Origin of the sequence: Salipaludibacillus sp. CF4.18, from assembly GCF_051262595.1 — a bacterium.
Taxonomy (GTDB): Bacteria; Bacillota; Bacilli; order Bacillales; family Salisediminibacteriaceae; genus Salipaludibacillus; species Salipaludibacillus neizhouensis.
Genome location: NZ_JBIMEV010000004.1, coordinates 1 through 57671, shown reverse-complemented (window position 1 = coordinate 57671; position 57671 = coordinate 1). Strand labels below are relative to the sequence as shown.

Genomic DNA, 57671 nt, shown 5'->3' with positions numbered 1-57671 from the left:
AATTAATGATGCCAGAAACAGAACCTGAAAAAATTGCTGAGAAAGACCATATTGAAATGGATGACGACAAAGAGTCCCACAATGTTATTGATGCGGCTGCACGAGGGGCAAGCACAGGTTTGCAGCTTGCTTTAAATATTGGTGCCATGTTAATCGCGTTTATTGCATTAATTGCGTTGATCAATGGATTATTAGGTGGAGCAGAAAGTGTAATTAATTCTTCTGTGAATACCGTTCTAGGATGGTTTGGATCAAATGCTTCTATAGCCTTGTCAGGAATTACATTACAGAATATTTTTGGTATTATTTTCTCTCCTTTAGCATTTGCAATCGGTGTACCATGGGCAGAGGCATTTCAAGCTGGTTCGTTTATTGGTCAAAAACTAATATTAAATGAATTTGTAGCGTATGCGGCCTTTGCTCCGGAGATGGAAAGCTTGAATCCTAAAACAGTTTTGGTTGTCACATTTGCACTTTGTGGCTTTGCTAACTTATCATCTTTAGGAATTCTTCTTGGTGGACTGGGTGCACTTGCTCCAAATCGCCGACAGGATATTGCAAAACTAGGTGTCAAAGCTGTAATGGCGGGGATGCTTGCTTCCCTTTTAAATGCCTCTATCGCAGGAATGTTCTTTTAAAGAGCGAAGTGGCGAAAGCTCACGCTGTATTTAATAAAAGACGCTATGCGTTTTTCTTATTATGAAAGGATGAATATATAATATGAGTAAATCTATTGGTTCGATGATCGATCACACAGTTCTAAAAGCAGATACAAAAGAAGCACAAATCGTTAAATTATGTGAAGAGGCAAGAGACTATCGATTCGCTTCTGTATGCGTAAACCCAACATGGGTAAAGAAATCAGCGGAGCTTTTAGCTGGAAGTGGTGTAGACGTTTGTACCGTTGTAGGATTTCCTTTAGGTGCAAGTACACCTGAAACAAAAGCATTTGAAACAACGAATGCGATTGAAAATGGAGCAACGGAAATTGATATGGTTTTGAATATTGGTGCACTAAAAGATAACAACGATTCACTAGTAAAAGAAGATATGGTAGCTGTTGTTAAAGCAGCTAAAGATAAAGCACTGACAAAGGTGATTTTGGAAACGTGTCTTCTTACGGATGAAGAGAAAATCCGTGCGTGCGAGATTGCATTAGAAGCGGGCCTTGATTATGTAAAAACGTCAACTGGATTCTCTACCGGAAATGCAACGGTAGAAGATGTTGCTTTAATGCGAAAGACAGTTGGCAACAAAGCAGGAGTGAAAGCGTCAGGCGGCGTTCGTAGTCTAGAAGATGCGAAGGCAATGGTAGACGCTGGAGCCACTAGAATCGGTGCAAGTGCCGGTGTGGCAATAGTTGATGGAGAAAAAGTAGAGAGTGATTATTAAATTATGAGCAAAATTACTCCATTTATTTAAAGTCAGCTAAGAGGTTTTCCTCTATAGGACGAGGAGCGAATAAAGCCATTAAGATGATATATATGTAGAAAGAGGATGACCCACAAGGTCATCCTCTTTCTACATATTGTATAACCGGTGAGAATGTCCCCGCCGGTTATTTCCTGAATATAGCACTGAAATAGCTACGTTATTGGCTTTAGCAATGAGAAAATCCCCATAGCGACTTTACTCGTTGCTATGGGGATTTTCTTAAAACGTCAAAACACTTTTAAAGCACCTTTCAGTATCATTGACATATAACCTTGTACTTACTTGATATAGTACTTGAGGATACGCTGTACTTCGTTGCTAAATCTTTTTGTGAGAGATTGGCAGGAGAATCGGTTTGCTTTCCGATCCAATACTCAAGAGCAGCTGCGAAAGTCTCTGGTTTTGGAATTCTGGGTTGTTGTTTTGTTGCAAACTTTATCCAGTGCACCTTTGCTTTGACATAGCTGGAAAAAGATACAGCAGACCAATCTAGATGAGAAAAGAGTGTAGTTATCACTTGTTGACTTGGTTCATTAAGCTTATCTTCTAGTTTTAAATCCTTTTTTGAAACGAATAAGAGACTTAACACCTCCAAGACTTCATGGAAGTGTTGGCTAAACATCGTCTGTTCGTTCCTATAGGAGGATGTGGAATCCAATGACTGTTTCATGTCATTCCAAGTTTCTAAAAAGGAATTTTCCAATTTTTCAGGAATGCATACCGCATCATTCCCGAGAGCTTGTCCAATTGGTGTCGGATATAGGTAGCCAATGATACGATCACCGCTATTTAAATTATCGGAGGCAGGTGTCTTTTCAAGAGTAATCAATACATCTTTGAATACATCATGCAAAACGATGTTATTTTGGGCTGCATTGGTTACCCTAAATAACTTAGGCTCCATCGTGTTCCATTCATGAAGCAATTCACCGAACTCCTTAGAAACAGGAGTCGCTTGCTTTTCAATATATGAGGAAAGAATGGTTTGCTTATCCCCAAAAATCGGATGGTTGAAAATAAGCCAATGAAACAACAGTTGTGAGAACGCTTGAGCATCAGCTTTAGGTAACTTCTCAAAGGTTTGAACATAACGGTCATAGACAGGCTGGAGCTCCGTTTCGAATTCCTTACTGTAATCAAACAACCGCGGTAAGAGTTCATTAAAAGCGCGTTGATCTGCTTCTGATAATTTTGGTTTTGATTCTAATTTAATTAAACAACATTTCTTATACTTCTTGCCACTGCCGCAAAGACAGGGGTCATTTCTTTTTAGTGTTGCCATTTCTTTCACCTCGTTCATTTAAATCACCTATCCTATCATATCAGCAATGGGGATTTTTTCAACTGTAGAGTGAGATATGGTACAATCAAGGGCAGACTAAAACAGATCGGAAGGGACCGCAATAATGAAAAATGATCAAATACCCGTTGAAAAAAATGAATTAATAGATGTTACATTTGAAGATTTAACCCATGATGGAGCAGGAGTCGCAAAAATTAATGGCTATCCTTTATTCGTCAAGGGGGGACTTCCAGGTGAGAAAGGGCAAGTGAAGGTTGTACAAGCCAAGAAAAACTATGGTTTTGGCCGATTAATGGGGCTAACAAAGGAAAGTCCTGATCGTGTGGCACCACCCTGTCCGATTTTTCATCGATGTGGAGGCTGTCAGCTTCAACATTTAAGCTATGAAGGACAACTGGCGCAAAAGCAAAAACAAGTCGAAGAAACCTTAGCAAGAATTGGTGGAATCACTGACGTACCAGTTCACCCGGTTATTGGGATGGATGAGCCCTGGAGATATCGAAACAAGTCGCAGGTACCGATTGGCGAACAAAAGGGCCATGTGGTGGCTGGATTTTTTGCGGAGAGAAGTCATGAAATCGTTGATATGGAATCCTGTATTATCCAACACGAGGAGAATGATCATGTCGTGCGGCTCGTGAAGGAACTTGCACGAAAGTACGGTGTCCGTGGGTATGACGACAAAACCCATAAAGGGACGTTACGTCACGTCGTAGTACGGCAAGGCAAGCATACGAAAGAAATGATGGTCGTGTTAGTGACAAAGGGAAAAGAGCTTGCTAACAAGAAAAACATCATTCAAGAATTACGTGAAAGAATCCCGAACGTTAAATCGATTGTACAGAACATCAATCCGAAGCGTACAAACGTAATTTTTGGCGAAAAAACAGAAGTTCTTTGGGGCGAAGAGGTCATTTATGATTATATCGGAGACATCAAGTTTGCTATTTCCGCGCGCTCGTTTTACCAAGTGAACCCGGATCAAACGAAAGTGCTTTATGAGAAAGCCTTGGAATATGCACAGCTAACAGGAAAAGAAACAGTCATTGATGCATACTGTGGGATTGGAACAATCAGTTTGTTCCTAGCGAAGGAAGCAAAGCATGTATATGGGGTGGAAGTCGTTCCCGAAGCAGTATCGGACGCGCAACGCAATGCCAGAATAAATCACGTAGAAAATGCAACCTTTGTCATCGGCGAAGCAGAAGGAGTCATGCCATGGTGGCAAGCACAAGGCATTAGAGCTGACGTGATTGTTGTTGACCCACCACGAAAAGGCTGTGACGAAAACCTGTTAAAAACGATGGTCCTAATGAAACCAGAACGAATCGTCTACGTATCCTGCAACCCTGCTTCACTAGCAAGAGATTTGAAGTATTTGAAGGAAAATGGTTTTGAGGTGAAGGAAGTTCAGCCAGTTGACATGTTCCCGCAGACGGGGCATATAGAAAATGTTGTGGCTTTGGAGTTGAAAAAATAACATTAGCGAGATTTTTTGAAGAGAGTTCAAGGGATTGAGCTCTTTTCTAGGTTGGAGAAGCGGATGGATATAAAAGATTATTTGGCATGTGACTAGGCATTATGCATTTTGAGTGAAGTATTCAAGGACACAACAGTAGATACTAAATAATCACTTCTTTTTTTAGGATTAATTAAAGAGAAGCCACTTTATATACCATTTAAACGTACTTAAGAGCAATACTAGATTAACATAATAGTCTTTTTCTAATTGCGGGAGATTCTAGTCATAATTTAATTCTAAATATATTAGTTTATGATGAACTTAGTCAACCTGAAAAGGTCTTATTCACAATACAGATTATAAGATTGGGGGAGGGGAATGATTTTTTCATTAATTGCTGATTTGTTTCGTTCTATCAAAGTAAAAATAATTGCATTTTTGTTATTTTTTTTAGTTCCACTAATTTTTCTCCTAATATACGTAAATTTTTACTCTATTGGTCTAGTACGCTCTCAAGTAGCAGACATTAATAGTAGTTATGTAAGCGTATATGCAGAACAAGTTGAAAATATCTTAGAAAGTACCGAGCAATTTATGGTACAAATGGTCATTCAGGATAATGACCTTTCTGCTTTGGGTTTGGATAAAAGTGAACACTCTGAATACTTTTTTGCGCAAACAAGACTAACCAACAAATTATCAAGTGAGATAAACAATTATCCTGCCGTTGATAGTTTTTTTGTTTATTCGAAAAACAATAGTGACATGTTTTTCACAACATTGGTTAAATACCCTTATGAAACAAGAGAGATAATTAAAAGTAATATGCTTAGGATAATGTCTAATCAGGATGGGGGGGACAAGACGGGTATTTGGCATCCACTCAGTATGAACGATCAACATTTTTTTTATAGGATGATTCAAACGGATACTGCTACTTTGGGCTCATTGATTAGCATAGATGATTTACTAGAACCATTGGAACAGTTGGATGAGGAACGCGATTTGAGAGTATTTATTACATCAAATGATTATCAGTCATTAAGTAATGAAGCTTATATAATGGAAAGTAACTTTGACTTGGAAGGCTATAGTGACCCGTATCAATTGATGGGAGATAAAGAAGAATATCTAGTTGTTGGTAAGGCATCTGAAAAAGGGAATTTTCATTTGTTTACAATGGTGTCTGATAGTGAAATATTAGATAACTTGCCATTTATCCAAAAAATTATATGGGCTATAACGGGTATTACGCTTATAAGTTTAATTGTATTTATTTTTATGTTAAGAAGAGTGATTTTGTCACCAATTAACCGTATTATTTATGCGATGAAAAAATTAAAACAAGGTGATTTAGGAGCTCGTATAGAAAAAGTATCACATAAAGAATCAAAGGAATTTTCAATCATGCATGATGCATTTAATAATATGGCATCCGAAATTCAGCAGTTAAAAATAGAAGTGTATGAAGAACAATTAAAAAGCCAAAAAGCAGAATTGAAACATTTACAGTTACAAGTAAACCCACACTTTTTTTTAAATTCATTAAATATTATAAATAGTTTAGCTCAAGTAAAAGATTTTAAATTAATTAAGGAAATGTCTCAATGTTTGATGGAATATTTTCGTTTTATGTTTCGGAGTAATAAATCATCTTATGTAACGCTACGAGAAGAATTAAATCATTGTGAAAACTATTTACATATTCAACAACTGCGATATCCAGAAAATTTAACCTATAATATCGAATTAGTTAAAGGCTACAATGATTGTGAAGTTCCTCCACTGTTAATTCAACATTTTATTGAAAACTCGATTAAACATTCTGTAACAACAGATAAGCCTATCCATATTTTGATAAACGTATTTGTTACAGAATATGTAAAAAACACCTCTTTCTTAAATATTGTGATACGTGATACAGGAGAAGGATTTACAGAAGAGATGTTATCAAAACTTAATCAAGGGATGGAAGTTAATGACGAAGGAGAAAGTCATATTGGAATTTGGAATGCCTTTCATCGATTGCGAATTCTCAATGGTGATAGCGCAACAATTAAATTTGTAAATGGTGAGGATAAAGGTGCGATTGTTAAAATAAAAATACCTGTTCAAAGGAATCTATAGTTTTAGGAGGCCCACATATGTACAAGTTATTAATTGTTGACGATGAGTTTCATGCAGTTAGAGCAATAGAATCAAGTTTAGATTGGATGAGTATTGGGATTACATCTGTTTTCACAGCTTATAACATTAGTAAAGCTAAAAAAATTATGGAAAGCCAAACCGTAGATTTAATTCTAACTGACATTGAAATGCCGCGTGGCTCCGGGCTAGATTTTCTTCGGTGGGTTAGGGAAGCAGGCTATGAAGCGGAAGCTGTTTTTATCACTTGTCATTCAGAATTTGATTATGCTAAGCAAGCAGTTTCCTTAGGAAGTTTAGATTATTTATTAAAGCCTGTTAACCATGAAGACTTGAAAAGTGTTTTACATAAAGCTGTTGAAAAAATTGTAACAAGAAAAAATGCAAAAACGTTTAATGATAGATACCAGTATTATTACAACTTGTGGTCGAGGTCAAAGCCAATGATTATTAATAGCTTCTGGACAGATTTACTAACCAAAGAGATTCCCTCGAAGTTTCAACAGATCCAACAAGAATTGCTGCGTTATGGTTTGACTTATTCAGACATAATGAACTTTACTCCTATATTTATTAAAGTACGAAGGTTTCATAAAAAGTTAACAGTTGGCGAACAAAAAATACTTGAGTATGGAATTGGACAAATGGCTTGTGAAATGATTTCTCAAGAGCATGTGGAAAGTATTTTATTTGTTCAGTTGAGAATCGGAGAGATTGTAGTTCTTCTGGAATCAAAAAAAAGGAATCTAAAAATCTATAAGGACGTAAGTTCACTTATTGATAAAGTTAGTGATTATTTTTATTGTGATTTAAATGGATATATAGGAGAAGGGGTTCGTATTAATGAAGTATCAAAGATGACTGAGAAATTATTTGAGTTGGATTATCATACCACTTCACGCATTAATAAAGCTATTGATATAGGCGAACTGCCTTTGAAGAAAGAAAAACAAAGTCCAGTGGATATGACCGGGTGGGAAAAATTGCTTGAACATGAAGGGAAAGAAAAAATAATTCATGAAATTTATCATTATCTAAAGCAAGCAGTTGATAAAAAAGCAGTTAGTCCAGATTGGTTACAACAATTTTTTCAGGATTTTTTGCAAAAAATATATTATGTCATGCAAATTAAAGGTTTAGAAGCTCATTTGATTTTAGCAGACGAAGATTTAGAGCAGGAAAGAGCAGTTGCAACTCGTTCTGTTACAGATTTGAAAATATGGATTGAATCAATTGTTAACATTATGGTAGAAAAAATGAAAGAGGTCGATGGCAGCCAATCAGTTGTTGAAAAAGCAAAGCATTTTATTTCAATGAATTTAGAACATTCCTTGTCACGTGAAGAAATTGCAAATCAAGTTTATTTAAATGGTGACTATTTATCACGACTTTTTAAAAAGGAAACTGGATATTCTATTTCCGAGTTTATATTTAAAGAACGTATGGAAATAGCGAAAAAAATGCTTGAAACAACAAATGTTCATATGAGTATAATTGCAGATTCAGTTGGGTACGGTTCCTACTCGCATTTTTCGAAAATGTTTAAAAAAGCGACAGGTCTTAGTCCTCAAGAATATCGAATACTGGTGAGTGAAGAATAGGGGTAAAGGATGAGAATATTTCGAATATCAGTTATGATATGCTTCGTTGCTGTTTTTTTGGGGTGTGCGAAAAGTGAGGATGTGAATAGAGATGAGTCTAATAGTTCTTATCCTGAGCTTAATCTAGCTTATTGGGGCACCGATGATGAAAAGCTGGAAATAATAGAAGCTGAAATCAATCAAATTGTTAAAGAAGAAATAGAAGCAACTGTTAATCTCATGCCTCTATCTGCTAGTCTATCGAATTATTCTAACCAGGTAAATAGGATGCTATTTGGAGATGATAAACTAGATATTTTACTTGTTAGTCCATATATGGACCTAAATAAAATAGTTAATGAATTATTGCCAATGGATCAATTACTAAAATTGCATGGACAAGACATAACAAAAGCTTTGGGCAAAGAAGTATTGGATGCTGTACGTTTTGATGGGAAGTTGTACGCTTTACCCGGATTAAGGGATTTCGCTGAATACAATGGTTTGTTGTTGAGACAAGATATTCTTGATGATTATAAAATTAGCGTGGGTTCGCTTCAATCGTTTGATGATTTAGAAGAGGTTTTCGATATAATAAAAGCAAACGAACCTAATATAAAGTTGGTTTCACCTCAACTTGGGAATCAGACGATGTATCGAGCAATGTCCAATGGAACTTATGATCCTCTTTCCGACCATATCGGTGTTTTACCAAATTACGATAATAATTTTAAGTTGATTAATTTATTTGAAAGTCAAGACTATCAGGAGTATCTTAATCGTATTAGAGAATGGTATTTGAATGGGTATTTTGATTATGAGGTTGTAAAAGAAGATAATTCTGGTTTGAATTATATGAGGACAGGGGAGTTATTTTCCTATTTTAGCGCAATGAAACCAGGGATTGAAGATCAAGAATCAAATCTGGCTAACACAGAGTTGGTATCCGTTCCTTTATCAGAGCCTATTCTATCTTCCGGTGTAATTATGAAATTTATGGTTGCTATTACGAGAAAATCTGAACAACCTGTTTTAGCAACGCAATTACTTAATCTGCTGTATTCTAATAAAGAAATCATCAATCTGATTTATTACGGATTAGAAAATGAACATTACACAAAGGTGGATGAACAAACCATATCTTTTCCTGAAGGTGATCGCACGCAAAAAGATTACTACTCATTTAATAGCTGGATATTAGGAAATCAATTTATCTCCTACGGATGGGCAAATATGGAGAGAAATATATGGATAGAAATGGAGCGTTTCAACAAAAAAGCCAAACGTTCGAAAGCATTAGGATTTAAATTTGATGTTTCTCCTGTGGAAATGGAATGGATTGCAGTAAATAATGTCATTTCTCAGTATATCCCTAATCTGGAGAACGGCCTCTTGGATCCCGAAGAATATTTACCTCTATTTAAAGAAGAGCTCGATGCTGCTGGAATTGATAAAGTCATAGATGAAAAACAAAGACAGTTTGATATGTGGTTAGTTGATCAAAATGCAGACAATAATTAAAAAATTCGTTTGTATGAAAGATGCTCAAGAGATTTTTAAATCTTTTGAGCATCTTTTTTTAACGTTTTAAAAAAGAATTTACAAGTAGTCAGAATGTTGTAAATAGTCGTTAGAGCATAAGGAATAGGTCGTGATTGTTATATGTTATAAATTTTCTGACTGTTACAATAAAAATATAGTCGTCAAACACTGTTTAGGCTAACTTTTCTGATTATCAATTTCAAGAGAAATGCTGCAACACAAACTAAAGGAGGTAGAAGGAAATGACAAAAAAATTAAAAACTGTATTCTTTTTAGCTTTAATATCTATGGTAGCGTTTTCATTTAGTGTGTCTGCGCAAGAAAACAGTATTAGTAATGCAGCTAAGGAAACAAATGAAAAAGAAGAAACATATCAAACGGTGATTGAAATTGAAGATTGGGGTGCAGTGGTTACAGAGGTCATTGTTGAATTAGGGAAGCCAGTACCCAAAAATGCAGTAACCGAGGATACTTTCGATGTCCATGTATCAAGAAGTGATTCCAATATGCCTGAGCAATACTCAAATTTAGGAGACGGTTATCGAACAGTAACGGAAGCATTTGTTGCTGATAAAGATGGAAATGCCATTGAAAACGGAAGAGGCAAATATGCTGTACTAAAAATGGAAATTGGACCGGAAATATCATTGGGTTCAGCATTGAACTATGACTGGAATCAAACTGGAAGAAATCATTGGGTAGATTATCAATATACTATTACACAAGTAAAGGATATTGAGATTAATTCAGGTTCCATTTCAGGTTTAGTAATCGATACATTTGGAGGTGAAACTCGTAAGCTTGTAGAGGACTTCTCGGCTGGGGAAGGGACTTATGATGATGTTACATTAACATATGCCGATTTTTCTCCAGAAAAAGATAAACAACAAAATCCATTAATTATCTGGTTACATGGTGGCGGTGAGGGTGGAACTGATCCGACCATTCCACTTTCAGCAAATAAAGCAGTTAACTTTATTACAGATGATATTCAGGCGTATTTTGATGGAGCTTACGTATTAGTGCCACAGACACCTACTCGTTGGATGGAAGGTTTTGAAGGGTCTGCAGACGGTACTTCAGTCTATAAAGAAGCGCTGATGTCATTGATCGATGATTATGTTACTAGTAACCCTGATATTGATCCAAATAGAGTCTATATCGGTGGAGCATCAAACGGTGGCTATATGAGCTTACTTATGACTCGCGATTATCCGGATTACTTTGCGGCATCGTTTCCAGTAGCAGAAGGTTTAAGTGATGATTTAATTTCAGATGCAGACATAGAGAATTTAGCACAAACGCCAACTTGGTTCGTTCACGCTAAAAATGACCCTACTTTAAATCCGAATAACAATACAATTCCAACTTATAATCGGTTAGTCGAAGCTGGAGCTGATGTTCACATTTCTTTGTTTGAAGATGTGCACGATACTTCGGGTTTATACACTGAGGATGATGGTTCACCATACCAATACAATGGACATTGGTCATGGATCTATTTGTACAACAACGAGGCAATAGCAGAAATTAATGGAGTAGATACTACAATTATGGAATGGATGGCCGCTCAAAGTAAATAAAAAACGCTATATGAAGAAATAATTGTTGCTGGAGTCATTCACCGGAATTGGGATATCATATCACTTAAGCATTCTTGAGGCCCCGAAGGAAAATGTGTTTGCTGAATTTATGTATAGATTTCAGTAATGGAATAATCCTTCGGGTCTCAACTTTAGTGAAGCAAAGCAGAGGGTATTGCTATCCTCTTAAGGGTAGGCAATACCCTCTAAATAGAAAAGGGGAGAAAATAATGAATAAAAAATTGGGTTTTACGTTGCTGACACCATTTATCTCACTCATGGTATTGACTGCATGCGGTTCGGACGAAGAGAGTTCCTCAGAAGGGAATACTGAAAACACAGCGAACAGCAATGTCGAAGATGTGGAAAGTGAGAATGAAGTTAATAATTCAGCTGAAAACGAAGGTAATTCTAACACAAATCAAGGTGAAACAGATTATGAAGGAGAACTTGAAATTTTCAGTTGGTGGACTGGTGCTGGTGAAGAAGACGGACTTCTAGAATTAATTTCTTTGTTTGAAGAGAAACAGCCTGGTGTTTCCGTTATAAATGCAGCAGTTGCTGGTGGTGCAGGTACAAATGCACAAGCGGTTCTAGCGAGTCGTATGCAAGCTAATGATCCTCCAGAAACTTTCCAAGTACATGGTGGTGCCGGATTGAATGAATCATGGGTTGCAGCCGATATGATGGAGCCATTAAATGATTTGTATGAGCAAGAAGGATGGATGGATGTATTTCCAGAAGGCTTAATAGATATGGTTAGTGTTGATGACAATATTTACTCAGTACCTGTAAATATTCATAGAACAAATGTAATGTGGTACAATACAGCAATTTTTGAAGACAATGGGCTAAGTGTTCCAACTACGTTTGATGAATTTTTTGAAGTAGCTGATGAATTAGAAGCGCTTGGAATTACACCTCTTGCTCTAGGTGATACAGAGCCTTGGACTGCCACACATCTTTTAGAGACAGTTCTAGTAGGTGTATTAGGACCAGAAGAATACGAGAAATTATGGACAGGAGAGCTTGCATTTGATGAACCTTCTGTTGAAGAAGCGGTAGAGACATTTGGACGTATGCTTGATTATGTCAATGAAGATCATAGTTCTCGTAACTGGCAGGATGCTTCTCAACTTGTTGCCAATGGAGAAGCTGCTATGAATGTGATGGGGGACTGGGCAAAAGGTTATTTTGTTAATGATTTAAATTTAGAACTTAGAGAAGACTTTGGATGGGTAACAACACCAGATACAGAAGGCGTGTTTATACTTAACACAGATACTTTTGGACTACCAAAAGGTATAGACAACCCAGAATTAGTAAAAGAATTCTTGTCTGTTCTTGGTTCAGTTGAAGGTCAAGATGCATTTAATCCTTTAAAAGGTTCGATTCCTGCTCGTACTGATGCAGATTTATCCAATTATGATGAATATGGTGTAGAAACGATTGAAGATTTTAATAGTGATATACAAGCACCTTCACTAGCGCATGGTGCGGCGGCATATGAAGGTATTGTGACCGATATTCATCAAGCTGTTAACATTTTTGTTACGCAGAGAGATAATGACCAGTTTATTGAGTCTCTAAATATGGCTATCGAGAGATAAAGAAATTCATCAAAAAAAGAAAAGAGGATGAGGAATCTCCTCTTTTCTCTATTAGTAAAGGAGACAAACGTATGAGTCAACCTAAAGAGACTGGGAGCTCTTCTCGATCAACTAATGTGACAAATTCTCTGGTGGGTCGAATAAAAAGAAAAATAAAGTTAAATGTTGATCAGGTTATTGCATTCCTTTTTATCATACCTTCAATAGTCTTTATTGGTGTTTTTGTTTATGGGTTCATCGGATGGACTGGATACGTTTCATTAAGTAATTGGAGTTCAATCGTTCCGGACTTCTCATTCGCAGGTCTAAAAAACTACATCTATTTATTCAATGATTTTAGATTTCAGGCGGATCTACGAAATACCTTGTTTTTCACGATTCTCTTCATAGGTTCTGTAATTGTTATTGGTTTATCACTCGCAATTTTACTTGATCAAAAAATAAAAGCGGAATCACTATTTCGAAACTTATTTTTCTTTCCGATGGCTTTGTCATTTGTTGTAACTGGTGTTGTTTGGCAATGGTTATTACACCCGAGCACAGGTATAAATTTATTCTTAGAGAAGTTTGGATTAGATTCCCTTTGGTATACGGATACGACGATTATTCCAGCTATAAATATTGGTAAAATTGAATTTGGAATTCCTGTTGCAATGATCGCAGTAACTATTGCAGCTGTTTGGCAAATGTCAGGCTTTTCACTTGCTATGTATTTAGCGGGTTTGCGAGCAATTCCAGAAGAGGTTCGTGAAGCTGCAAGGATCGATGGAGCTAGTGAATTTCAAATTTATCAAAAAATAATTATGCCTTTATTAACCCCGATCACGATGAGTGTTGTAATTATTATGGCTCATATATCACTGAAAATCTTTGATCTCATCTATGCTATGACCGGACCTGGTGCGAATTTTGTTACGGATGTTCCAGGAATGTATATGTTTGAAACAACATTCCGAGCAAATAATTATGCAAATGGAGCGGCAATTGCCATTATAATGCTTGTATCTGTAGCTATATTCATTGTTCCTTATTTGATTTCAAGTAGAAGGAGTGCTTCATAATGCTACAAAGTCCGATGATAAAACGCTCATTCTTATATGCAGGTCTAATCATCATGAGTTTATTTTGTTTAATACCAGTTTATGTAATGTTCCTTACTAGTATAAAACCTCTGGATGAAATTAATTTATCTCAAATGTGGGAGTTTCCCAGTTCGATGGATTTAAGTAGTTATGTACTAGCTTTTGAAAGATTAGCACCTAACTTTCTTAACACCTTCTATCTTGTAATACCAGCTACCATTCTGTCTGGATTATTTGGTTCAATGAATGGTTATGTTTTAGCAAAATGGAAATTTAAAGGCTCAGAATGGATCTTCACGGCGATTTTGTTCGGGATGTTTATTCCATATCAAAGTATATTAATCCCTCTTATTCAATTTTTAAGAGAAGTAAATTTGTATAATACAATACCAGGGTTGATTTTTACCCATGTTGTTTATGGTATTCCTATTACGACGTTGATGTTCCGCAATTTCTATGCAAGTATTCCAGATTCAATGTTGGAATCAGCAAAGGTGGACGGGGCGGGGTTTGTAAGGATTTATAGAGAAATAATTTTCCCTCTTTCCATAACGGGGTTTGTAGTTGTAGGAATATGGCAGTTTACAAACATTTGGAATGAATTCTTGTTTGCAGTTTCCATAACGTCAACTACAAATCAACCAATAATGGTAGCTTTGCAAAATTTATCGGGAAGTCAAATTGTCCAATGGAATGTGCAAATGGCAGGAGCACTCTTAGCAGCCTTGCCAACACTACTTGTTTATATTATTTTAGGTAAATATTTTGTCAAAGGGCTTCTTGCTGGTTCTGTTAAAGGATAAATAAAGCTGTTTATAGTGGTTAAAATCAGCTTTATTTTATAAAAGTTATTAGTAGATAACAAATCTAGTTTGAAATATAACACAAACTAGATTTGGTTGATTACTTTAGAATAATATGACCAAAGATGTACATACCAAAATTAGAATTAATTAAATTTGAAAAACTCGTTTGTGATGAAAAATAAGACTGCTTGCCGTGGGAGTGGTCACTCAATCAAGGAAACAAGTATTTTTGAAATATAGAATATATAAGGTGTTTCAGAAGATATTTAAATCTTTTGAAGCACCTTATTAGTTTTTAGAATCTCACTGTACATGAGCAAATAAGTTAATCGATGTAGGGTGTTACCGTGAATTGGAACCAAGATTTAAAAATGTCATTAAAGTATAAGGAATAGGTCGTGAATGTTATATTTAATATATTTTGAGACTGTTATGATTATTTTATATTCAATATAAACTAAATTCTTAGTTAAGGAGGCTAGTTTTTCTGGTTAATAACTTTAAGAAGATTGCCTAAAGCCCGGGAAACTTTCTAGTAGAATCTTACAAGTTTATGTAAGCGTGAACAAAAAAAGAAAAAGGAGTGGTATAATGCAAAAAAAGTGGAAAGTACTTACGTCTGTTGCGCTTAGTGGATCATTAATGATGTCTAGTCTTCTGATTGACACATCTTTAGTTTATGGACAAGAAGACGAGAATCCTCCTCAATTAACAGGGGAAAAGGCCATTAATGAGGTTGTTAATGCTATGACCTTAAAGGAAAAAGCAGCGTTACTTGTCGGTGGTAATAAAGAAGTATTAGAAGAAATTGATAATGAAATCATAGGAAATCAAGCTACTAGAGTGCCTGGAGCCGCCGGACAAACGCAGGCAATCCCAAGACTCGGAATTCCGTCGATTGTTTTAGCTGATGGTCCTATGGGTGTCAGAATAAATGCGACTCGAGAAAATGATGAAAACACATATTATGCTACAAAATTTCCATCTCCTAACGTTTTAGCCTCAACGTGGGATACAGACTTAGTTTATGAAGTAGGAGAAGCGACAAGTCATGAACTAGAAGCATATGGTATTGATTTGCTCCTCGCTCCAGGAATGAATATCCAAAGTTATTTGTTAAATGGAAGAAACTATGAATATTTTTCGGAAGACCCTTATTTAACTGGAAAGATGGCTACCGAGCTTGTAAATGGAGTTGAAGATCAAGGTATTGGTACGACGATTAAACACTTTGCGGCATATAACCAAAGAAATGATAACAATATTGATTCAATAGTTAGTCAAAGAGCGCTAAGAGAAATATATTTAAAAGGGTTTGAAATGACTGTCAAGGAGGCTGATCCTTGGGCCATTATGGATTCTTACAATAAAATTAATGGTACATGGGCCACAGAAAGTGAAGATTTACTCACTTCTATTCTAAGAGAAGATTGGGGCTTTAACGGTTTCGCTATGACTGACTGGGAATTTGGGAGCAGAGACATAGCGAAACAGATGATAGCAGGAACTAACCTTCTAATGCCAGGAAGAACAAGTCAGTCAGAAGCCATAGTCGATGCAGTTAATGATGGAGAACTTAATGAAGAAATATTAGACCGAAATGTAACAGAGATGTTAGGAATTATTGTACAAACTCCTACATTTTTAGGTGAAGAACCTTCGAATGATCCTAAATTAGAAGAAAACGCAAAAATCGCAAGACAAGCAGCAGCAGATGGAATGGTATTATTGCAAAATGAAGAAGAGACATTGCCTTTGCAGAGTGATTTGAAAGTATCACTATTTGGTACACCACAGATCGAAACGATGACAGGTGGTAGAGGAAGTGCTCTTGTTCGCTCACCATACCAATTAGGTATACCAGAAGGATTACAAAACGCAGGCTTTACTCTCAACCAAGACTTGTACGATAAATATGAAAATTATATTGATGAATTAAGAGCAACAGATGAATACGAGCAAACTCCAGGAAATTTCTTTGAATCAACATTACCTACTCTACCCGAAATGGATGTTGAAGAAGAGGCTGCATTAGCAGCAAAAGAATCTGATGTTGGTATTATTGTTTTATCGTCGGAATATGGAAGTTACGGTAATGATCGTTCATTAGAGGATTTCTATCTATCGGAATCAAAGGAAGATATGATCAAAAATGTTTCCGAGGCTTTCCGAAACGAAGGAAAACCTGTAATTGCAATATTGAATGTTGAAGGTCCATTAGAAGTTGAAAGCTGGAGTGACCAAGTCGATTCAATTTTACTTTCTTGGCAACCAGGACAAGAATTAGGAAACGCAGTTGCTGATGTTCTAACAGGAAAAGTTAATCCATCTGGTAAACTTGCCCAAACATTCCCTGTGGATTATGAAGACACATCTTATTCAGAAACATATCCAGGCGTAGACCAATATATTTATGAGGAAGATATATATGTTGGTTATCGTTATAACACAACATTTGATGTGAAACCGGCTTACGAATTTGGTTATGGATTATCCTATACTAAGTTTGAATATGATAACGTTCGAGTGAATCGTAATGGTAGTTTCAAGGATAAAATTACGGTATTTGCGACAGTTGAGAATACTGGTGACGTTGCTGGTAGGGAAGCTGTTCAAGTCTACGTCCATGCACCGGACGGTAAAATGGAAAAACCAGAATTGGAATTGAAAGCTTTTGATAAAACAAAAGAATTGCGACCTGGTAAAAAACAAAATTTGAAATTTGATTTAGATGCTAAAAATCTAGCTTCTTTTGATGAAGATTTATCAGCTTGGGTTCTTGAAAAAGGAGAATATGAAGTTAGAGTTGGTGCATCATCGGAGGAAATTAAAGGTACGGCTAGTTTCACAGTAAAAGAAGATGTCATTGTGGAAGAAGTAAATGACGCATTGGCACCTCAAATAGAATTTGATCGATTATCTAAGTTCAATAAATAAACATTGATGCTAAAAGCTTTGACATTGCCTTAAAAGACTAAAAATCTTTTGAGGCAATGTTTTTATCAGTTTAACGACATGTATGCTTATCTTATTTTTAAGATAGATATTTAAATTGAGAATCGGGTGGTTTGGTTCTATTAATAACCTATTAATAGATATCTCGGGTAATTTTAAGTCCACGGCCTAGACAAGTTCTACATCACTTGATGTGAAAATCTATACTGGTGTGGCGTTGTTCCGATTGTTTTTTTTAATAAATGAATAAAGTAAGATACATCTCCAATCCCCACTTGTTCCCCGATTAATTCGACAGAGTCATTATTCATTTGTAGTAAATGACAGGCTTGCTTAATTCTTCGAATAGTTATGTATTCAGTTAGGTTACTTCCAGTTTCTCGTTTAAATGTCCGAGAGACATAGGACTTAGATAAATGAAGCTCAGTTGATAGTTTTTGCAAATCAAAGGTTTCCGTGTATTGTTCTTCTATCCATTGCATGATTGTTTCCGAATATCGAAGTGAACGTAATTTATTTTGATGAAGGGAGGTTTCTAGATCCTGAGTGTTTATGCGGATGCAAGAAAGGATTTGCATAAGAAAAAGCTGACAATCTTCCTCCCAGTGATTCGTTGTAATGGATTGTTCAAAAGCCTTAAACATCTCAGCAACATAATGGGAACGATCGGATAAATCAAATGCTTGTTTTTCATATATACCATTCTGTAATCGATATAATAAGGTATTAAGACCTGGGAATGAATGTAAATTCTTCCCCTGAGATATTGGATCAAACATGTACCTTATGTAACTGAAAAGGTTGGAAAAAGAAAAGCATACCTGGTTTAAGTTCGTATGTCTGTTGGTTAACAATGACACGTCCTTGTCCCCGATGAACGAATAAAAATTCACAGCCTTGGTGCCAGTGGTAGAAGCCTCTAAAGTTATGATCTGATATTCGACGATAAATCCAATGAAAAGGCTTTAGATCAAACAATATAGGTTCAAATAAACGGTTCATCATAGCCCTCCTAATAGAACAACAGATTCATATTATTAGTTATTATACAACAACTTTTATTCTATTAGCGAAGTTATACTAAATTTATTAACTCAAATAGGAGGAATATCATGTACAAGTTTAATCAACAAGAGATTTTAAAAAAACTTGAAGAAAAAGTTGAACGTATGGTAGATCAAATGGGGAATAAATCACCACATGTAGCGGCGTCTGATGGAGTTTACGATGATATGCCCCATGCTTGGTGGACATCAGGTTTTTGGCCTGGTTTGTTGTGGGTAATATATGATATGACTGACAACGAGAAGTTTAAGAATGCTGCAATGCGTTGGGATGAGGAATTACAAAACTGCTTTTCTGAGCACCCTATTAAAGTGGATCATGATGTAGGATTTCAATTTCTACTAACTGCTGTGATGAAACATGAAATTCTAGAAAGCGAGAGTAGCCTTGGAATAGGAATTGAAGCATCAAACTATTTAGCGGGACGTTATAACCCAGTTGGAAAGTTTATCCGCGCATGGAATGGTGATAAAATAGGTTGGGCGATTATCGATTGTATGATGAATCTATCATTATTATTTTGGGCAAGCAGTGTAACTGGAGATCCTAGATATAAACAGATTGCTACCCTTCATGCGGATACTATATTGAAGCATGGGATTCGAGAGGATGGATCAGTTTGTCATATATTATCATTTGATCCTGTGACAGGTGATTTTATTGAATCTATTGGTGGTCAAGGTAATGCAACAGATTCTGCATGGAGTAGGGGAAATGCATGGGCGATTTATGGATTTGCTAATACCTATCGACATACAGGAGATTCTCGTTATTTAAGTGCCGCTAAAAGGGTCGCACATCATTTTATTGCTGGTCTTCCAGAAGATTTTGTACCATATTGGGATTTCAGGTTAACTTCAACCGAAAATGAACCTAGAGATACTTCTGCAGCAGCTATTGCCGCTTCTGGGTTACTAGAAATTGCTGAATTGGTACCTAGTAATGAAAGACGAATATATGCAGATGCTGCAACAAACATATTAGCTTCTTTAACTGAAAATTACGGGACTTGGGAGCAGCCAGACCATCAGGGAATACTCGTTGGAGGAACTGGACATAAGCCGGCAAATGACAATATAAATGTTTCTCTCATATATGGTGATTATTATTATATTGAAGCGATCGCTAAACTAAATGGTTGGGAACGACGCATTTTTTAATAGTTAGTGGCAGAAGAGCTAGGGTGAATTTTTTCCTATTCCTATACCCGGGACAATTCCATGAAATAATAAAATAGTTTGAGGTGGATATGATGTCAGTATTACAAAATAACGACCGAAAGTTCTGGCTCGATTCGATGTTGAAAATAGCAAGCCCTATTCTGCTACATTTGAATAATAGAACTTTAAAACAAGAAATGCCAGTAGAGATGCAAGAAGGAACCAATCGTGAGAAATTTTCGCATCTTGAGGCATTATCTCGATTATTAGTAGGGATGGCACCTTGGTTAGAAAGGGTAAGTGAGGATGGAGAGGAAGAAATTCTTCGCTTGAAGTATGCTGAGCTTGCAAGGGCAGCAGTTGATGCGGGAACGGATTCAACATCACCGGATTATATGAACTTTTCGGATGATTTTCAACCCATTGTAGATACTGCTTTTCTTGCTCATGCTATCTTGAGAGCGCCTACAGAGTTGTGGGAAAAGCTTGATGATAGGGTTCAGAAAAATGTGATTACAGCAATAAAAGCTACAAGAACTAGAAAGCCTATTTTTTCTAATTGGTTATTGTTTTCAGCTGTAATTGAAGCGTTTTTACACAAAGTAGGAGAAAAAAGTTGGGACCCAATGCGAATTGATTACGCGATCAAACAGTTTGATCAATGGTACCTAGGGGACGGAATCTATAGCGATGGTCCAGAATATCACCATGATTACTACAACAGCTTTGTCATTCACCCCATGCTAGTAGATGTAATTGAAACAGTCGGTGAAGAGTATAGGGAGTGGACAGCACTTAAAGAGTCGATCATAAAGAGGTCTCAGAGATACGCTGTTATTCAAGAGCGAACCGAGGGCCCCTACTAAGCTTTATTCCGGTTTTGGTTACAGGTATTTTGTATGGTTTAGCTATGGATTATAAAGTGTTTCTTGTATCCTCTATGCGTGAATCATATATTCATGGTCTCTGTATTTTCAGGTTTTATCTTTACTGATGACATCATGATAAAACAAATAGGGTTTGCTCTTGCTATTGGGATCTTGATTGATGCATTTCTGATTAGAATGATTTTTGTACCAGCAGTTATGTCTATGTTTGGTGACAAAGTTTGGTTGTTACCAAAATGGTTAGATAAACTTTTACCCAACTTAGACATTGAAGGAGAAAAATTAATTCAAGAACTTGAGAAGGATAGCAAATTAAAAAAGAAAAATGGATGAAAAAACAGAGGGTGGTCTTTTGACCATCCTCTGTTTGTATTTCTGGTGAGAAATGACAAGCGAAAAAATAAGAGTTCTCAGAAGCCATAGACTCTATTGACAAGCAGAATCCTTTAATTTATGATTGAGAATGAATCTCAATACCAATTATAAGGGGTAAATGATATGTCAAACAGAATAAACAAAAAACAAACTATTTTAATGCCTTTACTCTTACTAATTTCATCTTTGACTTTACTTGGTTGTACAGGTGAATCAGGAGAAGAGGAAACAGCAGCTTCAAGCACTGAAAATGAAAATACGATTACTCTAGCTTGGCCTAGGGATATAGGAGAACTGAATCCACATATCTATAATCCATCTCAGTTATTCTCTGTATCTATGGTATACGAACCTTTAGTTAGCTACCAAGATGGAGGAGAGTTAAAACCGCATTTAGCGGAATCATGGGAAATTTCCGAAGACGGAAAAGAATATGTATTCAACCTTCGTCAAGATGTGAAATTTTCCGATGGCACAAGTTTTAATTCCGAGATTGTGAAAAAGAACTTTGATGCTATATTGAAAGATGTTGATTTACATAGTTGGTTAGGATTTATACCGTTAATTGATCAAACAGAGGTCCTAGATGAGTATACGTTTAAATTAACATTATTGGAACCATATTATCCTACTATTCAGGAGTTAGCTGTTGTTCGGCCTGTCCGTTTCCTAGGGGAAGCAGGATTTCCTGAAGATAATGACACTTCAAAAGGTGTAGCAAAACCAGTCGGTACAGGCCCTTGGGTATTGGATGAATATAAGGTTGATGAATTTGCTACTTTCACACGTAATGAAAGTTATTGGGGAGAACTACCAGATGTAGAGAAAATTAAAGTCAAAGTCATTCCTGATGCGGAGACAAATGTGCTTGCTTTTGAAAAAGGCGAGTTAGACCTCATATACGGTGAAGGGGTTATCAACCTGGATTCTTTTAGACAATTAGAATCTACAGGTTCCTTTGAAACTAGTATTTCTGAACCGGTTGCTACTAGGCAAATAGTTATGAATACAAATAGAGAACTGCTTTCAGATATAAAGGTTCGTCAAGCATTACATTATGGATTTAACAAAGAAGCAATGGTTGATGGAGTGACATCCGGGTTGGAAGAAAAGGCTGACTATATCTTACCAACAAATATGCCATACACATCAAATGTGGATGTAACCGCGGTAAATTATGATAGTGAAAAAGCGGAACAATTACTAAATGAAGCAGGATGGAATTTACCGGAAGGGAAAGATATTCGGGAAAAAGATGGAAAGCCACTTGAAATCGAGTTAATGTATAATTCTGCTGAATCCATTCAAAAAACGATGGCGGAAACATTACAATCTGAGTGGGCGGCGATAGGTGTTAAATTAAATATTGTCGGGGTTGAACTTACGACTCAAGTTGAAAGATTTAAAGATAATGAGTTTGATATTAATTTCTTTAGTAACTATGGCGCTCCTTATGATCCACATACTTTTGTAAACATAGTTGCTACAGAAGGCTTTGGCTTTTACCAAGCGATTTCGTCTTATCCTAACAAAGATGAATTGTTGGAACAGATTGCTAAAGTTAAACAAACGACAGATGAAAATGAACGTCAAGAATTATACTCGGCAATTCTAGGTTCATTACAAGAGCAAGGTGCAATCGTACCTATTTCTTATATTAAGAAAATAGCAGTCTATCAAAAGGATGTCTCTAATTTCACATTCCCTGCTAACCGAGATGAACATCCATTTACGGGTATTAGTATCGAATAGTGAGCGACAGGAGATTTTCTTATGGGAACTTATATTTTGAAACGAATTCTGGCGATCATACCAATCTTCCTTTTGGTTACTCTATTAACATTTGGAATGATTAATTTATCACCAGTGGACCCTGCTGAGGCTTACTTAGTTGCTTCACATATCCAACCGACAGATGAGTTATTGGCCCAAAAAAGACAGGAATTTGGCTTAGACAAGCCGCTCGTTACACAGTATGTAAACACGATTATGAAGATCAGCCAATTTGACTTTGGTAAATCTTATATCACGAATAAACCTGTATGGGAAGAGGTTTCCTCCCGAATGCCAGCGACAATCCAATTAACATTTGGGAGCCTCTTCATCGCGATAGTAGTAAGTATTCCTCTTGGGTTTTTAGCCGGTATAAAGAAAAATAGTGCAATTGATCACTTTAGCCGTATTCTCTCTTTTATTGGGGCATCCATACCTTCCTTTTGGCTCGGATATTTATTCATATTTTTCTTTTCTGTTAAACTTGATCTTTTCCCAGTAGAAGGTATAGGAACATGGAAACATCTAGTTTTACCTTCTTTAACTCTAGCGCTACCATTAATAGCTTTATATACGCGACTTTTACGTGCAAGCGTTCTTGAAAATCTACAAGAGCCATATATACTTTTTGCGCGGACGAGAGGCATTCAGGAAAAAGCGATAATGGGAAAACATGTCTTGAAAATTGCCATTTCACCTATGATTACGGGACTTGGAATGAATTTAGGGAAATTGATGACTGGTACCATAATTGTTGAGGCGGTCTTTTCGTGGCCAGGGTTCGGGCGGTATTTTATTGAGGCTATTTTTAACCGTGATGTCCCTGTAATTCAATGTTATGTGCTGTTAGCCGCGGCTATATTCATTTTTAGCAATCTTATTATCGATCTTTTGCAAATGTATATTGATCCACGTATTTCTAGAAAAGGAAGGCAACATCAATGATTGCAAAGATTCGTATTCTATTAAAAAGCGAAAAAGTGATTGTCCTTTGTTCTGTAATATTATGTGTACTCTTTTTCATTGCTATTTTTGCTCCATGGCTCGTACCTAATGACCCGACTTTTGTTAATTTAGCTGTTAAACTTCAGTCCCCTTCATTCGATTATCCATTAGGAACAGACCATTTAGGAAGATGTACGTTTTCGCGTATCTTATATGGTGCACGTATATCTCTAGGGTTTGCGTTATTGATTTTCATTTCATCTTTAAGTATCGGTCTGATCGTTGGTATTATTGCTGGTTATCGAGGTGGCTGGGTGGATCAGCTGTTAATGAGATTTGGTGATGGTGTAATGGCATTTCCAAATCTTTTGCTTGTTCTCGGTTTAGTGGGGATATGGGGAGCTGGTCTTAAACAAGTCATCTTAGCATTAATTTTTGTGCAATGGGTTTACTATGCAAGAGTCATCCGCGGAATGGTCCTAAGCCTGAAAGAACAAAACTATATTACTGCAGCTAGAATTAGTGGTTCTTCTCAATGGACGATTATGAAGAAACATGTCATTCCCAATGTCCTTCCACCGCTAGCAGTAATGGGAACATTGGAAATGGGTTGGGCTATTATGGATTTATCCTCCATGTCTTTTTTAGGTTTAGGCGTGCAACCTCCTACTCCAGAGTGGGGAGCGATGATTCATGAAGGGAAATCTTATATTAGGACAAATCCAGAACTAATGCTGTATCCAGGCTTAATGATTATGCTCGTAGTCATTACCTTTAATTTATTGGGCGAAGCACTATCGGAACGTTTTGGGATTAAACGTCGGTAATACACAGAAAAGGAGGGATGAATAGTGGAATCGAGTAAGCGTAATATTTTAAATGTCAAAGACTTACATGTTGAAGTGAAAACGAAAGATGGTATATCTACACTTGTTAAGGATATTAATTTTGGTATTGAAAAAGGGAAGATACTGGGGCTTGTTGGGGAAAGTGGTAGTGGTAAAACAGTCACAAGTATGTCTATCCTACAGCTACTTGATCAGAAAAACATGGAAGTTCAAGGAAGCATTACACTTCAAGATAGAGAATTGAATGGTTTAGGGAACAAAGAAATGCGTGGTATTCGAGGGAAGGAAATTGCCTTTATTATGCAAAATCCGATGAATGCCTTTACTCCTGTTTTTACGATTGGCTATCAATTTGTTGAAACAATCAGGTCTCATACTTCATTAAATAAGAAACAAGCAATGGAGCTTGCCATTGATGTGATGAAAAGTGTAAACTTGCCAGAACCAGAAAAATTATTAAAAAAGTACCCTTTTCAATTGAGTGGCGGAATGCTTCAGCGTGTAATGATTGCTATGTCCGCTTGTTTACATCCCTCTGTTATTATTGCTGATGAACCAACTACAGCTCTTGATCTTCATAACCAATTATTAGTACTTCGCTTATTAGATAAAATTCGTTCTGAATATGGAACGTCTATTTTACTCATTTCTCACGATCTTGGTGTAATTTCGGAAATGGCAGATGATGTTATCGTGATGCAACATGGAAGAATTGTAGAAGCTGGGAATGTGTTTGAACTATTTGACAATCCACACCATGACTACACAAAGAAGTTACTTAGAACAAGGCCAACCTTAGATTATGAACAACCTATTACTCATATATTGTGACATTTAGAGTGTAATCTTTAAGGGGGGACCAATGCGCTTATTACAGGTAAACCGAGTGAATCATAGCTATAATTCCAAAAGATTTTTTAAATGGAAAGATCAGATTAATAATGCACTGATTGACATTTCCTTTTCAATTGAAGAAGGAAAGTGTTTAGGCTTGCTTGGCACAAGTGGAGCCGGTAAAAGCACCTTAGGGAAAGTTATTCTTGGCATACAACGTCCACAGCAAGGTCAGATTCTTTTTCAAGGACACGACATTTATAATGCCGATAAGCGAACTCGCCAAATGCTACGCCGGGATCTACAAGTTGTTTTTCAAGATTCATATTCAGCTGTTAACCCTCGCATGACAGCTGAACGTATTATAAGCGAACCATTAGAAAACTATGAAAAACTAACAGTAGGTGAACGAAGAAAAACAGTTATTTCCTTATTGGAACGAGTAGACTTAAGTGAAAAGGATTTAAAGAAATACCCTCACCAATTTAGCGGAGGACAATTGCAAAGGATTAATATTGCTAGAGCAATCTCTCTTAAACCGAAGTTAATCGTTTTAGATGAATCGGTTAGTAGTGTAGATATGGTTACACAAAGTTTAATATTAGACCTATTAAAGGGATTAAAAGAGGATTTCGGCTTATCATACCTTTTTATTACACATGATATTAAAGCCGCCTTTTCAATCTCTGATACTATTGGTGTACTTGAAAAAGGAGAATTAATTCAGATGTATGATTCAAAAGATCAGTTTTTTTCCTCCAAACACCCCGTAGTTATGCAAATGAAAGACTCCATTCTTGCTGAACACCCTCGTTTTCGTTCAATTTCAACTAGGGTTTAGTCTTGGGGCGTGCGGAGTACCTAAATTAAATGTGATGAAATTTCTTTGATATTAAAATATTAATAGTGCTTGCCCTTCTCAACTAAATCGATAGGGTAAGCACTTTTTTTATTTTGTAAAACTATATTGTGTTTTTTAGCGCATTCGACAAGGGTGAGGACCAAATCATTTATCAGAGGGCTCGAATCCGCTCTAGGCTGACGCTTTCCGCGGGCGATGCTTCAGTTCAGCCTCCTCGAAAAAGGCTAATTATTCATTAACCTTTTGAGTCACTCTCTTAATGCATATCACTTTTTTTATCTTCTTGGTCTATCACTTTAGGGACATGCTTGAAAATTTCCTGAGACTCAAGGAAATCCACTAAGCGACTAATCCAGTCAAAGTATTCTAACGATAGGTCAGAATTCTTCATATATGTTTTTGTTTCCTCTTTTAAGGAATCACTAGCCTGATCATCTTTTAATATTTCTTGAAGGTCTTGTTGAATCTTTCTTTCAATATTTTTATTTTTTGTAATTACTTCTTTCCAATTAGAGGTGAATAGAGAAATGAAGATTTGATAATAATCTCTTTCAACAGTGTAATAATCTTTGCGTGACCCTTTAACAAATGTTTTTTCTGCGATGTTTAAACGAACCATTTCTCTCAATACTTGGCTCATTCGAGTTTTACTCATGCCTGTCTTTTCTGATAGAGTCTCTAAGTCTAACGCCTTGCCCTCAAAATAGATAAATGCTATAACACGTCCGATTGTACCTGGGAAACCATATGACTTCATGTTTTCTGCAATTTGTTCAATTATTCTATTATTCACAGACTCTAACTTCTCTTCGCTATTCATATATCACCTTTCCCCCCTCGCCTTTAATTCCACTATGATTAAGGTTATCATAAATAAATTATCTTTAAAAGTTGGTAAATATAAAGGATTTCATCGTAAATCGACGATATTGTAAGAAGAACAACTTTGTACACCTTGTAAACTTATTAGTTTACGTTGTTTATACTATTTTAAGATTATATGGTGTTTTTAAAATAATTTATGTTTAGGTAGAATGAGGGAGTCGAACAAATCGAATCATTTAGCAGTTTAGGGGGAAGGCATTTGATACAGCTAAAGAAGATTAGCAAAGTCTATGACGATGGCTTTCAAGCATTAAAAGACATTGATCTCGTATTTGAAGAAGGGAAAATCAATGTGTTGATTGGTCCTAGTGGTTGCGGAAAGACTACTACAATGAAACTATTAAACCGTTTAACAGAGTATACAGACGGCCAAATTTTAATAGACGGTGAAAACTTAAAACAAATGAATCCAATTGAGCTTCGGCGCCAAATGGGTTATGTCATTCAAAGTATTGGCTTATTTCCGCATATGACTATTGCCGATAACGTAGGTACTGTACCAAAACTATTAAAGTGGGACAAACAGCGGATAAGGCAAAGAGTAGATGAACTACTAAAAATGGTTAATCTTGAACCAAATACGTTCAGAAACCGTTATCCAGGTGAATTAAGTGGTGGTCAGCAACAGCGAATTGGTGTTATTCGGGCACTTGCTGCAGAACCTTCTACTATTCTTATGGACGAACCTTTTAGTGCACTTGATCCAATTAGTAGAGAACAGTTGCAAGATGAACTTGTTCGTCTTCAAAAGGAAATTAATAAAACCATTGTTTTTGTGACACACGATATGGATGAGGCTTTGAAAATTGCCGATCAAATTATTTTAATGAAGGATGGCCAAGTTGTTCAAAAAGGATCACCAAGTGAATTATTAGCAAATCCAGCCAATAATTTCGTCAAGGAATTTATTGGTACGGAACGATTAGAGAATGCTAAATCATTGCCTCCGTTTCATGAGTTCATCCAATTAGATTATCCATCTATGTCATCTCAACATACGGTCGATGATGTTATAGAGATCATGATCTCGAGTAATGTGTCGGAAATTCCTATAGTAGACTCGGATGGGAAATATGAGGGGATTGTTAGTCTTTATAATGTTCTTGCAAACAAACAAGATAACTTAAAAGAGTTAATGGACACTCGAATTAAACCAGTATTGGATAACACAGATGTAAATACAGTAATGAAAGAGATGAACAAGAATCAAAATTCGATATTACCAATCATTTCAGAAACCCATAACTTGATAGGGATCGTGGATCGGAGTCGATTGTTTCAAGCTTTACACCAAATTTATGAGAGTAAGAGTGGTGAGGCATAAATGGAACCAATCATGGATTACCTGGCTTTTTGGCAGGAAAAGTATGGATCTATATTAGGGTATACCTACGAACATATGGTTATATCTTTTGTTGTTATTTTCTTATCGGTATTAATAACAGTACCGTTAGCAATTTACATGACAAAAATGAAAAGTGAGAAGATTAAAAATCTAATTTTCAATATCTCAAATGTTTTTCAAACGATTCCTACGGTTGCATTGTTAGCAATTATGATCCCAATTATGGGAATTGGATTTAAGCCAGCGGTTGCGGCATTATTTTTATATGCACTTTTGCCTTTATTACGTAATACTTATGCTGGAGTACAATCGATTGACCCAGCTATTGTCGAAGCAGCTAAAGGAATGGGATTTAGTACGTACCAAAGGCTTTTTAAAGTTGAACTGCCAGTAGCACTTCCTTATGTTATGTCAGGAATACGTGTAACTACCGTGTATATTATTAGCTGGACAACACTTGCTGCTCTTATTGGTGCAGGAGGTTTAGGTGACTTAGTGTTAGCGGGAATTGGCTATAACGATAAACATATGATTTTCACTGGTACAATCCTAGCTATTGCGATTGCATTACTTTTAGATTTATTTTTTGGGAAAATGGAAAGAAGGTTTTCTAAAGCCTAATATATATTAATAGAAGAAAAGGGGATTTTTAGTATGAGAAAGATGATTTTCAGTAGTTTATTTGCAGGAGTATTACTTACGGTTACAGGTTGTGATAATAGCAACTCTTCAGAGGGAGGACAAGTATTCGAATTTGGAGCACAGAAAAATACAGATCCAAAAATTGTCGCTCAAATCGTTAAACAATTAGTAGAAGATCAAACGGATCATGAAGTGAATATTACAGAAGATATACCAGCTAGTCCACAGGTAATGGCGGCAATTGATCGAGAAGAATTCGATTTTGCTTTACTATACTCTGGTGAAGTTTACAACAATCATTTTGATGAAGATGAAGTGGAATATTCTACAGATCCTGAACAAACAATTACACAAGCACAAGCTCTATTTGGGGAAGAATATAACATGAAATGGTATGACTCGATTGGATTTAGTAACCAGTATGGAATTGCTATCCAAGGTCAGTTTGCAGAAGAAAACAACATTACAACGATGACAGAATTAGGAGAATATGCAGAAAACCTTACACTTGGAACGGATAATTCCTGGATTGAACGTGCAAATGATGGATATCAAGGATATCAAGAAGCTTATGGGTACGAATTCGGAGATGCAAGAGGAATGGACGTAGCGTTAATGTATGCAGGTATTGAAAATGATGATTTAGATGTTGTAACAGCATACACAGTTGATCCACAAATTTTAGAATATGATTTGAAGCTGTTAGAAGATGATCAGAAATTTTTCCCGCCATATGACGCTTCATTAGTTGCAAGAAATCAAGTGATTGAGGAACATCCGGAAGTTAGTGAAATCCTCGACTCTCTTGTTGACTCAATTAGCACAGACGAAATGACAGCTTTAATTCATGAAGTAGATATTAATGAACGTAGCACAGAAGAGGTAGCTAGCGAGTTTTTACAGGAAAAAGGACTACTAGAATAATAAAAAAAGGTGATATGATATGAGCTTCATCACTGAATTAAGTCAGTATATGGTTGAAAACTACACAGAATTATTGTCTTTAACAGTTGAACATATACTAATGGTAGTCTATGGAATTGCGCTTGCACTTCTAGTAGGAATTCCATTAGGTATTATCGCTGCTAGATATGAAAAGTTGGCACCGTTTATTATTTCAATAACCAATATCCTTCAATTAGTCCCGAGTTTAGCGATGTTAGCTATCCTAATGCTCTATTTCGGATTAGGATTTCAAACGATGGTGATCGGCTTATTCTTTTACTCCTTACTTCCAATCGTAAGAAATACGTACGTTGGGATAAAAGAAGTTGATGACAGTATCATGGAGGCAGGTAAAGGGTCTGGTATGACTCCGATGCAATTGTTGGCCAAAGTTCAATTGCCCCTGTCCATCCCTTTTTTAATGGCTGGATTACGAGTTGCAGCTGTTATAGCTGTTGCAGTTGCTTGTATTGGCCCATATATTGGGGCCGGAGGTTTAGGTAAAGAAATTATTTCAGGAATCAGCCTCCAATCAGATGTTAAAATTTACGCTGGTGCAATCCCAGCAACATTATTAGCACTTATTGCCGACTTCATTTTAGGTAGAATTGAGAAAAAAGGTAAACAAAGAATAGCTTAAAGATTTTGTTAGTTTGAAGATTAATGAAAAAGTTAGTTAGAAAGGTTGTCTATATTGGTATTTAATATAAAAGATTCCGAGAAAAGGGAAATTAAAACAGATTACCCAAGAGAAATAAATAAAATTGAGAATGTGTGGATTCCGATGTCTGACGGTGCCAAATTGGCCGCAACGATATGGTTACCGAAAGATGCCGAAGAAAATCCAGTGCCAATCATTCTTGAATATCTTCCTTATCGAAAAAGTGATTTTACGGCTATTCGAGATTCCATTAGACATCCCTATTTTGCCGGTCACGGCTATGCTAGTATTCGCGTTGATATTAGAGGGGCCGGGGATTCTGATGGTATTTTACTCGATGAATATTTAAAGCAGGAACAAGATGATGCGTTAGAAGTGCTAGATTGGATAGAGAAACAGCCATGGTCTACTGGATCAGTAGGCATGATCGGGAAATCATGGGGAGGATTTAATGGCCTTCAGGTTGCATCCCGACAACATCCTGCGTTGAAAACAATTATTACTTTGTGCTCTACAGATGACCGTTATGCAGACGATGTTCATTATCGAGGTGGCAATGTATTAGCATCTGATATGCTTTGGTGGGCTTCAACTATGTTTGTCTACAACGCAAGACCGCAAGACCCTAAAGTCGTTGGTTCTAGTTGGAAAGAAAATTGGTTAGACCGATTGGAAAACACACCTCCATTTGTTGAAAATTGGATGCAACACCAACGCAGAGATTCCTATTGGAAACATGGATCAATTGGTGAAGATTATTCCGATGTCCAAATACCTGTCTTTGCTATCAGTGGGTGGCAAGATGGTTATACGAATGCTGTATTTAGATTACTAGAAAACTTACCGAATGAAAGTAAGGGCTTAGTCGGACCTTGGGCACATGAATATCCTGAAGTGGCAACACCTGAACCTGCAATTGGATTTTTACAGGAGTGTTTAAGGTGGTGGGACCAGTGGTTAAAAGGTGAAGATACTGGTATCATGAATGAGCCTAAATTGATATCATGGATTCAAGACAGTGAATTACCTGCTGTTAGCTATCCGGAAAGACCAGGTAAGTGGGTAGCTGATCAATCTTGGCCCCCTGAAAGTGTTAAGGAACAATCGCTTTGGTTGTTAGAAGATAAGCTAGTAAAGGAAGTCAAGGACGGGGAAACAATAAGTATTCCGAGTATACAGGAACATGGGTTTTACTCAGGAGTATTCTGTCCGTTTGGTCAACCAGGTGATCTGCCAGCTGACCAACGTCTTGAGAACGGAAAATCTGTTGTATTTACATCAGAGCCAATGCAAGGAACGGTGGATCTACTAGGACATCCAATTTTTAATGCTGAATTGTCTTCAGACCAGGAAAATGCATTAGTAGCAGTTAGATTATCGGACAAAGCACCAACAGGTGAGTCAACACTTATCAGTTGGGGAATGTTGAACCTGACACATCGTAACTCACATGAACATCCTGAACCATTGGAACCAGGGATGAAATATAAAATATCTGTTCAACTTGATGCTTTAGGACAACAAATACCTGAGGGGCATCGATTGGAAGTAGCGGTATCACCAAACTACTGGCCACAAGCATGGCCATCCCCAAAGCCAGTGACGTTGAGCATTTATTCGGGGAAAGATACAAACATCACATTGCCTATTAGAACGGCACAAGTGGAAGATGAATCATGTGGTCAGTTTAGCAGACCTGAAACAGCTGAGGTAATGGAAAAAGAAATTAAACGAACGGAAAATAGAACAAGAAGTGTGTCGCATGATTTGGTTAATGGAATTTGGACATTAGATGATTTCTCTGACGAGGGTGAAAGAAAATTACCTGTGAACGGCTTAGAGCATGGAAGCATCAATAAAAACACTTACACGATAAGAGAGAATGACCCACTGTCTGCTCGCGTAGTATGCGAATGGGAATTAACAGTTGGTCGAGACGAATGGCGAACTAAATTGAAAAGCTATAGTGAAATGACTAGTGATGAAACAACATTCTATTTAACTAATACAATGACGGCATTTGAAAATGATAAAGAAGTTTTTAATAAAACATGGAAGACAGATATTCCAAGAGATTTTGTGTGAAAAAGTTCCACGGTATAATTTTACCGTGGAATTTACTATATAAAAAAGAGTAACAAAATTGCTTATGCTTCTGTAAATGTATTGTTCATAAAAACACTAAAAAAAGTGCTTGTCCCTCGCAATGAAGCGAAGGGGCAAGCACTTTTTTTTAGTATAAAACTACACTGTGTTTATTTAGCAGACTCAGGTACTGCCAGTCCAAGATTTGCTGCAACGCCGGATCCTAGTTCCGGATCAACTTTATAGAAAAGAGCAATCTGACGAAGTTTAATTTCATCTCTTTCGACGTCACGCATGTGATCAGCGGTATGTCTCCTGTAATCCGAGTTATGTATATCTGCAAGTTGAGAATTAGGGTAAATAATAGTATTTAATGCAACTATATTAGATTCCAAATATTTGAAAAACACCAAAAAATCTGATATTATTTAAGTTTTATATACAATAATAACTAGTGGAGTTTGATTTTGGTAGACTTAAAATTCTAGAAATAAAATCACGAGGAGGATAATATGAACAATGTATATCAAGAAGGCAAGGATTTTGCAAAGGCCTACATACAACCTTACACGGAATTGACAGATAAGGAGTCGAAATTCCCTGAAGAATCCTTCAAGGAACTAGGCGAAAAGGGCTTTTTGAAATTGCTTGTGCCTGAAGAATATGGTGGATTTGGCAAAGGGCTTGAAGAGCATGCTCAGGCTTGTTTAGCATTTGCAGAGGCATGTTCTACAACTGCTCTTTGCTACATGATGCATAATGTTGCATTAATGTGTGTTGTAACTCATGGAAGTGACGAACTTAAGAAAAAGATTTTTTTAGACATCGTAGAAAAAGGAGAATTCTTGGCTTTAGCCTTCAGCGAGATTGGAACAGGAACACATTTCTATAATCCGGAAATTTCTGCTGAGGTTAACGGTGACAACACAATTTTTAACGGAACAAAGAGCATGGTAACATCTGCAACGTATGCTTCCTACTATCTCGTTCTTGCACCATCTGTTGAAGAAGGAAAAATAAACAACTGGGTGTTCCCTATGGAGAAACAAGGCTTAACTTTTGAAATGTCTAATTGGAATGGTCTTGGAATGAGGGGTAACTCGTCATGTCCAATGCACATTGATCATGTGACGTTGGACTCCTCTTACCGTCTTGGAGAAGAAGGTTCTGGTGAAGATCAGGTATTCAATGTCGTAGCACCATTCTTCATCACCGGACTAGGATCAGTATACAGCGGTACTGCCATGCATATGTTTGAAGAAGTTAGCAATCATGCTGTGGATAGGAAATATCCAGATGGAAGTTCACTTTCAACTATTGAAATGGTACAAACGCATATTGGACATATCTATAAAAATGCGGCAGCAGCGAGAGCCATTACTTTAGACGCTGCGAGTGCGGGTGCCAATGAAGAATCTGATGCACTTGTAAAGATTTTAGCGGCAAGAGTCTTTGCTTCAGAAGCAGCCATTGAATGCGGAAGACTTGCAATGAGAGTTGGAGGAGGAAAAGCTTATAATAAGGCTCTTCCTATTGAAAGACTTCTGAGAGATTCATATGCTGGACAAGTTATGGCCCCAAGTTCCGACGTTTTGACGATTTGGCTTGGAAAAACACTAACAGGACAGATGATTCCATAAAAACAAAAAGGAGTGAGTCTATTGAATAACGATCGAATAAAAGTAGGAGCTGTTATTTATAATCCGACAGTTACAGTTATCTGGGGGGTCATCGCTGATTTTTTCAAAGAGGAAGGACTTGAAATAGAATGTGTCTTCTATAAGGACTATGAAGGTCAGGTTGACGGATTAATGAACAAGGAAATAGATATCGCCTGGAATTCTCCTTTAGCGTGGTTGGACACTTATTCGAGAACCGATGGGAAATGCCAGATGGGTTCAATGAGAGATACGGATAGAGACCGAAAGACCTGCTTCATAGTCAGAAAAGATAGTGGCATATCAAATCTTGTTGAGCTAAAGGGTAAGACGATTGGCTTTGGAGCTAAAGACTCGCCTCAAGCAAGGTTGATACCAACCAACCATTTATATAAAAATGGACTAGAGTATGGAGAGGACTACACGGAGAAAATGTTTAATGTTGGCGTCGGCCTGCATGGAGACCATATTGGTGGAGAGTTAGATGCCATTAAAGCATTGATGACAGGAACTGTAGACGCAGCTGTTACTCTGGATTTAAACTGGGAAGCTTGGATAAAGGATGGCACTATTGACGAAAATCAATTGGTTTGTATGGATACAACTGCTTTGTTTGACCATTGTATTTTCGTAGCACATCCTGATTTTTCAACTGAAAAGTTCATAGAATGGGAAAAAGTGCTTCATAAAATGGATTACAACAATGAAGACCATAAGAAGATGATGGATATGGAAGGCTTGAAGGAATGGGTTGAAGGCAGAATCACAGGATTTCAGCAATTACGTGAAGCTACTGACTATCTCAAGTTCTTTAATAAGTAATTCCTGGTGAATCATTCTTTAAGCTACTATAAATAAACCGTTTCTATTAAACTAGTTTATTAGTAGCATTCTAAGGAGAAGCGTGGTTTATCCATTGCTTCTCTTTTAACTATTCTTTTAACTATTTATATCGACTTTAGGAGATGAAAAACATGAAAAGTTCTTTACCGCTTTTTCCTACTTCTTTAATGGGAAGCATGCCTAGATCTAAAGAGGTTTTAAGCGCCCTCAGAAAGATTAGAAGAGGAACTATGGACCCTAACGACTTTAACAAGCTTATTGAGATGGAAACCCAAAAAGTCATTAAGTTACAAGAGGACCTGGGGATAGACATAATCACGAGTGGAGAGATTGGACGGGATAACTATGTGTCCTTCGTTTCCAATAAAATTGATGGCGTAAGAATGATGAGCATGAGTGAAATGCTTGATTATATTGATGATAAAAAAGCTTTTGAGAACATTTTGACCACGCTCGATGTTCCAGCAGTCAGTATTAAAAATGCTATTTGTGTCGGCAAACTGAAATAAAAAAGGTGATATTGTCGCAGATGAGCTTAGGGTTTTGAGGAAATATACCGATAAACCCGTTAAAGTAACATTACCAGGTCCTTATCTCCTTACTAGATCGATGTGGGTGCCTAATCTCTCAGGTGAATTTTACGACAATAAGGAAGAACTTGGGCAAGATGTTATAAAAATTTTAAAGAAAGAGATAGACAATCTAATCCACATAGGAGTCGATGTGATTCAATTTGATGAACCGGTTTTGACCGAGGTAGTCTTTACTGACGGAAATCCAAGGTCATTTATGTGCGCTGCTCTTTCCGAAAGAAAGGATCCTAAAGAGGAGCTCGAATTCGCTAGTTCCTTGATTGGACAAATTATGGAGCATATAGATAGAACTAAGACAGTTGCTTCTCTTCATGTCTGCAGAGGTAACTGGAGCAAAGATGAGAGCATATTATTAACAGGTCCATATACTCCACTACTTGAGTTATTTGCCAACGTGAATCCAGATCTTTTAACACTTGAATTCTCAACACCAAGGGCAGGGGAGCTGAGCTCACTATTAGCTGATACAAGAATTGGAGAGGAAACAGCACTTGGTTTAGGAGTGGTGAATCCACGAACAGACGAAATAGAGACAGTGGACACCATCCTCTCAAGAGTGGAAGAGACAATGAATTACCTTCCGAATGAAAAGATATGGCTCAATCCTGATTGCGGTTTTGCAACCTTCTCATGCAGTCCAGTTAACATACTTGAAAATATCTCGGGAAAAATACGATCAGTGACAGAAGCGGCTTCCTTGTTAAGGAGAAAGTATGAGTAACAAGTCGAAGAATGAAGTGAACACATTATATGAGTCTAGGATATTTGATATGAATTTTAGGGGCACATCAAATGATCTCTCATCTGTCAAAATTTACACAAACAAAAACAGTATCCAGATAGAAAAACAAATAAGCTTTGATTCAGATGACGAAAAAATCAGCAGCCTTGAATACTTTGCAGGATCGGTTTTAAGTAGCATAATATTAACTCTCTTAGAGCAGTCGAAAAAAAGGCTTCCATTATTGAAGAGATTGAAGGAGTTTTAAATCTATCGCTAGAAAATCCGCTCTCCTTGCTTGATGTAAGAGGTTATGATGAAGAACCATTTATTAGAAAAATAACCGTAACCGTGTATTTATTCGCTGATCTTGAGGAAAATGATTTTATTGAATTTTGCACCAAGGCGCTTAAAAATTCAGCTGTTTACAATACTTTGAAGAGATCTATGGAACTTGAGGTACTATTTAAAAAGCTTGTATGAGGAGGGACACAGGGACAGGTACCTTGTCCCTGCTCCTCTATCTGTAATTGTTTCTTTGGAAAGAAATTAATGAAAAATTTTTAATTTGGCAGGGTTCTTGTTCTTTTTGTAGAATAATAATCTTATATTGTTCTACCCCTCAATATTCTTCCTTCTATACCACATATCACATTTCTCTTCAATTTTTAAGTGTTATAAAGTTAACAGTCCTCTCTTTCCCGTACGTTTTTTCTGCACATTCTCTTCATATATTAAAAACCTCCCCTACAAATGTAACTCCTAATGGTGGAATCATTGTTTCCTTGTTTTGTATAAAACTTTTTGTGAGGTGGTGTTTATTGCCAAGGAAAGCAAGAAAAAAGAGCAGCACAGGTGTCTATCATGTGATGCTAAGAGGTATTAATAGGCAAACTATATTTGAAGATGACGAGGATAAGAGCAAGTTTATTGCGACCCTAGCAAAGTATAAAGAAGTAAGCGGTTTTCAACTGTATGGGTATTGTTTAATGGATAATCATGTTCATCTGTTAGTTAAGGAAATGAAGGAGTGCGTGTCAATTGCTTTAAAGAGAATCAGCTCGAGTTATGTGTACTGGTACAACAAGAAATATGAGCGGTGCGGCCATTTATTTCAGGAGAGATTTAAAAGTGAAAATGTTGAAAGCGAGGCTTATTTTATAATAGCACTGAGGTATATTCATCAAAATCCGTTAAAGGCTGGGTTGGTAAAGAGTGTTTGGGAGAGTGATTGGATGAGTATCGATGAGTATGTTCATAAAGTGAAATTCACTGATATTGATAGGGCATTGAATTTATTTTCGATCAATAGAAAAACCGCAGTGGGAAGATTCGTCGCTTACATGCAAGAAACTAATGATGATCAATGTTTGGATCTAGAAGAAAGGGTAAAATTTTCTGATAATCAGGTTAGAGAATTTCTTCGAGCAGCAGGAGTTAAGAGCAATAGTATGCTTCAGCAAATGGACATGGAAAACAGAAATGCAGTTGTTTCTACCCTTAAAAAGCGGAAGGGGGTGTCCATCCGCCAGATTTCGAGAATAACCGGAATTTCGAAAAGTGTTATTGATCGTATTAAGTGATCGAATCTTCCAAGGAACGGGGGTTCCGTGCATCCCCCCGTGCTTCTATAATGTTTGAGGGACATGGGACCTGTCCCCATGTCCCTCCGAGGGACAAAATTCTATGGTTGCTAATATCTGCTATGGAATAAGAGATTTCGCAAATGTTATTTGTCCTTTATAATAAGGGAGGATATCATAGTTTTATAAAAGGAAATTATTTTTATATCATATAGGAGTTATATGTATAGAAGGAGGAAGATTCATTGACTGTTAATGGAGAAACCATGGTGGTTGAGGTAGACAATATAGATAGAAGAGGTGCAGGGCGAGCAGTTACTTGGCGGGAGAATGAACTTGGAAATAAGAAAAAGCTAAAACTGACTGTTCCAAAAACGCTTCCTGGTGAAAAGGTAAAAGTAACAGTGGATCGTCCTGAGCGTAAAAATAGAAAAGCAATACTTGATGAGATTTTGGAAGTCAGCCCAGATAGAGTAGACGTTCCGTGTCCTCATTTTGATAAATGTGGAGGCTGTGTCATGCAGCATTGGAATTATAATACCGGTCAGTTAGGTCACAAGACATCTCTTGTTAAACAGGCGTTGGAAGATCAAGGATTTGATCCAAATCTTGTACTTGATACCATTGGGATGGACGAGCCATGGCGTTATCGAAACAAGATGGAATTTACGTTTGCTCCAGATGGGGCGCTTGGCTTGCATGAACAAGGCAATTTCCGAAAAGTTATTTCTTTAGATACGTGCTTAATTGCAGGGGAAGAAATGGTGGAAGCGGCAATAGCTGTAGCCGAGTGGGTGAAAGATCATCAACTAGCAGGCTATCACAAAGAATTACATGAAGGCTTACTTAGACACTTGATGGTTAGACAGTCGTTTGCTACAGGGGAAATGATGCTCGCTCTTTTTGCTACAGAAGGACCTGAAGGAGAACTGCAAAAAGCAGTGGATGATTTAGTTGCTCGGATCGGAGAGAAGTTCTCTCAAGTTAAAAGTTTTTTGTGGATTGTAAATACTGACTGGGCTGATCGGACACAGGCAGAAAAAATTCATCAACTAGCAGGGCGTGATTTCATATACGATGAAATGGCAGGGTACCGTTTCCGTCTCTGGTTTGATACATTTTTCCAAACGAATCCAGCACAGGCTGAAAAATTGGTAGAACTAGCTCTTGAGTTAGGAAAACCGCAAGAAACCGAAAAGATGATTGATCTATTCTGTGGAGTAGGAACGTTCTCACTGCCGTTTGCCAGCAAAGTAGAAAAGCTAGCCGGCATTGAAATTGTCGAAAGTTCGATTGAATCAGCTAAGCGTAATGCAGTAGATAATGGCATTTCGAATACAACGTTTTTAGCTAAAGATGCGAGAAATGGTATTGATGAAATAATAGAGAGCTTTGGTAAGCCTGAGTTACTTTTACTAGATCCACCTCGTTCAGGTGCGGGTGGAAAAGTCATGAGAAGAATCGGGCGCTCACAACCGGAGCGTATTGTGTATGTCTCCTGTAATCCAGTAAGCTTTGCTGAGGATGTGAAAGAGCTCGAACAATTTGGTTATACCTTAAAAAATGTTCAGCCAGTCGATTTATTTCCGCATACTCTTCACGTGGAGTGTGTAGCACTATTAACTTTGTGAAGCTAAACAAAATGATATACCAGTGTGTTTGGAGCCTTTTTGTTTGAAAGGGCTCTTTTTTTAGTTACATCTTTGTTGAATGATCATTCCCCCTGCCAATTTTGCAGACGTGCCTTACTCTTTCTACAGCTAAAAAGATTACTTATACGTTCGACATAAAACGTAAAACGTATTTTGTATAATATTGTACGTATATCTATGATTGAAATACTCTATCATATCTCTTATAATAGAGTTATTAATTCATTATTGGAGGAAAAAATATGAGTCTTGATGTGAAAAATGCGATTCAAAGCGGCAAAACAGTACTTGGTATTGAATTTGGTTCAACACGTATTAAAGCAGTTCTTATTGGTGAAGATAATACACCGATTGCATCAGGAAACCATGACTGGGAAAATAGCTTAGTAAACAACTTATGGACCTATAGCGTTGAGGATATTTGGAAGGGTTTACAAGACAGCTACCAAAAAATGGCTACAGATGTTAAACAGCAATATGGAGTCACCCTACATACAGTTGGCGCCATCGGTTTTAGTGCGATGATGCATGGCTATATGGCTTTCGATAAAGATGAGGAGCTTCTCGTTCCTTTCCGCACGTGGCGCAACAATATTACCGAACAGGCTTCAACAGAATTGACAAAACTATTTAACTACAATATTCCGCAAAGATGGAGTATTGCTCATCTCTATCAAGCTATCTTGAATCAAGAAGAACATTTTACTGATATTAGCTTCCAAACAACACTAGCAGGCTATATCCAATGGAAACTAACTGGAGAAAAGGTTTTAGGAGTTGGGGAAGCATCCGGTGTATTTCCAATTGACTTGAAAACGAAAAACTATAATCAAACAATGACCGATCAGTTCAATGAATTAATTGCCTCTAAGAATTTACCATGGAAACTGGAAGATATTTTGCCTGAGGTTAAGGTAGCGGGTGAGCACGCAGGTGTACTTACAGAAGAAGGAGCGAAACTTCTGGATCCTACCGGAGAGTTAGCGGCTGGGATTCCACTTTGTCCCCCAGAAGGTGATGCAGGAACTGGTATGGTCGCAACAAACAGCGTAGCGAAGCGTACGGGTAATGTTTCTGCCGGCACTTCTGCATTTGCAATGGTAGTATTGGAAAAAGATTTGTCCAAAGTCTATCCTGAAATTGATTTAGTAACCACGCCTACAGGGAATTTAGTAGCGATGGCTCACTCTAATAACTGTTCTTCAGATTTGAATGCCTGGATCGGATTATTTGAAGAATTTTCTAAAACAATGGGGATGGAAGTGGATCGTAATAAGTTATATGAAACATTATTTAAACAAGCTCTTCAAGGAGATCCTGATGGTGGCGGCTTATTATCTTACGGTTACCTATCCGGTGAACACATGACCCATTTTGAAGAAGGTCGCCCATTGTTTGTTCGTTCTACAGATAGCAATTTCAATCTAGCAAATTTCATGCGAGTTCATTTGTTTACTGCATTTGGCGCAATGAAAATAGGGATGGATATTCTAATCAAAGAAGAAAAAGTAAAACTGGATGAAATTTTAGGTCACGGTGGCATATTTAAGACAGAAGGTGTAGGGCAAGGTATCTTGGCCGGTGCTTTTAATGTTCCTGTGTCTGTGATGGAAACAGCGGGAGAAGGCGGAGCTTGGGGGATTGCCCTGCTTGGCTCATATATGATTAACAAAAAGGATAATGAAACGTTAGATGAGTTTTTAAATGAGAAAGTATTTGCAGACCAAGCTGTAAAGACTATGTCTCCAGATCCAAAAGATGTCGAAGGATTTGAGCAATTTATGGAACGTTACAAAAAAGGGCTTGGAATTGAAAGAGCTGCAGTAGACAATCTTAAATAAATGTCTAGTAATTTAAAACGTGGCAGGAGGATTCTCCTGTCACGTTTTTTTCTATGCTATTGTGGAAAAAGCGAGAGTAAACCTGTCGATTATTTAACAAGCGCGTTTTTCTTAATAGATAAAAATGTATAAGTTGACAGCTATCTTTACGCCACGCGTGTCAAGGGAAACCCACCTTCCTTTCGGGTAGCACCTACACGCACTACGTAGGTGCTACCCGGGGTGGCTAAAGATAACGCTGTATTTAATAAAAGACGGCTATGCCGTTTTTCTTAATAGATTACAACCGGATCATAAACATTTAAATTTTCATACACTTTCTTCATAATATCCGGGGGTACGTTAACGCAACCATTAGATCCTTCTGTTGAGTAGGCGTTGCTTGACCAGTTCGTGCGCCAACCTGCATCGTGGAATCCCTGTCCGCTGTTTGTAAAGGGGGCCCAGTAATCAACATCGGAGGCATATTCGGAATTATCTGCGGAAGTGCCTGTAAGTGTATATGGTGTGCGTTTAAAAAGGATATACCATACTCCCGGCGCTGTATCCTGCTGTGTGCTTTGTCTGCCCGTCACCACATGAGTGTCCACAACTAATTCTCCGTCTCTGTAAATCCACATACGCTGATCTTTGATAGATACTTCTGCATAAGTATCACCAATTCCGTTATTTGAAGTAGTTTCGTATCCATAACCTTCGCCTTCCCAACCATTCCCATAAATATTGGAAGGGGAAATTGATTTTTCACCAGCCTCAAAGGCTTCCTTAATCAAAGCTGCTTCTTTTTCTGCCTCGAGCGCCCAGCCGTACCCTTCACCCTTAACGGAGAGAACGGAACCTGAATGTGTTTCAAAGCTGAAATCTTTTCCTAAGTTGGAATGGGAATCATTAATTTCAGCGATTTTTTCAAATATAGTATCAGAGTCTATCAGCACATCCATATTTTCCGATAGAGAAGCATCGAGAATAAGTTCGCTGGCCTTTAATGAATAAACTTGATCCTGGATTTCATACTCCACATTGTGGTCAAGGAATTTCCGGAGTTTTTCCACCTGGTTCTGTATGATCTCACTGTCTTCCTTTACTGCCTGCAAATAAACAGGGCTCAAATTAATCTCACTCGTATATTCATGGTTGTCGTATTCCTCTATTAGACTACTGACATCATATTGCTCCCCATCAGCGCTTTCAGAGATTATTATTTCACCATTCTCAATACTGGCCTTGGCGTCTGTGGGAGGTTGTAAAACCTGATTCATGTAGATGAGTTCTTGTTCAAGCTCCGTTTTCAATTCTTCGCTGCGGTATTTGTCCTGTATAACTGGTGTTATGGAATATGTTTTTGCTTCTGAAGAAGGAAAGAATGTCCATTGCCTTTGCAGTAAATTTTTAATCTCCGGCAAGTCGCTTTCTGAAAACGCCATTTGTGTCTCTTTTCCTGTAACGATTTCTTCTCCAATATAGACATTATTAATTAATACAGATGCTTGTAATTTTTCAAGTGCGCGATCAGCTGTCAGCCCCCTGACTTCAATGTCATTAATCGTAATATTCGAGTTAAAATGTGTCTTCTGATAAAAAAACAGTGATGCAAAAATAAGTGCAATGAGAATAATGACAATTAAAATAATCATTTTCCAATTTTTAAACCATCTGATTCGTTTCTTCGGTGAACTATTATTCTCTGCCTGTTTAAACACCTGCTCCAAATAAATTCCCCCAAAATCTTTGTCCTCTTATTGGACTTTAAATTTTCCCTCAATTTACAATTTTTACTAAAAATTATTTACTTTGATTATAATATATTCCTGTAATTTTACAATATACAAAAATGTATTTTCGGAGAGTTAAGGGTGTCACACATCACCTTGGTTAGTTAGAAAGCCTTGTATCAACTTGGAGTTGATACAAGGCTTTCTTTAATCAAAATACATTTATATATCTTCCTTAGCATTTTCATTGGTTAGTTTATCATTTGTTTTCTTTTTTCTTCCTAGTTATTATCTGTCCAATTCCCAACTCTCTTGCTTCCTTATGTAAAGATTTAAGCAAACTAATTACCATGAGCCCCATAATAACGGAAAATGGAAGAGCTGCAATGATCATAGTGTTTTGAAGAGCTTGCAATCCACCAGAATAAAGTAGAGCAAGAGCAGTAATAGAAAGAAATATTCCCCAAATTACCTTAATTTGATTACTTGGATTTTGCGATCCGTTAGTTGTCATCATACCTATAACGAATGTACCAGAGTCTGCGGATGTGACAAAGAACGTAACAATAATAAGAATGGCTAAAATGGATAATGCCATGCTAAATGGATAACTTTCTAAAACCCCGAAAAGCGATTCTTCGGGTAATAACGAAGATATTGAAAGTAATCCAGACATTTCTGCTGTAATTGCTGCACCTCCGAATGTTGTAAACCATAGGAAACCAATAAGTGATGGAACTAGTAGAACATATATAACAAATTCACGGATTGTTCTTCCCTTGGATATTCTGGCGATAAAAATACCTACAAATGGAGACCAAGCAATCCACCATGCCCAATAGAAGATTGTCCAATCATTAATCCAGTTTCGAGCCTCTACGTTAAATGGGGCAATTCGAAAACTCATATTAATGAAATTTTGCATGTAAGCCCCTATAGTATCAATAAATAAATTTAAAGTGAAAAGTGTTGATCCAAATACAAATACAATTAAGAAAAGGAATGCGGAAAGTCCCATATTTAAATTACTTAGGATCTTAATGCCTTTGCTTAAACCAGTTAATGCAGATATCATAAATAAGGCTGTAACAATAAGGACGATTACAGTTTGAGTTGTCATATTAATTGGTATTCCAAATAAGTAAAATAGTCCTCCATTTATTTGCATTGCACCAAAACCTAGTGTTGTTGCAACCCCGATAACAGTTGAAATAACAGCTATGACATCAATAACATTACCAATTGGTCCATCTGTATGCTTGCCAATCAATGGTCTTAATGTTCTGCTAATTAAGACGCGTTCACCTTTTCTAAAGGTAAAGTAAGCAATAGATAAGGCAACGCACCCATAGACTGCCCATGCATGTATACCCCAGTGAAAAAATGTAAACCTCATTGCATCCTTTATGCCTTGATGAGTGCCAATTTCTCCTGTAGGTGAACTTACTGCGTAGTGACTAATGGGTTCGGCTGTACCATAGAAAATTAAACCAATACCAACACCTGCACTAAAAAGCATTGCGAGCCATGTTGGTCGCGAAAATTCAGGCTTGTCCTCTTGTTTTCCAAGTTTAATTCGACCAACTGGACTCACTAATAAATAAAAACATACGAATACAAATACGGATACTATTCCTAAGTAATACCAACCGAATGAACTGGTAATAAAACCTCGTGTGTTTCTAGTTATACTCTCTAACGATTCAGGCATTGCTATTCCCATTAGAACAATACCTGCCACTATCACTAATGATGCGTAAAAAACAACTGAAGCATTCTTCATATTTTAAAAAACAACTCCCATTTTTGATTTGTTCGAAGTGGGCTTTACTTCGATTGGAGAAACATATAAAAATGTAAAACCCATATTAAAAAGAACTAATTTTTTTAAGAAATTTACTAACCCTTAAAATTAGTTAACTAAATCACTAACACCAAATATAAATTTTTAGGCAAACCATCAAACTCTCTAATAACTTATCCACCTTTGCAACAGTCTATCTGTGAGAAAATTTGGTGCGAGATAAATGAAGGAATAATAGTAAAGAGGTAAATAAGAATTTAAATAAAATAAAAGGGGGCTTTTATAGTGTAAACGAATAAAGTCCTATTAGCACATGTGAAATTCGGGCTCTATTCGAGTTTTAGACTTACTAGTCCTTATTAGAGTATGTGAACACTATTATATCTTAATAATGTTCGGTTTATGTCGTATATTGTAGAAGTCTGGTGTATAAATATGGGAAATTGTATTTTTAAGATCAAACGTTAATAGAAAAATATAAGAGAACTTGTTTAGAGTGGAAAAAGGAGGAAGTGCATAACTAAATATATAGGGGCCATCAATACATTGAATCTAACATATGGGGAAGAATAATTAGATAAACTGAATTATTGATCGATAAGGAGAATTAATGTGAAACAAGTAATACTATGGCTAATGTTTCTAGTTCCTATTGCATCTCTGTTGTTAATAGGAGATAAAACTCTTAGAAGATTTCTTCCAGTTGCATTGTTTGTTACTGTAATCAACACTCTTATTTACCAAGCGGCATATCATTATAATTGGTGGAGAGAACCTGGGCTTTTTGACTGGGACAAAGTCGCAAATATTCCTTGGGTATATAGTGCATATTTAGTAGCAACATTATGGATTTTTAAGTTAACCTACGGAAAATTTACTATTTATTTAATAACAAACCTAATATTGGATGGTGTATACATATATTTATGGTATCCAATCCAACAAAAACTTGGATTAGCTTCAGGCGAAATGTCACCAGATATTACTTATTTAATTATGATCGGAGTAGCCCTTTTAATATATGGTTTTCAGATTTGGTATGAAAAAGATTTACAAAGTAATAAAGATGCTAACTAAAACTTTTATAATTTTTTTCTGAAACTGGCAGGTGGCGATGCTTTAATAATCGGAGCATTGCTTTTTTGTTTCACTAACGAATCAAGCGCGTTGCGAAGATTGTTTCCAGAGTAAGCAAGGAGATGTATAAAATAACACTAGGGAATGTTGAAAAAAGTAAAAAAACTACCTTTTAGAACATCCTCTTATAATATTTATCGGTAATCCACTAAGTATATAAATTCTTTTTAAGTCAACTGCTGTTCCGAAAACTCTCTATAGAGCTCATGTGATTGAACGAGCTCGGGGTGATTACCAATTCCGGTTATTTGGCCTTTTTCAATAAAAATGATTTTATCAGCGTTTACGATGGTCGATAACCGGTGAGCGATGACAAAGGTCGTTCTGCCTTCCATTAAACGAGCCAAAGCTTGTTGAACGATTCCTTCCGATTGGCTATCAAGACTCGCAGTTGCTTCATCCATCATTAAAATCTTGGGATCTCTCAGAAATGCACGGGCGATGGCAATACGTTGCCTTTGACCGCCGGATACTTTCACGCCACGTTCTCCAACCTCCGTATCGAGATCTTTTGGAAACTCTTTAATAAACTCTGCAGCATAGGCCATTTTCGCCACTTCCCATAGACGATCGTCGGTAATATCTTGTCGATCTTCTAACCCGTAACAAAGATTTTCACGGATCGTACCTGCCATCATCGGACTATCTTGTGAAACATACCCGATTTGACTTCTCCAGGAACTCATAGACAACTCTTTAATAGGTGTGGTTCCAATTATAATGTCACCTGAAGTTGGGACGTAAAAGCGCTCCAGCAATCCGAACATCGTCGTTTTACCACCACCGCTTGGACCTGCAAAAGCAACCATCATTCCCGGCTGCACGTCAAAGGAAACGTCTTTTATGACAGCTTCCTCTTTACTGTAGGAGAAGGATACATTCCTAACATAGATGGCTTGATTGGCGATATCTATGTCTTTTCCTTCTTGGCCGTCCTCTACGTTAATTTTTAATATATCAATAATTCGTTCCGTGGCACCCTTTGCTTTTTGTAATTGGGTAAAAAACATGGTGAACGACGTAATCGGGAAGATGATTTGGAAGAGATAGAGTAAAAAAGCAACAAGCGAGCCAGTGGTCATGGTGCCCTCTGCTACTCGAATTCCTCCGTATCCGATAATAATGACAATAACGACCATGACGACGAGATACATCAGTGGGGCAACGAGCGCAAAAATAAGTCCTTCTCTTAATCCATAAGAGAAAAGCTTATTAATTCTAGATAGCCCTTTCTTTTCCTCTGTGCTTTCTGCATTGGATGCTTTCATTAAACGGATTTCACTAAGTGTTTGCTGCACACTTCCTGTAAAACTTGCCGTTTCATCCTGCAGACCACGCGATATTTTCGACATTTTGCTTCCAAGTGGCACCATAAAAAGGACAGTGATTGGAACAGCAATTAACATTAATAAAGTCATTTTCCAATCCATAAACAGCAAAATCGTCACAGCACCAATAATGGTAATAACGCCACCGATAAACTGAGGGAAGTGTTGGGAGATTAGGTCTTTTACAATCCCTGTGTCATTGACAACACGACTAACCGTTTCTCCACTTTTATTTTTGTCATAATAATTGACTGGTAAGCGTAAAAGTTTGAACCACATTTTCTCTCTGAGGTTGGCGACTATTTTTTGCCCGACAAATGCCAGGGCATACATGGATAATCCATCGATGACTGCTTGCAAAATAAAAACGATAATGATGATCCCAATTAGAAAAGTATTTAATGATTCCATTGAAAATCCGTCGACCATTTCTCTTGTGAGCAGTGGGATGGAAAGCCCTACTAGTTGGTAATGAGACTTCCAACTAACCCTAGAGTCAATGCAATTTTAGGTATTTTGGTAGATAGTATAAGAGAGAGAAAAGGTTTTAGTGTCTTTGGTTGTTCCTTTGTCATTCTAATAAACACCTTCTTTTTCTATGAATTTTAATTTTAAAATGCAAGGGTATGTATCATTTCGGTTATTAAAGCATAGCCTCCTTATATCGAAGAGTACGATTCTATGTCACTAAAGTTTCAAGATATTGCCTTAACCATTATACAACGAATTCATATAGGGATTCACAGTAATTGGTAATTCTTTCATTATGTAGGAACTTTTTAAACCGAGTGATTTTTTCCCACTCTATATTTTACAAAAGCTATAAAACTCCATTTTTTCCCTTGTTTTAGTTTTTATCGAGTTGGGAATCTAATAGTTTAGGTTTAGATTTTATTGGGAGGTAAATGATGGAGAAAAAACGTGCAACAAAAAAGAGAAGTAAAAAGCAATCTTTTCTTATGAGGGCTATTATAATATTTTTGCTATTTTTCCTTGTAACCGGGGTAGTTGGCAGCATCCATGTTTATAGCCTGGTTCAGAGTGCTCCGTCTATTGATGATGATACCTTTATATATTCGAACTCATCTACATTATATGATCATACAGGTGAACAAATGGTCACTTTAGATAATGGAGAAGACCGTCAATCTACTCAGATTGAACATATTCCGCAACATGTTCGAGATGCATTCATTGCTATAGAAGATACTCGTTTTTATGAACATTCAGGTCTTGATGCAAAAAGGATTGGGGGAGCTGTTTTATCAAATATTACGGATGGTTTTGGCTCTGAAGGAGGGAGTACGATAACGCAACAGGTAGTTAAGAACTCTCTTTTAACCTCGGAGAAATCAATAGAAAGAAAGGTTCAAGAAGCCTATCTGGCTCTTGAAGTAGAGAAAAAATATACGAAAGATGAAATTCTGGAGTTTTATTTAAACAAAATTTACTTTGGTAATGGTGCTCACGGAATTGTTAGTGCAGCTGATGCTTACTTCGGGAAAACTCTGGAGGAGTTAACGATTGAAGAAGCATCTTTATTAGCAGGCCTTCCTCAACGGCCGTCTGGCTATGATCCATTTCAACATCCTGAGCTAGGAGAAGAGCGTCGTAATACGGTGTTATTTGTGATGAAGGATCAAGGTTTTATCACAGACGAAGAGTACGAGGAGGCAAAAAGTGTCTCGATAGAAGATATGATCGAAGGAAATAGAAGTAATTATGAGATTTCAGATGCATATATGGACCTCGTTTATAAAGAGCTTGAGAGCATGGAAGAGATAGATGCCTCCATGATTTACAATGGTGGTCTGGAAATTTATACGACTTATGACAAAACCGCGCAAGAACATGTGGAGAAAGTGTTGAATTCGGATGAATATATCTCGTATCCTGACGAGCGTTTTCAAGCAGGATTGACACTTATTGATAATAAAACAGGTGAAATTAAAGCAGTAGGAGGCGGGCGGAATCAAGAGTCCGGGAAGAGTCGATCCAACTATGCAACAAATACCCAACGGTCTCCAGGTTCAACAATTAAACCGATACTAAGTTATGGTCCGGCAATTGAGTACTTAAACTGGTCAACCTATCAACAAATAGAAGATGAAAAAATGACTTATACGGATTCTGATCAGGTGATAACTAATTATAATGGGAATTATCATGGGATTGTATCCATGCGTGAAGCATTAACACGATCATGGAATATACCAGCTGTTAAAACTTTTCAGGAAGTGGGGAGTGAACGGGCAAGTGAATTTGCCTCCAATGTTGGTTTATCGATGGAAGGACCTCTCTATGAATCTTATGCACTAGGATCTCTTAAGGAAGGAATTTCTCCGTTACAGCTTGCTGGTGCTTACGCTGCATTTGGAAATGAGGGAATGTATAATGAGCCTCATGTGATTAGAAAAGTAGTATTTCCTGATGGGAAAGAGATTAATATGCAGCCTGAACCGGTGCAGGCAATGAGTGATGCCACCTCATATATGGTAACCGATATGCTGCAATCCGTCGTAGAAGAAGGAACTGGTCGTCTGGCAAATATTGAAGGCGTAGCAGTTGCGGGAAAAACAGGCACGACAAACTTTAATGAAGAAACAAAACAAAAATACACTATTTCAGATGGCGTACCTGACGTTTGGTTTGCTGGTTATACCTCAAATTATACTGTTGCTGTATGGACAGGATACCCGCAAGTGAGTGATGGAAACTATATAAAAACAGATGAGGATAAGCAAATTGCGCGACTTATATTTAAAGAAGTAATGACAGAGATGGTAGATGAAGAGACTCATGATTTCGTGAAGCCTGATTCTGTGGAAGAGATAACCATTGATACGTCGACTGGTGAAAGAGCAACTGGCAGTTCAGACAAGGATGATATTGTAACAGAATTATTTGTTTCTGGAACGACTGTTGAAGATGCATACAGTCTTGTTGAAGAAGAGCTGGAGAGGAAGCAATCAGAATCTAAAGATGAGGTATCGGAATCGAACGACAGCAATCAAATAGAGGAAGATAACTCTGTGGATCAAGACGTAGAAGAGGACTCTGAGACGGAACCGGAGCAGTCAGAAAGGAATGAAGAGGGAGAAGGTTCGGAATCAGACCAGCCGGAAGGCAACGTGGAAGATGAAGAAGCAAAGCCGGAACAAACGGAAGAAAGTGAAAATTTAGAAGAAGCGGAGCCAGAGCAAAATGAAGGAAATGAACAACAAGAAGAAACGGAGTCAGAACAGACAGAAGAAAATAAACCAGAAGCAGAACCTGTGGAATCTGGAGAAGAGAATAGCGTAGGTGAAGCGGAGCAAGAGAAAACAGAAGGAAATGAAGAAATAGAGTCTGAGCCGACGCCCGAAGCAACAGAAGAAAATGAGACAGAAACAGACCCGGAGAAGCAGACAGAAGGAAATGAAAGTTTAGAAGAAGCAGAGCAAGAGCAGCTAAACGAAGTAGAATCGGAGACAGAACAGTCAGAAGTAAATCAGGTGGAATCAGAACCTGAGCAGACAGAAGGGAATGAAAGTGCAAATAAAACGGAGCAAGAGCAGACAAATGCAGAGGTAGAATCAAATAGTGCGGAAGAAAAAAATACAACAGAAAAAGAAGCAGATCCGGAACAAGATGATACGAATACCAGCAATACAACAGGTGAAGAAGAAGCTTTGAACCAAGAAGATACTAACGAAGATTAAGAGAAGAAGAAGTCTTTTATTAGAGGAGAGACTTCTTCCTTCGACCAGAGGTAAGCATACGCTACAGGCGGACTAATTTTATCAAACACATATATCCTTTTATTTGATTACCTTAGACATTGTCATACCATCACCGAGTGGAATAAGCAGTGACTCTAATTGAGGATGATTGGCCACTGTCTGATTGAATTTCTTCATAAATTCAGTATAACGTTTAGGTTTTGCGTCCTGGTCTGCGACACTGCCACCAGCAAGTACGTTATCACAAACGATTAAAGCACCTGGTTCCGCTAATTTAATGCAGTAATTTAAATAGTTTTCATAATTTTCTTTGTCAGCATCAATAAAGAAAAAATCAAATTGCTTATGGTCCCCAACTAGTTTCTCAAGACTATCTAAGGCTGGTCCTGTAATATATTGTACTTGATCTGCAAAGCCCGCCTTAGACAAATTATTATGTGCTAGTTTTGAGTAGTTCTCCTTTAATTCAAGAGAAGTTAATCGTCCTTCTTTACCGAATCCTCTGGCAATTGAAATGCCACTGTAACCCCCAAGGGCCCCTATTTCCAGTACATTTTTAGCTTTTGAAATCGATATAAGCATCGTTAAAAGTTTTCCTGACGATGGAGAAACTGATATAGGAGGCATTTCGTTTTCTTTGATAGACAAGATGACCTCTTCTAATAGAGCATCTTCTTTATTAAAAACTGAATCGATATACCTGTTAACTTGTTTCATTGGAATCAATCCCTTTCTCACTTTTTTCTTTATTATCTGATGAAGAATTTTCCGTGTTTTCATCTTTCTTATCAATTGTTTCCGTTTCTTCACTTTCATCCATTCCGAATAATTGAATGAATTCGTTGATGACCATATCCATTGCTTTTAATTCACCAATAAGAAGTTGATTAATAGATTGAAACTCTTGTTCTTCTAACTGCTGCTTAATCGTGGACCGTTTAAGGTTCATCATTTCTAAAAAGGCGATTGCTCTCCCTCGCCGAAAGGTTTTTGGACCACGATGATGAGAACGATGGTCTTTTCCTTTATGACCATCACCTCGGTGATGGTCCTTTTTTTTAAAATCGTTTAAGTCATCCTCTTTCACCGTATAGCCCTCCTTTTAATGTATACGTTTGTATACATTTGGTATATCGCCAATTGTATACGAGTGTATACAAATTTGTCAATTTAAACCCACTAAGTTTTTAGAAGTAAGCGATTGAATCGAAATCTGAGATGAAAATATGTAACTATTTCGCTGAAGTCATAAATAAATGCGATATACAGAAAAAGAAAGGATCCACCTCCATTACAAGGCGAATCCTTTCTTTTTAGTTTAAGGGAAATTACTCCCAAATCTCATTAGCGACATCTACAATATATTTGAGTTTTGCCCATTGCTCATCTTCCGTAAGTTTGTTGCCGTGGTGAGTGGACGCAAATCCGCATTGCGGACTTATGCATAATTGCTCCAAAGGTACATAGTTCGTTGCTTCTTGAACGCGAGCTTTAATAGTTTCCTTATCTTCTAGTTCACCAAACTTTGATGTGAATATACCAAGTACAACTTGCGCTCCTCCATTAGGAATGTACTCCAAAGGTTTGAAATCCCCTGAACGATCATCGTCATATTCAAGGAAAAAGCCATCTACATTTTCTTTCGCAAACAATGTAGGAGCTATTTTGTCATATGCCCCTTCAAAGGCCCATGTAGAGCGATAGTTTCCACGGCAAAGGTGGGTAGTCACCGTTAAATCTTCTGGTTTATCTTCAAGAACACTGTTTACAACATGGAGTGCTAGATCAATTAATTTTTCTCTAGTTAAATTACTAGAACTGAATGGTAGTGTAGGTGCACACAGTCCAGCAATATATACATCATCTAATTGTATGTAGCGACACCCAGCGTCGTAAAATGCTTTAATCGCATCCCGGTAAGCTTGGATAATATCGTTTGTGAATTCCTCCAGGTCTGGATAAAACTCGGGATTCTGAATTCCAGCATTAAATAGTTGGTTTGGACTCGGAATCGTTAGTTTTGCCACAGCTCTGTCGCCGACAATTTCTTTAAATTCAATGAAATCCTCGATGAATGGATGATTAGGATTAAAGGAAATTTTTCCGTTACAACGGATGTCATATCTTTCTGTTTCAATCCCATCAAATTTATAACCGTGTTCAGGAACATAGCCTTCAATTCCATTTAAATGCTCTAGGAAATCAGTGTGCCAGAATCTGCGTCTGAATTCGCCATCTGTAACAGCTTGAAGTCCAACTTCAATTTGTTTATCAACAATGTGTTTGATTTCCTGAGTCTCCACTTCTCTCAATTGTCCCGCTGAAATGTTACCTTCTTTAAAATCTTTTCTTGCCTGATGCAAAACTTCCGGGCGAAGTAAACTCCCTACATGATCTGCTCTAAAAGGAGCCTTAGTGATAGTACTTGACATAAATAATCCCTTCTTTCTGTAAAATTAAAAAAACCCGCTTCAATGAAGAAGAGGGGGGAATAACCGCCATTCTCTTCTTATCTTCAAGCAAATCGCTCTGGAATTAGCACAGTACTTGAGAAAAGTCTGTTGCCGAGGTTTCAAAGGGCCAGTCCCTCCACCTCTCTTGATAAGAATGATTCAAATATTCAATTAAATCTAAAGATACAGTCTTTTTTCTAGTATGTCAAGTATACAAGGGGACGGTTCTCTGCTTCATTTCCCGTAGAGAAATGAAGCAGAGAACCGTCCCTACGATTGCCCTTGAGGGGTTTTAATCTTTTGATGTAGTGTCTTGACCATATTAGTGAGATCTCGTTTTTTATATTCGCCCAAACAGGCAATTTGAATCCAGTTTCGTTGTTTTAAATAGTCACTTTCAAAATGAACGAAGATTCCTTGCAGTTCAAGGTAGGTTCCTATTTCAGTAGACGAATAATCAGATGGCAATGGAATAGTGATAATAACTGGGGACGAATTTTCTGCACTTAATAAAACAGGGATGCCAGCTTCAGCTAGTGAGGCGCGAACTAACGAGATATCAGCAGCAATTTTATCGTATCTTTTATTATTCTCATACTGTTTTAAAGCTTCCTTTAAGGCGCACATTAAATTAGAAGTATGAGAATATGGAACACTATTTTGCATTTGATACATCCCTAAATCAAGGTATCGCGGTAATCGGTTAGAAGGGGGTATATTTTCTTGATGAAAAACAAAAGATAAGCCTGTATAGGAGCCTATTGCCTTGCCACTAACACCGGAGGCCAGATAAACACCTTGCAGATCCAGCGGAAGGGCTCCTAAAGAACTTATACAGTCTAAACATAGATGAACTTGATAACGTTCACATATTTCTTTGATTTTTTCAACCGAATTCAGCATTCCAGTCGATGTTTCACTGTGAACCATCCATAGCCAGGAAATATCACCTTTTTCTATTTTTGATATAATTTCAGCATCAGAAAAAGGAGTTCCCCAGGATTTGTCTATGACTTCAAAAGATAGATTTGCCCGTAAAGCATGATCTTTTATACGTTGACCAAACTCTCCATTTAGGAGAATTAATCCCTTTCCTTGATGCAATGAAAGCTGAGCAGCAATGACATCATTAGCTAATGTACCCGTGCCGACAAGAACCTCCATATAATTAGCAGATGTCATGGAAAGAAGAGATTGTTTCACACTATCCATCAAAAGTTGAAACTGATTGGAACGGTGTGGAATCGGATCGGATGCAAGGGCTTTTTGAACAAATTGATGGACGGGAACTGGACCTGGAAGGAAACTGATTGGCTTAGATGCAACCTTACCGGCAGTCGATTCATTAAACGTTTCTTTGGTTAGATACATAGGCTGATAGAAAGCCCCTTCACTGCCAACTAAATCACCAAACGGTTGAAATCCTAGCTGTTTATATAATTTTAATTGTCGCGTTGTTGCTGATATCAGCCCTAAATCATAGCCTTTTTGAATGCAATACCTTGCCAATAACTGGGACAAACCTCTAAATACACGTCCTATTCTATATTCTATTTCTACGGTTAATAACCTTATCTCACAATAATGATCATATCCTTTAGGAAGTAGCTCTTCTAAATTTTCAAGTTTATTTTCCAATGAAAGAGGTCGGTTGTCCCTAATTGCCAACATTCCAATTACACGGTTATCCTTACAACAAATAAGGTATGTATTTTCTTCATGAAATTTGTCGACGAGTATTTTAGACTGGTTCGTCTCGTGTTGAGGAATTTCGTCTACAAAAGTTTTATAATTTAAATGATGAATTTGGTCAAACTCACTTTGTTGGGAAGCAATGTTAAAAGTATAGCTCATAATGATTTCTCCTTTACATGAATTATTTCAACAACATTTTCGCGGTGAGCATAAAAAACGATTCCGATATTGAGAAAAAGTATCCAAAAAATAAAACTATTTTGATAGAGTAAATACGAAAGAAAAGGCGAAAATAGAAATGAGATGAGACCGGTGAAGCTAAAACTTTTCAAAAAAATGAAGAGGACTACAAAAATAATAACAATCATGAGAAGTAATAGTACGTTAAAGACAGCTAAACCGCCGACAAGGCTTGAAATACCTTTACCGCCTCGAAAACGGTATAAAATGGGCCATATGTGTCCCGAAATGACACATATTAAAGCGAATAGTTGAAATACTTCGTCATATCCGAGCAAAATAGCCCCACCAATAGCAAGAGCTCCTTTGGCAGCATCCCCGATAAACGTCACTATAAATCCCATTTTTCCTAAAACCCGACCTGCGTTTCGGGCTCCGATATTTCCACTGCCGTGGTTAAGTAGGTTTACTCCAGAAAAATAAGCGACTAGATTCCCTGTCATAAAACATCCTATTAAATAGGAGCAAAGTAAAAACAAAAGGACACTCATACAAATTTTACCTTTCTTTTTTTTATTTTTATCATAACACGAGGGGACGGTTCTCTGCTTCATTTCTCAAGAAGAAATGAAGCAGAGAACCGTCCCTATGATCGTAAGTGTAAGCGATTGCTATTACCTTGTGAAATAAATTAAACTATTACCAGGAGGAGATGTTTATGCAAAACTTTGTTTTTCAAAATGAAACTAAAATCATCTTTGGTAGAGATGAAGAAAAGGTAGTCGGTGAAGAGGCCAAGAAGTATGGAAAGAAACTTCTGTTGCATTATGGTGGAGGAAGCATTAAAAACAGTGGATTATATCAAAGAGTTGTTGAGTCTTTGCAGGCGCAGGGAATAGAGATAGTTGAGTTGAGTGGTGTGAAGCCTAATCCAAGAGTTAGCCTTGTTCGAGAAGGGGTCAATCTATGTAAAGAAAATAACATTGGCTTTATTCTAGCTGTAGGTGGAGGAAGTGTCATTGACTCGGCAAAAGCAATCGCTGCTGGAGCGAATTATGAGGGGGATGTCTGGGACTTTTTTGATGGAAAGAGTTCTGTAACTGATTGTTTACCTCTAGGTGTTATTTTAACAATTCCGGCAGCAGGTAGTGAGAGCAGTGGAGGAAGTGTGATAACAAACGAGGACGGATCTTATAAAAGGGCAGTTGGTCATGAAACGATGAGGCCCAGATTTGCGATATTAAATCCGGTTCTTTCCTACACGTTACCCTCGTATCAGACAGCTTGCGGAATTACCGACATGATGTCACACATTTTGGAAAGATATTTTACAAGAGAAAAGAACGTGGAATTAACCGATCGATTATGTGAAGCGACCTTGAAAACAATCATAAATAATGCACATACTGTTCTTGACGAACCAACTAATTATGATGCAAGGGCGGAGATCATGTGGGCAGGAACGATCGCACATAATGACTCTCTCAATACTGGTAGAATAGGTGATTGGGGCAGTCATGATATTGAGCATGAAATAAGCGGTATATATGATATTGCTCATGGCGCCGGCTTAGCAATCATCTTTCCAGCGTGGATGAAATATGTCTATAAACATGACGTCAATCGTTTTGTTCAGTTTGCTAACCGTGTATGGGATGTAGAAATAGATTTAAATGATTTGGAAAAGACAGCCCTTCAAGGTATTCAAAAGACAGAGCAATTCTTCCGTTCGATTGGAATGCCTGTGAAATTAAAGGAAGTGGATATTGGGGAGGAACATTTTGAAGAAATGGCTAGAAAAGGTACGGAAAGAGTTCCAATAGGAAACTTTATTAAGTTAGCCGAAAAGGATGTATTTGAAATTTATCAACTGGCAAAATAGAAATAGAAGCAAGCGGATCTAAAGGAGTGAAGCCCTGTGCTCACTTCTTTTTT

General features: G+C 37.2%; 47 protein-coding genes, 1 pseudogene and 1 riboswitch (1 of these 49 running past the window's edge). Of the genes and pseudogenes, 35 read left to right on the top strand and 13 right to left on the bottom strand.

Annotated features, from left to right (window positions below):
* Both ACHABW_RS04220 and deoC read left to right on the top strand, forming a co-directional pair.
* On the top strand, positions 1-638 hold the 3' portion of the coding sequence (locus ACHABW_RS04220) for a NupC/NupG family nucleoside CNT transporter (RefSeq protein ID WP_435754193.1). Its footprint begins 634 nt before the window's first position; 638 of the gene's 1272 nt are visible here — the last part of the coding sequence; its start codon lies off the left edge, out of view; its stop codon occupies positions 636-638.
* Positions 639-720: 82 nt separating this feature from the next.
* Positions 721-1392, top strand: a complete 672-nt coding sequence (gene deoC / locus ACHABW_RS04215) for a deoxyribose-phosphate aldolase (RefSeq protein WP_435754192.1) — start codon at positions 721-723, stop codon at positions 1390-1392.
* 298 nt (positions 1393-1690) lie between these two features.
* Here the strand turns inward: deoC and ACHABW_RS04210 are convergent, their stop codons facing one another.
* A complete protein-coding gene (locus ACHABW_RS04210) occupies positions 1691-2716 on the bottom strand; it encodes an SEC-C domain-containing protein (protein ID WP_435754191.1) in 1026 nt (341 codons plus the stop codon).
* 124 nt (positions 2717-2840) lie between these two features.
* Between ACHABW_RS04210 and rlmD (ACHABW_RS04205) the strand changes: the two genes are divergently transcribed.
* The 9 genes from rlmD (ACHABW_RS04205) (at position 2841) to ACHABW_RS04165 (ending at position 17484) form a co-directional block, all read left to right on the top strand.
* Positions 2841-4217 (top strand): 23S rRNA (uracil(1939)-C(5))-methyltransferase RlmD, encoded by a 1377-nt coding sequence (gene rlmD, locus ACHABW_RS04205; RefSeq protein ID WP_435754190.1) that lies wholly within the window; start codon positions 2841-2843, stop codon positions 4215-4217.
* Positions 4218-4577: 360 nt separating this feature from the next.
* Positions 4578-6326 (top strand): sensor histidine kinase, encoded by a 1749-nt coding sequence (locus tag ACHABW_RS04200; protein ID WP_435754189.1) that lies wholly within the window; start codon positions 4578-4580, stop codon positions 6324-6326.
* 17 nt (positions 6327-6343) lie between these two features.
* Positions 6344-7945: a response regulator transcription factor gene (locus ACHABW_RS04195; protein ID WP_435754188.1), complete on the top strand. Its 1602-nt coding sequence runs from the start codon at positions 6344-6346 to the stop codon at positions 7943-7945.
* A 9-nt stretch (positions 7946-7954) separates the two neighbouring features.
* A complete protein-coding gene (locus ACHABW_RS04190) occupies positions 7955-9445 on the top strand; it encodes an ABC transporter substrate-binding protein (RefSeq protein WP_435754187.1) in 1491 nt (496 codons plus the stop codon).
* Between the two features lie 263 nt (positions 9446-9708).
* Positions 9709-11049, top strand: a complete 1341-nt coding sequence (locus tag ACHABW_RS04185; protein ID WP_435754186.1) for a prolyl oligopeptidase family serine peptidase — start codon at positions 9709-9711, stop codon at positions 11047-11049.
* A gap of 230 nt (positions 11050-11279) precedes the next feature.
* A complete protein-coding gene (locus ACHABW_RS04180; protein WP_435754185.1) occupies positions 11280-12659 on the top strand; it encodes an ABC transporter substrate-binding protein in 1380 nt (459 codons plus the stop codon).
* 71 nt (positions 12660-12730) lie between these two features.
* Positions 12731-13720: a carbohydrate ABC transporter permease gene (locus ACHABW_RS04175; protein ID WP_435754184.1), complete on the top strand. Its 990-nt coding sequence runs from the start codon at positions 12731-12733 to the stop codon at positions 13718-13720.
* Positions 13720-14544 carry a carbohydrate ABC transporter permease gene (locus ACHABW_RS04170; RefSeq protein ID WP_435754183.1) on the top strand — a complete coding sequence of 275 codons (825 nt, stop codon included), beginning with the start codon at positions 13720-13722 and terminating at the stop codon, positions 14542-14544. Before ACHABW_RS04175 ends, ACHABW_RS04170 begins: the two co-directional genes overlap by 1 nt.
* Positions 14545-15138: 594 nt before the next feature.
* Entirely contained in the window at positions 15139-17484 is a 2346-nt protein-coding gene (locus ACHABW_RS04165) for a beta-glucosidase family protein (protein ID WP_435754182.1), read from the top strand.
* A 197-nt stretch (positions 17485-17681) separates the two neighbouring features.
* Here ACHABW_RS04165 and ACHABW_RS04160 read toward each other — a convergent pair whose 3' ends face one another.
* Both ACHABW_RS04160 and ACHABW_RS04155 read right to left on the bottom strand, forming a co-directional pair.
* The gene (locus tag ACHABW_RS04160) at positions 17682-18281 is read right to left on the bottom strand and encodes a helix-turn-helix transcriptional regulator (RefSeq protein WP_435754181.1); all 600 of its coding nucleotides are present in this window, start codon (positions 18279-18281) and stop codon (positions 17682-17684) included.
* Positions 18274-18507, bottom strand: coding sequence for a cupin domain-containing protein (locus ACHABW_RS04155; RefSeq protein ID WP_435754180.1), 234 nt, complete (start codon positions 18505-18507; stop codon positions 18274-18276). The genes ACHABW_RS04160 and ACHABW_RS04155 overlap by 8 nt, the downstream gene beginning before the upstream one ends.
* Positions 18508-18614: 107 nt before the next feature.
* Between ACHABW_RS04155 and ACHABW_RS04150 the strand changes: the two genes are divergently transcribed.
* From ACHABW_RS04150 to nikE, 8 genes are all read left to right on the top strand, one after another.
* Entirely contained in the window at positions 18615-19727 is a 1113-nt protein-coding gene (locus ACHABW_RS04150; protein WP_435754179.1) for a glycoside hydrolase family 88 protein, read from the top strand.
* Positions 19728-19816: 89 nt separating this feature from the next.
* A complete protein-coding gene (locus ACHABW_RS04145) occupies positions 19817-20593 on the top strand; it encodes a DUF2264 domain-containing protein (RefSeq protein WP_435754178.1) in 777 nt (258 codons plus the stop codon).
* Between the two features lie 93 nt (positions 20594-20686).
* Positions 20687-20947 carry an MMPL family transporter gene (locus ACHABW_RS04140; RefSeq protein WP_435754177.1) on the top strand — a complete coding sequence of 87 codons (261 nt, stop codon included), beginning with the start codon at positions 20687-20689 and terminating at the stop codon, positions 20945-20947.
* 165 nt (positions 20948-21112) lie between these two features.
* Positions 21113-22741 (top strand): nickel ABC transporter substrate-binding protein, encoded by a 1629-nt coding sequence (nikA, locus tag ACHABW_RS04135; RefSeq protein WP_435754176.1) that lies wholly within the window; start codon positions 21113-21115, stop codon positions 22739-22741.
* Positions 22742-22762: 21 nt separating this feature from the next.
* Positions 22763-23707 (top strand): nickel ABC transporter permease subunit NikB, encoded by a 945-nt coding sequence (gene nikB / locus ACHABW_RS04130; protein ID WP_435754175.1) that lies wholly within the window; start codon positions 22763-22765, stop codon positions 23705-23707.
* A complete protein-coding gene (gene nikC / locus ACHABW_RS04125) occupies positions 23704-24534 on the top strand; it encodes a nickel ABC transporter permease subunit NikC (protein WP_435754174.1) in 831 nt (276 codons plus the stop codon). Before nikB ends, nikC begins: the two co-directional genes overlap by 4 nt.
* Positions 24535-24558: 24 nt before the next feature.
* Positions 24559-25386 (top strand): nickel import ATP-binding protein NikD, encoded by an 828-nt coding sequence (nikD, locus tag ACHABW_RS04120; RefSeq protein ID WP_435754173.1) that lies wholly within the window; start codon positions 24559-24561, stop codon positions 25384-25386.
* A gap of 31 nt (positions 25387-25417) precedes the next feature.
* Positions 25418-26230, top strand: a complete 813-nt coding sequence (nikE, locus tag ACHABW_RS04115; RefSeq protein ID WP_435754172.1) for a nickel import ATP-binding protein NikE — start codon at positions 25418-25420, stop codon at positions 26228-26230.
* 277 nt (positions 26231-26507) lie between these two features.
* On the opposite strand, the gene ACHABW_RS04110 is transcribed toward nikE, so the two are convergent.
* Positions 26508-27071, bottom strand: a complete 564-nt coding sequence (locus tag ACHABW_RS04110) for a GbsR/MarR family transcriptional regulator (protein WP_435754171.1) — start codon at positions 27069-27071, stop codon at positions 26508-26510.
* 264 nt (positions 27072-27335) lie between these two features.
* Here ACHABW_RS04110 and ACHABW_RS04105 point away from each other — a divergent pair, with 264 nt between their 5' ends.
* From ACHABW_RS04105 to ACHABW_RS04085, 5 genes are read left to right on the top strand one after another with little or no spacing between them, the layout of a single operon-like run.
* Positions 27336-28460, top strand: coding sequence for a betaine/proline/choline family ABC transporter ATP-binding protein (locus ACHABW_RS04105; protein WP_435754170.1), 1125 nt, complete (start codon positions 27336-27338; stop codon positions 28458-28460).
* A complete protein-coding gene (locus tag ACHABW_RS04100) occupies positions 28461-29102 on the top strand; it encodes an ABC transporter permease (RefSeq protein WP_435754169.1) in 642 nt (213 codons plus the stop codon).
* A 33-nt stretch (positions 29103-29135) separates the two neighbouring features.
* Complete coding sequence (locus ACHABW_RS04095; RefSeq protein ID WP_435754168.1) at positions 29136-30047, top strand: glycine betaine ABC transporter substrate-binding protein; 912 nt, start codon at positions 29136-29138, stop codon at positions 30045-30047.
* A gap of 19 nt (positions 30048-30066) precedes the next feature.
* Positions 30067-30708: an ABC transporter permease gene (locus tag ACHABW_RS04090; RefSeq protein WP_435754167.1), complete on the top strand. Its 642-nt coding sequence runs from the start codon at positions 30067-30069 to the stop codon at positions 30706-30708.
* A 54-nt stretch (positions 30709-30762) separates the two neighbouring features.
* On the top strand, positions 30763-32814 hold the full coding sequence (locus ACHABW_RS04085; protein ID WP_435754166.1) for a CocE/NonD family hydrolase: 2052 nt from the start codon (positions 30763-30765) through the stop codon (positions 32812-32814).
* 170 nt (positions 32815-32984) lie between these two features.
* On the opposite strand, the gene ACHABW_RS04080 is transcribed toward ACHABW_RS04085, so the two are convergent.
* Positions 32985-33209 carry a catalase-related domain-containing protein gene (locus ACHABW_RS04080; protein ID WP_435754165.1) on the bottom strand — a complete coding sequence of 75 codons (225 nt, stop codon included), beginning with the start codon at positions 33207-33209 and terminating at the stop codon, positions 32985-32987.
* A 117-nt stretch (positions 33210-33326) separates the two neighbouring features.
* Here ACHABW_RS04080 and ACHABW_RS04075 point away from each other — a divergent pair, with 117 nt between their 5' ends.
* The 8 genes from ACHABW_RS04075 to ACHABW_RS04040 all read left to right on the top strand — a co-directional run bounded on the left by ACHABW_RS04075 (position 33327) and on the right by ACHABW_RS04040 (position 41705).
* Positions 33327-34454, top strand: a complete 1128-nt coding sequence (locus ACHABW_RS04075; RefSeq protein ID WP_435754164.1) for an acyl-CoA dehydrogenase family protein — start codon at positions 33327-33329, stop codon at positions 34452-34454.
* Positions 34455-34475: 21 nt separating this feature from the next.
* Entirely contained in the window at positions 34476-35294 is an 819-nt protein-coding gene (locus tag ACHABW_RS04070; protein ID WP_435754163.1) for a phosphate/phosphite/phosphonate ABC transporter substrate-binding protein, read from the top strand.
* 152 nt (positions 35295-35446) lie between these two features.
* Entirely contained in the window at positions 35447-35824 is a 378-nt protein-coding gene (locus ACHABW_RS04065) for a hypothetical protein (protein ID WP_435754162.1), read from the top strand.
* Positions 35825-35858: 34 nt separating this feature from the next.
* Positions 35859-36629, top strand: coding sequence for a hypothetical protein (locus ACHABW_RS04060; protein ID WP_435754161.1), 771 nt, complete (start codon positions 35859-35861; stop codon positions 36627-36629).
* Positions 36622-36897, top strand: coding sequence for a hypothetical protein (locus ACHABW_RS04055; protein WP_435754160.1), 276 nt, complete (start codon positions 36622-36624; stop codon positions 36895-36897). Before ACHABW_RS04060 ends, ACHABW_RS04055 begins: the two co-directional genes overlap by 8 nt.
* Positions 36898-37450: 553 nt before the next feature.
* Positions 37451-38212, top strand: a complete 762-nt coding sequence (locus tag ACHABW_RS04050; RefSeq protein ID WP_435754159.1) for a transposase — start codon at positions 37451-37453, stop codon at positions 38210-38212.
* Between the two features lie 266 nt (positions 38213-38478).
* Positions 38479-39843: a 23S rRNA (uracil(1939)-C(5))-methyltransferase RlmD gene (gene rlmD, locus ACHABW_RS04045; protein WP_435754326.1), complete on the top strand. Its 1365-nt coding sequence runs from the start codon at positions 38479-38481 to the stop codon at positions 39841-39843.
* Between the two features lie 263 nt (positions 39844-40106).
* A complete protein-coding gene (locus ACHABW_RS04040) occupies positions 40107-41705 on the top strand; it encodes a xylulokinase (protein WP_435754158.1) in 1599 nt (532 codons plus the stop codon).
* A gap of 272 nt (positions 41706-41977) precedes the next feature.
* Here ACHABW_RS04040 and ACHABW_RS04035 read toward each other — a convergent pair whose 3' ends face one another.
* Together ACHABW_RS04035 and ACHABW_RS04030 are read right to left on the bottom strand one after the other, a co-directional pair.
* A complete protein-coding gene (locus ACHABW_RS04035; RefSeq protein ID WP_435754157.1) occupies positions 41978-43414 on the bottom strand; it encodes a L,D-transpeptidase family protein in 1437 nt (478 codons plus the stop codon).
* 262 nt (positions 43415-43676) lie between these two features.
* A complete protein-coding gene (locus ACHABW_RS04030) occupies positions 43677-45200 on the bottom strand; it encodes a BCCT family transporter (RefSeq protein WP_435754156.1) in 1524 nt (507 codons plus the stop codon).
* Positions 45201-45833: 633 nt separating this feature from the next.
* Here ACHABW_RS04030 and ACHABW_RS04025 point away from each other — a divergent pair.
* Positions 45834-46298, top strand: coding sequence for a hypothetical protein (locus tag ACHABW_RS04025; protein WP_435754155.1), 465 nt, complete (start codon positions 45834-45836; stop codon positions 46296-46298).
* A gap of 227 nt (positions 46299-46525) precedes the next feature.
* Here the strand turns inward: ACHABW_RS04025 and ACHABW_RS04020 are convergent.
* Positions 46526-48261, bottom strand: a pseudogene (locus ACHABW_RS04020) (ABC transporter ATP-binding protein).
* Between the two features lie 330 nt (positions 48262-48591).
* On the opposite strand from ACHABW_RS04020, the gene ACHABW_RS04015 reads away from it, so the two are divergent.
* The gene (locus tag ACHABW_RS04015) at positions 48592-51387 is read left to right on the top strand and encodes a PBP1A family penicillin-binding protein (RefSeq protein ID WP_435754154.1); all 2796 of its coding nucleotides are present in this window, start codon (positions 48592-48594) and stop codon (positions 51385-51387) included.
* 99 nt (positions 51388-51486) lie between these two features.
* Here ACHABW_RS04015 and ACHABW_RS04010 read toward each other — a convergent pair whose 3' ends face one another.
* From ACHABW_RS04010 to ACHABW_RS03990, 5 genes are all read right to left on the bottom strand, one after another.
* The gene (locus tag ACHABW_RS04010; protein WP_435754153.1) at positions 51487-52188 is read right to left on the bottom strand and encodes an O-methyltransferase; all 702 of its coding nucleotides are present in this window, start codon (positions 52186-52188) and stop codon (positions 51487-51489) included.
* Positions 52112-52495 (bottom strand): hypothetical protein, encoded by a 384-nt coding sequence (locus ACHABW_RS04005; RefSeq protein WP_435754152.1) that lies wholly within the window; start codon positions 52493-52495, stop codon positions 52112-52114. The genes ACHABW_RS04010 and ACHABW_RS04005 overlap by 77 nt, the downstream gene beginning before the upstream one ends.
* 241 nt (positions 52496-52736) lie before the next feature.
* Positions 52737-53840, bottom strand: coding sequence for a 5-methyltetrahydropteroyltriglutamate--homocysteine S-methyltransferase (locus ACHABW_RS04000; protein WP_435754151.1), 1104 nt, complete (start codon positions 53838-53840; stop codon positions 52737-52739).
* 74 nt (positions 53841-53914) lie between these two features.
* Positions 53915-54016, bottom strand: a riboswitch (SAM riboswitch).
* Between the two features lie 115 nt (positions 54017-54131).
* Entirely contained in the window at positions 54132-55715 is a 1584-nt protein-coding gene (locus tag ACHABW_RS03995) for an aminotransferase class V-fold PLP-dependent enzyme (protein WP_435754150.1), read from the bottom strand.
* The gene (locus ACHABW_RS03990; RefSeq protein ID WP_435754149.1) at positions 55712-56287 is read right to left on the bottom strand and encodes a glycerol-3-phosphate acyltransferase; all 576 of its coding nucleotides are present in this window, start codon (positions 56285-56287) and stop codon (positions 55712-55714) included. The genes ACHABW_RS03995 and ACHABW_RS03990 overlap by 4 nt, the downstream gene beginning before the upstream one ends.
* A gap of 167 nt (positions 56288-56454) precedes the next feature.
* Between ACHABW_RS03990 and ACHABW_RS03985 the strand changes: the two genes are divergently transcribed.
* On the top strand, positions 56455-57618 hold the full coding sequence (locus ACHABW_RS03985; protein ID WP_435754148.1) for an iron-containing alcohol dehydrogenase: 1164 nt from the start codon (positions 56455-56457) through the stop codon (positions 57616-57618).
* Positions 57619-57671 lie beyond the last annotated feature (53 nt).

Bases quoted from the DNA above. Each gene is read 5' to 3' on its own strand.
- ACHABW_RS04090 (WP_435754167.1), top strand. From the start codon at position 30,067: ATGAGCTTCATCACTGAATTAAGTCAGTATATGGTTGAAAACTACACA.
- rlmD (WP_435754326.1), top strand. From the start codon at position 38,479: ATGGTGGTTGAGGTAGACAATATAGATAGAAGAGGTGCAGGGCGAGCA.
- ACHABW_RS04065 (WP_435754162.1), top strand. From the start codon at position 35,447: ATGAAAAGTTCTTTACCGCTTTTTCCTACTTCTTTAATGGGAAGCATG.
- ACHABW_RS04015 (WP_435754154.1), top strand. From the start codon at position 48,592: ATGATGGAGAAAAAACGTGCAACAAAAAAGAGAAGTAAAAAGCAATCT.
- ACHABW_RS04040 (WP_435754158.1), top strand. From the start codon at position 40,107: ATGAGTCTTGATGTGAAAAATGCGATTCAAAGCGGCAAAACAGTACTT.
- ACHABW_RS04140 (WP_435754177.1), top strand. From the start codon at position 20,687: ATGGTCTCTGTATTTTCAGGTTTTATCTTTACTGATGACATCATGATA.
- ACHABW_RS04175 (WP_435754184.1), top strand. From the start codon at position 12,731: ATGAGTCAACCTAAAGAGACTGGGAGCTCTTCTCGATCAACTAATGTG.
- ACHABW_RS04010 (WP_435754153.1), bottom strand. From the start codon at position 52,188: ATGAAAACACGGAAAATTCTTCATCAGATAATAAAGAAAAAAGTGAGA.
- ACHABW_RS04200 (WP_435754189.1), top strand. From the start codon at position 4,578: ATGATTTTTTCATTAATTGCTGATTTGTTTCGTTCTATCAAAGTAAAA.
- ACHABW_RS03985 (WP_435754148.1), top strand. From the start codon at position 56,455: ATGCAAAACTTTGTTTTTCAAAATGAAACTAAAATCATCTTTGGTAGA.
- ACHABW_RS04110 (WP_435754171.1), bottom strand. From the start codon at position 27,071: ATGAATAGCGAAGAGAAGTTAGAGTCTGTGAATAATAGAATAATTGAA.
- nikE (WP_435754172.1), top strand. From the start codon at position 25,418: ATGCGCTTATTACAGGTAAACCGAGTGAATCATAGCTATAATTCCAAA.
- ACHABW_RS04190 (WP_435754187.1), top strand. From the start codon at position 7,955: ATGAGAATATTTCGAATATCAGTTATGATATGCTTCGTTGCTGTTTTT.
- ACHABW_RS03995 (WP_435754150.1), bottom strand. From the start codon at position 55,715: ATGAGCTATACTTTTAACATTGCTTCCCAACAAAGTGAGTTTGACCAA.
- ACHABW_RS04100 (WP_435754169.1), top strand. From the start codon at position 28,461: ATGGAACCAATCATGGATTACCTGGCTTTTTGGCAGGAAAAGTATGGA.
- ACHABW_RS04075 (WP_435754164.1), top strand. From the start codon at position 33,327: ATGAACAATGTATATCAAGAAGGCAAGGATTTTGCAAAGGCCTACATA.
- ACHABW_RS04180 (WP_435754185.1), top strand. From the start codon at position 11,280: ATGAATAAAAAATTGGGTTTTACGTTGCTGACACCATTTATCTCACTC.
- ACHABW_RS04150 (WP_435754179.1), top strand. From the start codon at position 18,615: ATGTACAAGTTTAATCAACAAGAGATTTTAAAAAAACTTGAAGAAAAA.
- nikA (WP_435754176.1), top strand. From the start codon at position 21,113: ATGTCAAACAGAATAAACAAAAAACAAACTATTTTAATGCCTTTACTC.
- ACHABW_RS03990 (WP_435754149.1), bottom strand. From the start codon at position 56,287: ATGAGTGTCCTTTTGTTTTTACTTTGCTCCTATTTAATAGGATGTTTT.
- ACHABW_RS04155 (WP_435754180.1), bottom strand. From the start codon at position 18,507: ATGATGAACCGTTTATTTGAACCTATATTGTTTGATCTAAAGCCTTTT.
- ACHABW_RS04165 (WP_435754182.1), top strand. From the start codon at position 15,139: ATGCAAAAAAAGTGGAAAGTACTTACGTCTGTTGCGCTTAGTGGATCA.
- deoC (WP_435754192.1), top strand. From the start codon at position 721: ATGAGTAAATCTATTGGTTCGATGATCGATCACACAGTTCTAAAAGCA.
- ACHABW_RS04160 (WP_435754181.1), bottom strand. From the start codon at position 18,281: ATGTTTGATCCAATATCTCAGGGGAAGAATTTACATTCATTCCCAGGT.
- ACHABW_RS04170 (WP_435754183.1), top strand. From the start codon at position 13,720: ATGCTACAAAGTCCGATGATAAAACGCTCATTCTTATATGCAGGTCTA.
- ACHABW_RS04210 (WP_435754191.1), bottom strand. From the start codon at position 2,716: ATGGCAACACTAAAAAGAAATGACCCCTGTCTTTGCGGCAGTGGCAAG.
- rlmD (WP_435754190.1), top strand. From the start codon at position 2,841: ATGAAAAATGATCAAATACCCGTTGAAAAAAATGAATTAATAGATGTT.
- ACHABW_RS04055 (WP_435754160.1), top strand. From the start codon at position 36,622: ATGAGTAACAAGTCGAAGAATGAAGTGAACACATTATATGAGTCTAGG.
- ACHABW_RS04095 (WP_435754168.1), top strand. From the start codon at position 29,136: ATGAGAAAGATGATTTTCAGTAGTTTATTTGCAGGAGTATTACTTACG.
- nikC (WP_435754174.1), top strand. From the start codon at position 23,704: ATGATTGCAAAGATTCGTATTCTATTAAAAAGCGAAAAAGTGATTGTC.
- ACHABW_RS04145 (WP_435754178.1), top strand. From the start codon at position 19,817: ATGATGTCAGTATTACAAAATAACGACCGAAAGTTCTGGCTCGATTCG.
- nikB (WP_435754175.1), top strand. From the start codon at position 22,763: ATGGGAACTTATATTTTGAAACGAATTCTGGCGATCATACCAATCTTC.
- ACHABW_RS04195 (WP_435754188.1), top strand. From the start codon at position 6,344: ATGTACAAGTTATTAATTGTTGACGATGAGTTTCATGCAGTTAGAGCA.
- ACHABW_RS04185 (WP_435754186.1), top strand. From the start codon at position 9,709: ATGACAAAAAAATTAAAAACTGTATTCTTTTTAGCTTTAATATCTATG.
- ACHABW_RS04030 (WP_435754156.1), bottom strand. From the start codon at position 45,200: ATGAAGAATGCTTCAGTTGTTTTTTACGCATCATTAGTGATAGTGGCA.
- ACHABW_RS04000 (WP_435754151.1), bottom strand. From the start codon at position 53,840: ATGTCAAGTACTATCACTAAGGCTCCTTTTAGAGCAGATCATGTAGGG.